Annotated in this window: 53 protein-coding genes and 1 riboswitch; of the genes, 19 read left to right on the forward strand and 34 right to left on the reverse strand. The window is 70.8% G+C overall.

Annotation, left to right across the window (positions count from 1 at the left end):
* Positions 1-481, forward strand: a 481-nt coding sequence (locus tag ABD151_RS21355) for a DUF222 domain-containing protein (protein ID WP_343996893.1), incomplete at its 5' end; no start/stop codon positions are given.
* Between the two features lie 12 nt (positions 482-493).
* On the opposite strand, the gene ABD151_RS21360 is transcribed toward ABD151_RS21355, so the two are convergent.
* Entirely contained in the window at positions 494-856 is a 363-nt protein-coding gene (locus ABD151_RS21360; RefSeq protein WP_343996894.1) for a DsrE family protein, read from the reverse strand.
* A 56-nt stretch (positions 857-912) separates the two neighbouring features.
* Between ABD151_RS21360 and ABD151_RS21365 the strand changes: the two genes are divergently transcribed.
* Together ABD151_RS21365 and ABD151_RS21370 are read left to right on the forward strand one after the other, a co-directional pair.
* The gene (locus tag ABD151_RS21365) at positions 913-1407 is read left to right on the forward strand and encodes a heme-binding beta-barrel domain-containing protein (RefSeq protein WP_343996895.1); all 495 of its coding nucleotides are present in this window, start codon (positions 913-915) and stop codon (positions 1405-1407) included.
* A 4-nt stretch (positions 1408-1411) separates the two neighbouring features.
* Positions 1412-1825 (forward strand): Fur family transcriptional regulator, encoded by a 414-nt coding sequence (locus tag ABD151_RS21370; protein WP_343996896.1) that lies wholly within the window; start codon positions 1412-1414, stop codon positions 1823-1825.
* A 15-nt stretch (positions 1826-1840) separates the two neighbouring features.
* Here the strand turns inward: ABD151_RS21370 and ABD151_RS21375 are convergent, their stop codons facing one another.
* Positions 1841-2398: an arsenate reductase/protein-tyrosine-phosphatase family protein gene (locus tag ABD151_RS21375; protein WP_343996897.1), complete on the reverse strand. Its 558-nt coding sequence runs from the start codon at positions 2396-2398 to the stop codon at positions 1841-1843.
* A 67-nt stretch (positions 2399-2465) separates the two neighbouring features.
* Here ABD151_RS21375 and mftR point away from each other — a divergent pair, with 67 nt between their 5' ends.
* A complete protein-coding gene (gene mftR / locus ABD151_RS21380) occupies positions 2466-3068 on the forward strand; it encodes a mycofactocin system transcriptional regulator (protein ID WP_343996898.1) in 603 nt (200 codons plus the stop codon).
* Here the strand turns inward: mftR and mftF are convergent.
* The 9 genes from mftF to ABD151_RS21425 form a co-directional block, all read right to left on the reverse strand.
* A complete protein-coding gene (gene mftF / locus ABD151_RS21385; RefSeq protein ID WP_343996899.1) occupies positions 3053-4492 on the reverse strand; it encodes a mycofactocin biosynthesis glycosyltransferase MftF in 1440 nt (479 codons plus the stop codon). The genes mftR and mftF overlap by 16 nt on opposite strands.
* The gene (locus ABD151_RS21390) at positions 4489-5286 is read right to left on the reverse strand and encodes a mycofactocin-coupled SDR family oxidoreductase (protein WP_343996900.1); all 798 of its coding nucleotides are present in this window, start codon (positions 5284-5286) and stop codon (positions 4489-4491) included. Before ABD151_RS21390 ends, mftF begins: the two co-directional genes overlap by 4 nt.
* Entirely contained in the window at positions 5283-6059 is a 777-nt protein-coding gene (gene mftE / locus ABD151_RS21395) for a mycofactocin biosynthesis peptidyl-dipeptidase MftE (protein ID WP_343996901.1), read from the reverse strand. The genes ABD151_RS21390 and mftE overlap by 4 nt, the downstream gene beginning before the upstream one ends.
* Positions 6060-6063: 4 nt before the next feature.
* Positions 6064-7296, reverse strand: coding sequence for a pre-mycofactocin synthase MftD (mftD, locus tag ABD151_RS21400; protein ID WP_343996903.1), 1233 nt, complete (start codon positions 7294-7296; stop codon positions 6064-6066).
* Positions 7296-8618, reverse strand: a complete 1323-nt coding sequence (gene mftC / locus ABD151_RS21405) for a mycofactocin radical SAM maturase (RefSeq protein WP_343996905.1) — start codon at positions 8616-8618, stop codon at positions 7296-7298. Before mftC ends, mftD begins: the two co-directional genes overlap by 1 nt.
* Positions 8618-8887 (reverse strand): mycofactocin biosynthesis chaperone MftB, encoded by a 270-nt coding sequence (mftB, locus tag ABD151_RS21410; RefSeq protein WP_343996907.1) that lies wholly within the window; start codon positions 8885-8887, stop codon positions 8618-8620. Before mftB ends, mftC begins: the two co-directional genes overlap by 1 nt.
* A gap of 15 nt (positions 8888-8902) precedes the next feature.
* Positions 8903-9004, reverse strand: coding sequence for a mycofactocin precursor MftA (gene mftA / locus ABD151_RS21415; protein ID WP_343996909.1), 102 nt, complete (start codon positions 9002-9004; stop codon positions 8903-8905).
* A 95-nt stretch (positions 9005-9099) separates the two neighbouring features.
* Entirely contained in the window at positions 9100-10644 is a 1545-nt protein-coding gene (locus ABD151_RS21420; RefSeq protein WP_343996910.1) for a sugar transferase, read from the reverse strand.
* A gap of 148 nt (positions 10645-10792) precedes the next feature.
* A complete protein-coding gene (locus ABD151_RS21425) occupies positions 10793-11635 on the reverse strand; it encodes a beta-keto acid cleavage family enzyme (protein ID WP_343996911.1) in 843 nt (280 codons plus the stop codon).
* Between the two features lie 60 nt (positions 11636-11695).
* Between ABD151_RS21425 and dtd the strand changes: the two genes are divergently transcribed.
* The 3 genes from dtd to ABD151_RS21440 all read left to right on the forward strand — a co-directional run bounded on the left by dtd (position 11696) and on the right by ABD151_RS21440 (position 14902).
* Complete coding sequence (gene dtd, locus ABD151_RS21430; RefSeq protein ID WP_343996912.1) at positions 11696-12133, forward strand: D-aminoacyl-tRNA deacylase; 438 nt, start codon at positions 11696-11698, stop codon at positions 12131-12133.
* An 88-nt stretch (positions 12134-12221) separates the two neighbouring features.
* Positions 12222-13592 carry a tyrosine-protein kinase domain-containing protein gene (locus ABD151_RS21435; protein WP_343996913.1) on the forward strand — a complete coding sequence of 457 codons (1371 nt, stop codon included), beginning with the start codon at positions 12222-12224 and terminating at the stop codon, positions 13590-13592.
* Complete coding sequence (locus ABD151_RS21440; protein WP_343996914.1) at positions 13589-14902, forward strand: O-antigen ligase family protein; 1314 nt, start codon at positions 13589-13591, stop codon at positions 14900-14902. Before ABD151_RS21435 ends, ABD151_RS21440 begins: the two co-directional genes overlap by 4 nt.
* A 9-nt stretch (positions 14903-14911) precedes the next feature.
* Here ABD151_RS21440 and ABD151_RS21445 read toward each other — a convergent pair whose 3' ends face one another.
* From ABD151_RS21445 to ABD151_RS21490, 10 genes are all read right to left on the reverse strand, one after another.
* The gene (locus tag ABD151_RS21445; RefSeq protein WP_343996915.1) at positions 14912-15208 is read right to left on the reverse strand and encodes a DUF1416 domain-containing protein; all 297 of its coding nucleotides are present in this window, start codon (positions 15206-15208) and stop codon (positions 14912-14914) included.
* A gap of 2 nt (positions 15209-15210) precedes the next feature.
* The gene (locus tag ABD151_RS21450) at positions 15211-16059 is read right to left on the reverse strand and encodes a sulfurtransferase (RefSeq protein WP_343996917.1); all 849 of its coding nucleotides are present in this window, start codon (positions 16057-16059) and stop codon (positions 15211-15213) included.
* A 52-nt stretch (positions 16060-16111) separates the two neighbouring features.
* Positions 16112-16564, reverse strand: a complete 453-nt coding sequence (locus tag ABD151_RS21455; protein WP_343996918.1) for a DUF4395 domain-containing protein — start codon at positions 16562-16564, stop codon at positions 16112-16114.
* A gap of 304 nt (positions 16565-16868) precedes the next feature.
* Complete coding sequence (locus ABD151_RS21460) at positions 16869-17609, reverse strand: SDR family NAD(P)-dependent oxidoreductase (protein WP_343996919.1); 741 nt, start codon at positions 17607-17609, stop codon at positions 16869-16871.
* Positions 17606-18973, reverse strand: a complete 1368-nt coding sequence (locus ABD151_RS21465) for a class I adenylate-forming enzyme family protein (RefSeq protein WP_343996920.1) — start codon at positions 18971-18973, stop codon at positions 17606-17608. Before ABD151_RS21465 ends, ABD151_RS21460 begins: the two co-directional genes overlap by 4 nt.
* Positions 18970-19221 (reverse strand): phosphopantetheine-binding protein, encoded by a 252-nt coding sequence (locus ABD151_RS21470; RefSeq protein WP_343996921.1) that lies wholly within the window; start codon positions 19219-19221, stop codon positions 18970-18972. Before ABD151_RS21470 ends, ABD151_RS21465 begins: the two co-directional genes overlap by 4 nt.
* 49 nt (positions 19222-19270) lie before the next feature.
* Positions 19271-20122 carry an SAM-dependent methyltransferase gene (locus ABD151_RS21475; protein ID WP_343996922.1) on the reverse strand — a complete coding sequence of 284 codons (852 nt, stop codon included), beginning with the start codon at positions 20120-20122 and terminating at the stop codon, positions 19271-19273.
* A 46-nt stretch (positions 20123-20168) separates the two neighbouring features.
* Complete coding sequence (locus ABD151_RS21480) at positions 20169-20882, reverse strand: acyltransferase (protein ID WP_343996923.1); 714 nt, start codon at positions 20880-20882, stop codon at positions 20169-20171.
* On the reverse strand, positions 20879-22156 hold the full coding sequence (locus ABD151_RS21485; protein ID WP_343996924.1) for a glycosyltransferase family 4 protein: 1278 nt from the start codon (positions 22154-22156) through the stop codon (positions 20879-20881). Before ABD151_RS21485 ends, ABD151_RS21480 begins: the two co-directional genes overlap by 4 nt.
* A 5-nt stretch (positions 22157-22161) precedes the next feature.
* Positions 22162-23136, reverse strand: a complete 975-nt coding sequence (locus ABD151_RS21490; RefSeq protein ID WP_343996925.1) for an NAD-dependent epimerase/dehydratase family protein — start codon at positions 23134-23136, stop codon at positions 22162-22164.
* Positions 23137-23307: 171 nt separating this feature from the next.
* Here ABD151_RS21490 and gmd point away from each other — a divergent pair, with 171 nt between their 5' ends.
* Both gmd and ABD151_RS21500 read left to right on the forward strand, forming a co-directional pair.
* On the forward strand, positions 23308-24282 hold the full coding sequence (gene gmd, locus ABD151_RS21495) for a GDP-mannose 4,6-dehydratase (RefSeq protein WP_343996926.1): 975 nt from the start codon (positions 23308-23310) through the stop codon (positions 24280-24282).
* Positions 24279-25265: a GDP-mannose 4,6-dehydratase gene (locus ABD151_RS21500; protein WP_343996927.1), complete on the forward strand. Its 987-nt coding sequence runs from the start codon at positions 24279-24281 to the stop codon at positions 25263-25265. Before gmd ends, ABD151_RS21500 begins: the two co-directional genes overlap by 4 nt.
* A gap of 69 nt (positions 25266-25334) precedes the next feature.
* Here ABD151_RS21500 and ABD151_RS21505 read toward each other — a convergent pair whose 3' ends face one another.
* On the reverse strand, positions 25335-26141 hold the full coding sequence (locus ABD151_RS21505) for a class I SAM-dependent methyltransferase (RefSeq protein WP_343996928.1): 807 nt from the start codon (positions 26139-26141) through the stop codon (positions 25335-25337).
* A 104-nt stretch (positions 26142-26245) separates the two neighbouring features.
* On the opposite strand from ABD151_RS21505, the gene ABD151_RS21510 reads away from it, so the two are divergent.
* Complete coding sequence (locus ABD151_RS21510; protein ID WP_343996929.1) at positions 26246-27295, forward strand: glycosyltransferase; 1050 nt, start codon at positions 26246-26248, stop codon at positions 27293-27295.
* 24 nt (positions 27296-27319) lie between these two features.
* On the opposite strand, the gene ABD151_RS21515 is transcribed toward ABD151_RS21510, so the two are convergent.
* Positions 27320-28519, reverse strand: a complete 1200-nt coding sequence (locus ABD151_RS21515) for a glycosyltransferase family protein (RefSeq protein WP_343996930.1) — start codon at positions 28517-28519, stop codon at positions 27320-27322.
* A 106-nt stretch (positions 28520-28625) separates the two neighbouring features.
* Here ABD151_RS21515 and ABD151_RS21520 point away from each other — a divergent pair, with 106 nt between their 5' ends.
* Positions 28626-29483 (forward strand): TylF/MycF family methyltransferase, encoded by an 858-nt coding sequence (locus ABD151_RS21520; RefSeq protein ID WP_343996931.1) that lies wholly within the window; start codon positions 28626-28628, stop codon positions 29481-29483.
* Between the two features lie 95 nt (positions 29484-29578).
* Here the strand turns inward: ABD151_RS21520 and ABD151_RS21525 are convergent, their stop codons facing one another.
* Together ABD151_RS21525 and ABD151_RS21530 are read right to left on the reverse strand one after the other, a co-directional pair.
* Positions 29579-30301 (reverse strand): CatB-related O-acetyltransferase, encoded by a 723-nt coding sequence (locus tag ABD151_RS21525; protein WP_343996932.1) that lies wholly within the window; start codon positions 30299-30301, stop codon positions 29579-29581.
* Between the two features lie 2 nt (positions 30302-30303).
* Positions 30304-31608, reverse strand: coding sequence for an MATE family efflux transporter (locus ABD151_RS21530; RefSeq protein ID WP_343996933.1), 1305 nt, complete (start codon positions 31606-31608; stop codon positions 30304-30306).
* Positions 31609-31744: 136 nt separating this feature from the next.
* Between ABD151_RS21530 and ABD151_RS21535 the strand changes: the two genes are divergently transcribed.
* Positions 31745-32506, forward strand: coding sequence for a class I SAM-dependent methyltransferase (locus ABD151_RS21535; RefSeq protein ID WP_343996934.1), 762 nt, complete (start codon positions 31745-31747; stop codon positions 32504-32506).
* Between the two features lie 4 nt (positions 32507-32510).
* Here ABD151_RS21535 and ABD151_RS21540 read toward each other — a convergent pair whose 3' ends face one another.
* Genes ABD151_RS21540 through ABD151_RS21565 form a run of 6 tightly spaced genes read right to left on the reverse strand, consistent with a single transcriptional unit; the run spans position 32511 to position 37657 of the window.
* Positions 32511-32966, reverse strand: coding sequence for a TlpA family protein disulfide reductase (locus ABD151_RS21540; RefSeq protein WP_343996935.1), 456 nt, complete (start codon positions 32964-32966; stop codon positions 32511-32513).
* Positions 32967-33008: 42 nt separating this feature from the next.
* Complete coding sequence (locus tag ABD151_RS21545) at positions 33009-33782, reverse strand: ABC transporter ATP-binding protein (RefSeq protein ID WP_343996936.1); 774 nt, start codon at positions 33780-33782, stop codon at positions 33009-33011.
* Positions 33782-34801: a FecCD family ABC transporter permease gene (locus tag ABD151_RS21550; protein ID WP_343996937.1), complete on the reverse strand. Its 1020-nt coding sequence runs from the start codon at positions 34799-34801 to the stop codon at positions 33782-33784. Before ABD151_RS21550 ends, ABD151_RS21545 begins: the two co-directional genes overlap by 1 nt.
* Positions 34798-35808: a FecCD family ABC transporter permease gene (locus tag ABD151_RS21555; protein ID WP_343996938.1), complete on the reverse strand. Its 1011-nt coding sequence runs from the start codon at positions 35806-35808 to the stop codon at positions 34798-34800. The genes ABD151_RS21550 and ABD151_RS21555 overlap by 4 nt, the downstream gene beginning before the upstream one ends.
* A complete protein-coding gene (locus ABD151_RS21560; protein ID WP_343996939.1) occupies positions 35808-36641 on the reverse strand; it encodes a siderophore-interacting protein in 834 nt (277 codons plus the stop codon). The genes ABD151_RS21555 and ABD151_RS21560 overlap by 1 nt, the downstream gene beginning before the upstream one ends.
* Complete coding sequence (locus ABD151_RS21565) at positions 36638-37657, reverse strand: ABC transporter substrate-binding protein (RefSeq protein WP_343996940.1); 1020 nt, start codon at positions 37655-37657, stop codon at positions 36638-36640. The genes ABD151_RS21560 and ABD151_RS21565 overlap by 4 nt, the downstream gene beginning before the upstream one ends.
* Positions 37658-37717: 60 nt before the next feature.
* On the opposite strand from ABD151_RS21565, the gene ABD151_RS21570 reads away from it, so the two are divergent.
* Both ABD151_RS21570 and ABD151_RS21575 read left to right on the forward strand, forming a co-directional pair.
* Positions 37718-38533: a helix-turn-helix transcriptional regulator gene (locus ABD151_RS21570; protein WP_343996941.1), complete on the forward strand. Its 816-nt coding sequence runs from the start codon at positions 37718-37720 to the stop codon at positions 38531-38533.
* 48 nt (positions 38534-38581) lie between these two features.
* On the forward strand, positions 38582-39004 hold the full coding sequence (locus ABD151_RS21575; RefSeq protein ID WP_343996942.1) for a hypothetical protein: 423 nt from the start codon (positions 38582-38584) through the stop codon (positions 39002-39004).
* Between the two features lie 7 nt (positions 39005-39011).
* Here ABD151_RS21575 and thrC read toward each other — a convergent pair whose 3' ends face one another.
* The gene (thrC, locus tag ABD151_RS21580; RefSeq protein WP_343996943.1) at positions 39012-40292 is read right to left on the reverse strand and encodes a threonine synthase; all 1281 of its coding nucleotides are present in this window, start codon (positions 40290-40292) and stop codon (positions 39012-39014) included.
* A 9-nt stretch (positions 40293-40301) separates the two neighbouring features.
* A riboswitch (SAM riboswitch) is annotated at positions 40302-40445 on the reverse strand.
* A 115-nt stretch (positions 40446-40560) separates the two neighbouring features.
* On the opposite strand from thrC, the gene otsB reads away from it, so the two are divergent.
* Complete coding sequence (otsB, locus tag ABD151_RS21585) at positions 40561-41409, forward strand: trehalose-phosphatase (RefSeq protein ID WP_343996944.1); 849 nt, start codon at positions 40561-40563, stop codon at positions 41407-41409.
* Here otsB and ABD151_RS21590 read toward each other — a convergent pair.
* Together ABD151_RS21590 and napA are read right to left on the reverse strand one after the other, a co-directional pair.
* Positions 41397-41903: a LytR C-terminal domain-containing protein gene (locus ABD151_RS21590; protein WP_343996945.1), complete on the reverse strand. Its 507-nt coding sequence runs from the start codon at positions 41901-41903 to the stop codon at positions 41397-41399. The genes otsB and ABD151_RS21590 overlap by 13 nt on opposite strands.
* Before the next feature lie 2 nt (positions 41904-41905).
* A complete protein-coding gene (gene napA / locus ABD151_RS21595) occupies positions 41906-42202 on the reverse strand; it encodes a nucleoid-associated protein NapA (RefSeq protein ID WP_343996947.1) in 297 nt (98 codons plus the stop codon).
* 160 nt (positions 42203-42362) lie between these two features.
* Here napA and ABD151_RS21600 point away from each other — a divergent pair, with 160 nt between their 5' ends.
* From ABD151_RS21600 to ABD151_RS21615, 4 genes are all read left to right on the forward strand, one after another.
* Complete coding sequence (locus ABD151_RS21600; RefSeq protein ID WP_343996948.1) at positions 42363-42755, forward strand: Crp/Fnr family transcriptional regulator; 393 nt, start codon at positions 42363-42365, stop codon at positions 42753-42755.
* 175 nt (positions 42756-42930) lie between these two features.
* Positions 42931-43746: an adenylate/guanylate cyclase domain-containing protein gene (locus ABD151_RS21605; protein ID WP_415629994.1), complete on the forward strand. Its 816-nt coding sequence runs from the start codon at positions 42931-42933 to the stop codon at positions 43744-43746.
* A gap of 9 nt (positions 43747-43755) precedes the next feature.
* Positions 43756-45147: an alpha,alpha-trehalose-phosphate synthase (UDP-forming) gene (locus tag ABD151_RS21610; protein WP_343996949.1), complete on the forward strand. Its 1392-nt coding sequence runs from the start codon at positions 43756-43758 to the stop codon at positions 45145-45147.
* A 101-nt stretch (positions 45148-45248) separates the two neighbouring features.
* Positions 45249-45486, forward strand: a 238-nt coding sequence (locus ABD151_RS21615) for a hypothetical protein (RefSeq protein ID WP_343996950.1), incomplete at its 3' end; no start/stop codon positions are given.

Raw genomic sequence — 45486 nt, forward strand, 5'->3', positions numbered from 1 at the left:
CCTCCTGGAGACCCTCGACCCGAAGCGGTTGCCGTTGCACGGCGGAGACGCCACCACCGTCGTCGTCACCATCAGCCTCGACGCGCTGCGCAACGAGATCGGCACCGCCACCCTGACCACCCAACGCGACGGCTTCCACGACAGGATCTCCGCAGGCGAAGCAAGACGCCTCGCCTGCAACGCCGGCATCATCCCCGCCGTCCTAGGCGGAGAGAGCCAGCCGCTCGACCTCGGCAGAACCAAGCGCTTCTACAGCGCCGCCCAACACCGAGCCCTCGCCCTCATCCACCCCTACTGCCTAGCCGAGAACTGCCGAGTTCCGGCGACCTGGTGCGAAGTGGACTTCCCCTGGTTCGGCGGCAACACCGACCTGGCCGACGGCAGCCTCCTGTGCAGCAAGCACCACCACTACATCCACGACCCCACCTACACCGTCGAACACCTCCCCCACGGAGGCATCCGCTTCACCCGGCGCAGGTAAGGGCGGGGCCGCCTAGTAGACGAGCGCCTGGACGCCCTCGCCCAGCGCCTCCTCCACGAAGACCGCTGCTCCGGCGATCCGGACCCCGGGCAGCAGCTGCTCGGCGGTGATCTCACGCCGGTCCGCGCACTGCGTGCAGACGGTGATCCGGCCGGCCGCCAGGATGGTGTCGCGCAGGTCGGCCAGCGGCGTGGCCAACGGCACCTCGAACTCCTCAGCGCGTCCGGGCAGACCGAACCAGGAGGCCTCACCGGTCAGCCACAGGCCCACCTCCACGCCGGACGCTGCCGCAGCCGCAGCGACGGTGAACGCCTGGTTGCAACGCTCCGGCTCGTCGGCGCCGCAGGTGACCTTGACCAGAAGAGAGCGTGTCATGGGCCTGAGCCTAATGCTGCGCGGAAGCAGCGCCGCTCACCACTAGACTGGCCCGCATGCCGTTCGAGCTCCCTGAGAACCTCCACCCCAACTGCGCCCCGCTCGCCTGGATGCTGGGCACCTGGCGCGGCAACGGGCACGGTGACTACCCCACCATCGAGAAGTTCCAGTACGGCCAGGAGCTGATCTTCACCCACGACGGCCGCCCGTTCTTCCACTACATGGCCCGCTCCTGGATCGTCGACGACGAGGGCAACAAGGTCCGCGACGCCGCCATCGAGACCGGGTTCGTGCGCTGCCAGCCCGAGGGCAAGGTGGAGGTGCTGCTGGTGCACAGCTCCGGCGTCGCCGAGATCTGGTACGGCACCGCCGGCGAGGGCAAGCTGGAGATCACCACCGACGCGATCGCCACCACCGAGACCGCCAAGAAGGTGCAGGCCGGCCACCGTCTGTACGGCAACGTCGAGGGCGACCTGCTCTACGCCTACGACATGGCCGCCATGGACCAGGCCCTCCAGCCGCACCTGTGGGCACGACTCAAGCGGCAGTAGCACGATGAACGAGTTCGCCGACCGGCTGCGCAGCAGCGGCAAGCGCCTCACCCCGCAGCGGGAGCTGATCCTCGCTGCGGTGGAGACCCTCGGGCATGCCACGCCCGACGAGGTCTTCACCGAGGTCCGCAAGCGCTCCTCCGCGGTGAACCTCTCCACCATCTACCGCAACCTCGAGGTGCTCGAGGAGCTCGGCCTGGTGCGGCACACGCATCTCTCGGATCGGGCGCCGACCTACCACGCCCTCGGCAGCCACGAGCACTTCCACCTGGTCTGCCGCGCCTGCCAGAAGGTGATCTCGGTGGACCCCGCGATCCTCGACGACGTGATCGCACGCCTGCGCACGCAGGAGGGCTTCATCCCCGACGTCGGGCACCTCACCATGTTCGGCACCTGCGTCGACTGCGCAACGAGCTAGTGGCGACCCGGGCCACTAGGCGACGATCGGCCCCAGCAGTGCAGCCAGGCGGGTGACGGCGTCGTCGATCTGCTCGGCCGCCAGGTCGTAGTTCTTCGGCGCCTTGCCGTACGGGTCGGCGATGTCCGGCTCGGGCACCGGCACCGAGCCCCGCACCATCGCGCAGGAGGCGATCAGCGAGGCCATGTCCTCCGGGGCAGGTCCGCGTGCCACGACCTCCTCGGCGAGGGCCACGAACTCGGTCAGGGTGAAGCTGCGGCGCAGCGCCTGCGGCGTGTCGGCGAGCATCGCCGAGCGGATCCCGCGCGTCGCGGTCAGCACCAGGTCGGCGTGTGCCAGCAGCTCGGTGTCGCAGATCCGCGAGCCGAAGCGCTCGGCGTTCCCACCACGCTCGACCAACGTGCGCTGGGACTCAGGTGCCATCTCCCGGCCGTCGATCGCCCGGACGCCCGCCGAGGCGACCTCCACCGAGCCGCCGAACCCGGCGTCCGCCAGGCGCAGCTCGAAGAGTCGCTCGGCAACCGGTGACCGGCAGATGTTGGCGACGCAGACGAAGAGCACAGTGGGGCGCACCCGGGAAGCCTAGTTCCCGGCTCGGATGCGCCCACCAGGGCCCTCGCCGGTTGGTAGGCTCCGCCTGATGTCCGAGCAGAGCCGGTCCGGGGAGCGGACACGCGGTCGCCCGGGGGCGACGTCGCATGCCGAGATCGAGCAGGCTGCCTTCCGGCTGTTCGCCGAGCACGGCTTCGAGCAGACCACGCTGGACGCGATCGCCCGCGAGGTCGGCGTCGGCAAGCGCACGCTGTTCCGCTACTTCGACTCCAAGAACGACATCCCGTGGGGCCAGTTCGACCAGACCCTCGATCACTTCCGCGCGGTGCTGCGCCGCGACGGTGACGACGTCCCGCTCTGGCAGGCCGTTCACCGCGCCGTGCTGGAGTTCAACACGTTCCCTGCGGACGCCTCCCCGCCGCACCGCGAGCGGATGCTGCTGATCCTGCGGACGCCGGCGCTCCAGGCGCACTCGGTGCTGCGCTACGGCCAGTGGCGCGACGTGATCGCCGAGTACGTCGCCGAGCGGACCGGCTGCGCGCCGACCGAGCTCCTGCCGCGCACCATCGGCCAGGTCAGCCTGGCGTTGGCGCTGGCGTCCTACGACACCTGGCTCGAGGACGACCAGGCGTCGCTGACCGAGGTGTTGGCCCGGTCGATGGACCACCTCCGCGGCTACCTGTCCGACTGAGCGGCCCCGGGCCGGGCACCTCTGCCGCGGACCACGGCAGGCAGCAGAGCCCGCACCGAGCGCCCCCGCCATGCCGAGGTCCACACACCCGCGCCGTAGGCGAGGTCGTCCAGGCGCCGCGCCAGCAGATGTCGGCACGGGTCGAGCGGAACGTCCGCGCGCTGTCGGGCACGCACCCCGTCGACGATCAGGCTGGCAACCAGCATCCGGCGGACCCGCCGCGAGCCCAGGCTCAGCGCGAGACTCAACGGCCAGCCGTGGCGGAGCATCAAGGCCGGCACCTGCTCCGCCGCGCTGAGCGCACCGCGCGCACTCAACGAGAGCGCCTGACGCCGGGCAGTGCCCGCCGGCCCGGGGAGCCGCCGGGCCGAACCGCGCCACCCCACCACCCAGGCCGCCGCCGCAAGCGGCACCGCACCACGCCGTTGCAGGGCCAGTGCCAGCAGGAGCGCCGCGGTCCACGGCGCGAGCACGGCCGGCGCGACCAGGTCGCCGTGTCGCTGCGCCAAGGCGGTCGCGCCCGTTCCGTAGTGGAAGCGCCGCTCCAGCCACGCACCCCAGCCCACCCGGTGCTCGTGGCGGACGACCGCGTCGGCGTCGTAGCGCACCACACCGCCCGCCGTGTGCAGGCGCCAGCAGAGATCGACGTCCTCGGCCACTCTCATCTGCGGATCGAAGCCGTCGCCGAGCAGGTCGGCAGCGGCCAGCCAGCAGGCACTCGGCACCCAGCCGACCGCGCTGCGCGGGGCCACCACGCCGGAGAACTGACCCATGTCGAGGGCCGACGCACCCTGCTCGTAGCGAGCGAGCCAGGACTCCCCGGAGCCGTCCAGGGCCGCGATCCTCGGCGCCACCACGGCCAGCGCCGGATCGGCGAAGTGTCGCAGCAGTCGATCCACCGCGGCGGCGTCGAGGACGACGTCCGAGTCGGCGAAGAGCACCAGCCTGGTCCGAGCCGCGCGCAGCCCGGCGTTGCGGGCGGCCGCCGGCCCCTGGTTGACCGGCAGCCGGAGCACCCGATGTCCGGGCCGGTCACCGACGACGTCGCGGATCGCAGCCGCCTCCGGTGGCGAGGAGCCGTCGTCCACGACGATCACCTCGGCGCAGCCGGAGGGCACCGACTCCAACAGCCTGCGCAAGGACGCGGCCCGGCCCCGGATCGGGATCACGACCGTGACCTCGCTCCGCTGCAGCTGGGCGACGGTCTCCAGGTCGAGCTCGGCGACCCCGGCACGCAGCAGCCGGGTGGCGAGCGCAGCGCTCGCGCCGTCGCGGACGGCGATCGCGTCGTCCACGAACAGCCGGCGAGCGGCGCTGGTGAGCCGGAACAAGCGGGCCGGGCTGCCGCCGATGAGCGTCTGCCCATCGAGCCAGCGCGCGGCCGGCACCAGCCGGACCACCGCACGGTCAGGGAGGGTGCTCATCCCACGAATCCGCCGTCGGCGGAGACCACCGATCCGTTGAGCGCGGCGCCCTCCGGCGAGCAGCAGAGGGCGATCACGGCTGCCTGCTCGGCGGGGTCGATCGCACGACGCAGCAGCTGGTGCGCGCTGAGCTCCTCGGTGTCCGGCAGGCCGTAAAGCTCGGCGGTGGCCCGCAGCATCGCCGTGTCGGTGGCACCGGGGGCGACCGCCACCGCGGTGACGCCGGTTCCGACCAGGTCTGCCGCCAGCCCACGGACGATGCCGATCACCGCATGCTTGCTGGCCGCGTAGGCAGCGAGCCCGAACATGCCCCGTTGGCCGGCGGCCGAGGCGATCGCGACGAAGCGTGCCCGGCTCGGGTCGGGGTTGGCCAGCAGGTGCGGAACCGTTGCGGCGGCCGTGTTCCAGACGCCACGTGCGTTCACCTCCCACTGCGCGGTCAGGTCCTCGGCAGGCGTCTGCCACAGCGGGCGCCCACCGCCGATCACGCCGGCCGCCGCCACCACCGCGTCCAGCGCCCCGAACTCCTCGACGGCGCGCGCCGCGGCCCGCTCCAGCGCCTGTTGGTCACGGACGTCGGCGACCACCGCGAGGACCTGGTCCGGATGGGCGGCGACCACGGCGTCGAGGTCGTCGGAGGTGGCCAGCGCACCGACCACACCCGGTGGCCTCTGCGTGCCCGCACAGGAGTCCAACGCCAGCACCCGATACCCCTGCGCGCAGAGCGCAGCCACGGTGGCGGCTCCGATCCCCCGTGCCGCGCCGGTCACCAACGCACTCCGCGGGGCGTTCACCGCGACTCCGCCGGCTCGCCGATGGCAGCGGGCGCCGTCAGGCAGCCGCGGGCGTCACCCTGCCCGCCGAGGACCCGGCGCGCGACGTCGGCGACCAGCTCCTGCCACAGCTCCCGGCCCGCCTCGGCGTCGGCGGTCCTCGGGTCGCCGAGCACGCCATTGGCCGAGACGCCGCGGACCCCGCTGCGGATCAGCTCCGCGAGGATCTCGCCGATCGGGCGCACGTCCCCTGCCTCGGCCAGCTCCACCGCGACCTTCTCGGGCGCCAGATGCAGGAGCAACGAGGTCTCGGTGTGGCCGGCGTGAGCGTCCGCATGACCGTTCGCGCAGGGAACCCAGGCAACGTCGTGCCCCTCGTCGCGCAGTTGCGTCACCGCCCGCGACAGGGCCATCACATTGCCGCCGTGGCCGTTGACGAAGACCACCGAGCCGGCCCAGAGCCGCAGCGAGCGGGCCAGCTCGATCAGCACCACGACCAGCGCCTCGGTGCCGATCGAGACGGTGCCGGCGAAGCCCTGATGCTCCCCCGATGCGCCGTACGGCAGGGCGGGAGCCAGCAGCACCGGTCCGCGACCTGCGTCGCGCCGGCCGAGGGCGATCAGCTCGGCAGCCGCGTGCGCGGCCCGGGCCGCCACCGAGGTGTCGGTGCTCAGCGGCAGGTGCGGGCCGTGCTGCTCCGTGGAGCCGATCGGCACCAGCACCAGGGCGTCCTCGGGCACCTGGGGCCAGGTCAGGTCGTCCAGGATCAGCACCGAGCGGTCCGTGCCGGGCATCGGTTCAGCCGACCAGGTGCCGGGCCGGGTCGGCGCCCAGAGCGCGGTCGAAGCCGGCCGGCACCAGCAGGTGCTCGGGGGTGAGCTCGGTCAGCGACGAGACGGCGAGTCCCCGCATCGCGGAGTCGATGCCGCCGTTGATCACGTCGATCACGTTCTCCACACCGGCCTGGCCGTTGGCGGCGAGGCCCCAGAGATAGGCGCGACCGATCAGCACCGCCTTGGCGCCGAGTGCCACCGCCTTGACCACGTCCGAGCCACGCCGCACGCCGCCGTCCATGACCACGTCGATCTGGCTGCCGACGGCCTCGGCGATCGGGCGGACCATCCGGATCGCGGCCGGGGTGCCGTCGATGTTGTTGCCGCCGTGGTTGGAGACCGAGATCCCGGCGACGCCGGCGTCGACCGCACGCAGCGCGTCGTCGATGCGGCAGACGCCCTTGAGCACGAACGGTGCACCGCCGCTGATCTGCGACCACGTCTCGCGCATCCACGCCACGTCCTCCCAGGTCGGCGCCGGGGTGGTCATCCACTCGTAGTAGGCACCGAAGAAGGTCGGCGCGGCACCACCGGGCGGGGCCAGGTTGGGCGCGGTGAGGTCGGGGATGTTGCGTGCCTTGAGGAACCGCATGCCCCAGCGCACCTTGGTGGCGACCTGCGGAGCCATCCGCACCATCGTCTTGAGGTCGACCTTCTCCGGGATCTCCGGGCTGCCCCAGTCGCGCCCCATCGAGAACGACCAGTCCAGGGTGGCGATCAGGCCCTTCGAGCCAGCCTCGTGGGCCCGCTGCATCCGCTGGATCATGGTGTCGCGGTCGCCGGTCCAGTACATCTGGAAGAAGGTGGTCGCGCCGGTGGCGACGACCTCCTCGACCGACTTGGAGGCGAAGTTCGACAGGCCCATGATGGTGCCGCGGGCCGCAGCAGCGCGGGCGACGGCGACCTCCCCGTCGGGGTGTACCGCCTGGACCCCGGTGGGGCTGATGATCACCGGCGAGTTGATCTGCTGGCCGAAGACCGTCGTGCTCTGGCTCCGCTCCGCAGTGGCGCCGACGACGTGCGGTGCCATGCCGAGCTCGGTGAAGGCAGCCTGGTTGTCGGCGATCGACTGACCGCGCTCGGAGCCTGCCACCAGCGCGCCGTAGACCGGCTTGGGCAACCGTCGACGGGCGCGCTCCTGAGCGACGGCGACGGACTCGAACCACGGGTTCTGCTTCCAGGGGTTCTCGATCTTCATCAGCAGCATGCCTTTCCGGTGCCGCCGGCACTGCAACCGCAGCCGCCGGGGAGGGTGTCGAGGGAGGCCGGATCGAAGCCGGCCAACGGGTTCTCCGCGCAGGCCGAGACCGGCGGCGCGGCAGGCAGCGAGAGCTCGTCGGGACGCCGGCTCAACGTCAGCATCACCGGCTGGTTGCGGGTGGGGTTGGCCTTTGAGTGGTCCTGGCTGGCGGCCGGGATCTCCCGGGGCCCGGCCAGCGCCTGCTCGCCATATCCCTGCACGCACTCGGGATCGGGCCCGTCGAGCGGTAGACCGGTGAAGAACTTCGCGGCCATGCAGCCGCCCCGGCAGGAGTCGAAGAACTGGCAGGAGGAGCACGCTCCGCCGGTCTGCGGCGAGCGCAGCTCGGTGAACAGTGCCGAGGTCTGCCAGACCCTCTGGAATCCGCCCTCGTCGAGCAGGTTGCCGGCCAGGAAGTTGTCGTGGATCGCGAACGGGCAGGCGTAGACGTCGCCGATCGGGTCGATCAGGCAGACCACCCGGCCCGCGCCGCACAGGTTGAGCCCCGGCAGGGACTCGCCGAACGCCGCCAGGTGGAAGAACGAGTCACCGGTCAGCACGTTCTCGCCGTGTGCCATCAGCCAGTCGTAGAGCTCACGCTGCTGGTGCGGCAATGGGTGCAGCTCGTCCCAGACGTCGGCGCCCCGGCCGCTCGGCCGCAGCCGGGTCAGTCGCAGAGTGGCACCGAAGCGGTCGGCCAGTGCCTTGAACTCGTCGAGCTGCCCGATGTTCTGCCGGGTGCAGACCACCGAGATCTTGGCGTCCTTGAACCCGGCGTCCTGCAGGTTCGCCAGCGCCCGCAGCGCGGTGTCGTAGGAGCCGGGCCCCCGCACGTAGTCGTTGACCTCGGCGGTCGCGCCGTCCAGGGAGATCTGCACGTCCACATAGCCGTTGCAGGCGGGCGAGGCCAGGAACGCAGCACGCTCGGCGTCGAGCCGCACGCCGTTGGTGGAGAACTTGACGCCCACCTGGTGGTTGACGGCGTACTCCAGCAGGTGCCAGAAGTCCGGGCGGATGGTGGGCTCGCCGCCGCCGATGTTCACGTAGAAGACCTGCATCCGCTGCAGCTCGTCGATCACCGCCTCGCACTGCTCCGTGCTGAGCTCGCGCGGGTCGCGGCGACCGCTGCTGGACAGGCAGTGCGCGCACTCCAGGTTGCAGGCGTAGGTGAGCTCCCAGGTCAGGCAGATCGGGGCGTCGAGACCGAGCTCGAACTGCTCGATCAGGGTGCCGCCGAGCGGTCGCGCCGGGGCGGCCTCGCGATTCTGCAGGGTCGTCATCAGGCTGCTCCTTCTCGGGGACGGATCATGTCGGCCTGGGCCAACGAGTCGAGGGCGGCGGCGTAGGCCGCCCACTGGGGCTCCGGCACTCCTGCCTCCAGCAGGGCGGAGCGCACGTCATCGCACTCCGCCAGCGCCGTCACCACCCGCACCAGCTCGGGGCGGCGCAGGAAGGTGAGACGACGATTGCCGAAGTGGTACGCCAACGCGCCGAACGGCTCGGGCCGAAGGGCCACCGCGGGCGAGAGCTGCCATGCCTGGTCGAGCATCGGAGCCCCCGCAGATCAGTAGACGCCGCACATGCCGTCGATCGAGACTTCCTCGATCAGCATGTCTGCGGTGATCTGCTCGTCGGCACCGTCGATCGGGTCGATCTGGGTGTTCATGGGCAACCTCCTGGTGTCGGGGTGGCGTGCGCCACACCCAGGAGGTTAATGGCACTCGTTGCCATAAATCCAGGGGTTCGCGAATAAAACTTACGTCAGTAGGCCCCGCGGCTCAGGACGACCGCTCGGATCGTCTTGAGCATGATCAGGATGTCGCCCACCAGCGACCAGTTGTCCACGTAGTAGAGGTCCATCCGGACCGCCTCGTCGAAGGGCAGGTCGCTGCGCCCGGAGACCTGCCACAGACCGGTCAGGCCAGGACGGACCAGGAGCCGTCGATGCATGTGCGCCGGGTAGACCTCGACCTCGGCCGGCAGCGGCGGGCGCGGCCCGACCACGCTCATCTCACCGCGGATCACGTTGAACAGCTGCGGAAGCTCGTCGATCGAGAACCGGCGCAGCCACTTCCCCACCCGGGTCACCCGGGGGTCGTCCTTCATCTTGAACAGCACGCCGTCGGTGTCGCTGTGCGCCGCCAGCTCGGCCAGCCGCTGGTCGGCGTCGACCGCCATCGAGCGGAACTTCCACATCGCGAACCGGACGCCGTCGCGACCGCTGCGCTCCTGGCGATAGAAGACCGGGCCCCGGTCGTCCGCCTTGATCGCCAGCGCAGCCAGCAGCATCACCGGCGCAGCAGCCAGCAGCATCGCTGAGGCGACCAGCAGGTCGAAGCTCCGCTTGAGCAGGCCCTGGGCCCGGCTCACCTGCGGCTTGTCGACGTAGACCAGCGGCATCCCGCCGACCTGGCGCATGTGGATCCGCGGGCCGGCGATGTCCAGCAGCGCGGGAGCCACGACGAGGTTCACCTGGTGCCCCTCCAGCGCCCAGCCGATGTCCCGCAACGCGGCGGCCGACTCGTGTCCGCCACCGGCCACCAGCACGGTGTCGGCGCCGGTCGCCTCACAGGCGGCCACCAGCCGGTCCGTGCCGCCGAAGACCCGCACGCCGTGCACATCGGCCGGCAGCGCGGCGCCCCCGGACGCCGCGCTGCCCGGCAGGCAGGCACCGACCAGGGTGTACCCGGTCCAGTGCAGTCGATCGAAGTTCGCCTGGATCTCGCCGAGCGCGGCCGGACTGCCGACGGCGACCACCCGCTCCTGCAGGTATCCCCGCGAGCGCAGCAGGTGCAGCACCTTGCGCACCAGGTACCGACCGGTCAGCAGCATCGCGGTGCCGCCGGCGAAGCAGACGATGAAGTAGCCGCGCGACAGGTAGCTCTGGGTGAGGAAAGCGAGCGTGCCACCCGCCCCGGCCGCGATGCCCGAGGCCATCGCCACCACCCGGAACTCCTCCAGCCCGCCGCCCAGGTTGCGCCGGGCATAGGCCCCGAAGCCGACCAGGCAGCAGAACCAGGCCACGAAGAGCCACGGGGTGATGCCGTTGTTGATCGAGAAGACCAGGGTCTCCTGGGACGGCGCGATCATGCCGTCGAGCCAGGCCCGCATCGAGACCGCGATGAAGGAGGTGAAGGCGAGCAGGGCGGCGTCCACCGCCGCGATCACGACGACCAGGCGCCACATCCGCCGTGCGAGCGAACCGGTCGGCAGGACCGGTGCCGACGCCGGGGCCAGCTCACGCCGGGCGGCCGGTACCGCGGGCGCGCCGGAGCCGATCGCAACCTCACGCATCAACTCGCTCATGGCTATCCCCGACTCAACGGATCGCGCGGTACGCCGTCAACAGCGCCCCACGTGCTGACACCGGGTCAACGAGCCAACGAACCTGAGGTCACACCGCCAGCGCGAGTTCTGCGTGAATTCGCTCGGGCCGGTCTGGACCGGAGCGCGCTCAGCGCGGCGCGACCGCCAGCAGCTCGCGCGCCTGGGCCGCGGTGATCGGGCTCCGCTGGGCGAGTGCGGCCATCGCCGCCGCCCGCTCGACCAGCTGGGCGTTGCGCTCCACCGGGACGCCCCGCGCCAGGGTCAGCACGTCCTCCATGCCGACCCGCAGATGCCCGCCCATCGCCAGCGCGCCGAGCGCGACCGGCAGCGTGCTGCGACCGATCCCGGTGGCCGACCAGCTGGTCACCTCTGCCGGCAGCGCCGCGACGGCGGCGACCATGGTGGGCAGGTCCCCCGGCATGCCCCCGGGCACCCCCATCACCAGGTCGACGTGGACCCGGCCTCCGTAGGGCAGCCCGTGCTCGCGCAGCAGCCGGCCCAGGGCATGCACCTGACCGAGGTCGAAGAGCTCGAACTCGGGCACCACCCGGCGCTCCTGACTCAGCTGGTAGAGGTCGACGACGAACGGCCACGGGTTCGCGAAGACGTCGTCGCCGAAGTTGGTGGTGCCCATGGTCAGCGAGCAGGAGTCCGGCCCCGCCTCCAACACCCGCAGCCGCGCGTCGAAGCCGTCATGCACCGAGCCACCGGTGGAGAGCTGCACGACGAGCCCACAGCCCTCACGCAGCGCCGCGACGGTCTCCGTGAGCCGAGCGACCTCCAAGGTGGGCAGGTGCTCGTCGTCGCGCACATGCACGTGGATCATCGCGGCACCGGCAGCCTCGCACTCCTGCGCGGTGGCGACCAGCTCCTTGAGCGTCGTCGGCAGGGCCGGGCAGGCCTGCTTGCTGGTCTCCGCGCCGGTGGGCGCGACCGTGATCATCACCTGCTGTGCACTGACCTTCTCCATACCCGGCATCGTGACAGAATCACGCGTCCTTCCGACAGCCCCGAGCGAAAGATTTTCCCGATGCGTGCCGTAGTTCAGCGAGTAATCGAGGCTTCAGTGACAGTTGACGGGAAGATTGTCGGCAAGATCGGCGAGCCCGGCCTGCTCGTCCTGCTCGGCGTCACCCACCACGACGACGCCCGGGACGTGACCTGGCTGGCGCGCAAGGTCCGCGAGCTGCGGATCATGCGCGAGGAGCGGTCCGCCGGCGACCTGGGCGCCCCGATCCTGGTGGTCAGCCAGTTCACCCTCTACGCCGACGCCCGCAAGGGCCGGCGCCCGACCTGGAAGGCGGCCGCGCCCGGCGCCGTCAGCGAACCGCTCTACGACGCCTTCTGCGCCGAGCTCGAGCGCGCCGGATCCCCTGTGCAGCGTGGGATCTTCGGGGCCGACATGGCCGTGGCCTCGATCAACGACGGACCGATCACCCTGATCCTGGATTCGCCTGCTCGCGATTGATGCCAAAGGGCGGCGGCGCAGTAACCCGAGCCTCTACGCTTCGTTGACTGCGCGTCGCCAGTTTCCCCATTGATCACTAAGGCTTGGTGTGGACCTCAAGGATCTCCTGCACGTTCTCGGGCGCCGTTGGAAGACGATCGTCTCCCTCTTCCTGCTGGCCGTCATCGCCTCCGGCGTCTACTCCTTCCTGGCGACGCCGCAATACGAGTCGAAGGCCCGGATCTTCATCTCGACCGACGTCGACGATCCGACCGAGGCGATCGCCGCCAACTTCATCTCGACCAGCCGGGTGACCTCCTACGCCGACCTGGCGACCAACTACGAGATCATGCAGCTGGTGATCGACGAGCTGAACCTCGACCGCTCCCCCAACGAGCTGGCCGACCAGATCAAGGCCGAGGTCGAGCCGCTGACGGTGATCATCAACATCACCGTGACCGATCCCGACCCCGCGGTCGCGCAGCAGATCGCTCGGGTGCACTCCGAGGCGATGACCGACTACATCGGCAAGATCGACGCCCCCAAGGGCGCGGTCACCCCGATCCGGGCCACCGTGGCGGACGCCGCCTCCTACGACCCGGATCCGGTCGCCCCGCGCACTGTGCTGAACGTGATCATCGCCGGCATCATCGGCCTGATCGTGGGCATCGGCATCGCCCTGCTCCGCGAGGTCATCGACAACACCGTCAAGACCGCCGAGCACGTCGACAAGTACAGCGGCGGCGCCGGCGTGATCGCGCACCTCGCGCACGACCCGGAGATGGCCAAGCACCCGCTGTTCACCGACCTGTCGGGCTACGCGCCGCGGGCCGAGGCGTTCCGGGTGCTGCGCACCAACCTGCAGTTCCTCGACCTCGACAACCAGCCGCGCTCGTTCGTGATCACCAGCGCGATCCCCGGCGAGGGCAAGACCTCCACCTCGACCAACCTGGCGATCGCGCTCGCCCAGGCCGGCCAGCGCGTGCTGCTGGTCGACGGCGACCTGCGCCGCCCCCGGATCGCCGACATCCTCGGCCTGGAGGCCTCGGTGGGCATGACCACGGTCCTGGTCGGCAAGTCCACCCTGGCCGAGAGCATCCAGGTGCACCAGGCCAGCGGCGTCTCCTTCCTGGCCGGCGGTCCGCTGCCGCCCAACCCCACCGAGGTCCTGCAGTCGCAGGCCACCCGCGACCTGATCGAGCGGCTGCGCACCATGTTCGACGTGGTGATCATCGACGCTCCCCCGCTGCTCCCCGTGGCGGACGCTGCGATCCTGGCCCGCGCAGCCGACGGCGCGATCATGGTGGTCCGCTACGGCAAGACCACCCGTGACCAGCTCGAGCAGGCCACCGGCCGCCTCCAGCAGGTCGACGCCCGGATGTTCGGGGTGGTGATCAACCGCGCTCCGCGCCGGGCCACCAGCCACTATTACTACTACTACGGAGACGGCGAGGAAGAGACGCTTCGCCCGGTCCGATGACCTGGGGCAAGTCGCTGGCGACCTACCTCGTCGGCGTCGTCCTGCTGGCCGGCCTGCTGCTGGCCGCGCGGGACTCGCTGATCCTCGGCGCGGTCGCCGCGGCGGTGGCGCTGAGCTTCGCGATCTGCGTCCAACTAGGCCCGGAGCGGGCCGGCACCCTGTTCGTCACCATCGCCCTGTTCTGCGGGCCGATGGGCGGCGCGACGCCGCTGCCCGGCGCCACCTTCGTGACCTTCGCCGACATCTTCTTGGTGGTCGGCTTCGGGCTGCTGGCGCCTGGCTTCTTCGTGCACCGCTTCCAGCTCCCCCCGCTCTACCTGGCCGGCGTCACCCTGGCCGTGGTGATGGGGATCGTGGCGACCCTGAACGCCGAGGACCCGTTCGTCAGCGCCAACCTCTTCGCCCGCTTCCTCGCCTCCGTGGTGATCCTGCCGATCGCCTTCCTGCTCTGGGCGCCCTCGATCCAGGTCACCGTCAACCTGGCCCGGGCCTATGCGCTGGGCACCGTCTTCAGCACCGGCTGGGGTCTGGTCGAGGGCACCGCCGCCGACACCGGTCGCTACATCGGCCTGACCGAGCACCCGAACGCCTTCGGCCTCACCGGCGTGCTCGCCGCGGCGCTGATCCCCTTCATCGTCAGCCACACCAAGCCGTCGTGGCAGTGGCTGTGGTGGGGCGTGGGAGCCATCCACCTCTTCGCGATCTGGATCAGCGGCTCGCGCGCCTCGCTGCTGGTGATCATCGCGCTGATCGCGCTCTATGTGGCCGTCGAGCGCTCGACCAAGGCCGTCGGCTGGCTGATGGCCGCCGCACTGCTGGTCCTGCCCTTCGCCGAGCGCCTGCTGACCCGCAGCGACAACGCCCTGGGCCGGTTGCTCGGCGGCGGCAGCGCGAGCAACTCCGACATCGAGCGCGAGCAGGCGCTGGACAAGGGCATCAAGGCCTTCTTCGAGCATCCCCTGCTGGGCAACGGCTTCGAGGACGCCCTGCACGCGCACAACGTCTACCTGCAGATCGCCGTCTGCATCGGCGTCTTCGGCCTGGTGGGCTGGGTGCTGATCCTGCTCGCCACCTGCCTGCCGCTGGTCTCCCTGCCGCGTCCGCTGCACCGGATCGGCTACCCCGCCATCGGCTACGCGATGACGGCGCTGCTGACCTCGCTGATCTGGGACCGCTACATCTGGCTGGTGCTGGTGCTCGCCCTGGTGGTCTCGGCCAACCCGGAGGCCCGCAGCCGCGCCGCGGAGCCGGATCCGGAGAACGACGAACGCCCCCGGCTCCAAGGAGCCGGAGGCGTTCGCAAGCGTTGACCGCCCGGATCAGATGCTGATCAGGACCTCGGCCACCGAGCCGGTGGCGGCAACGACCTTCTTGTCCACGACGTCGGCCTTGGGGGCCAGCGTGCGCAGGGTCCACTCGCCGTCACCGGCGAAGAAGCGGAAGTGACCGGTCGCCGAGGTGGGCACCTCGGCGGTGAACTCGCCGGTCTTGTCGAGCAGGCGCACGTAGGCGTTGCCGACCGGCTCGCCGTCCCGCACGACCTGACCCTGGACCACGGCTTCCTTGGCCACGTTCACACCGTCGAGCGGCAGACCGCCCTCAGTTGCACCGCACATGCTCAGGCCTCCCCGGGCTCGTCGCCCAGAACGACCGGCACGCCGACCAGCGAGCCGTACTCGGTCCAGGAGCCGTCGTAGTTCTTCACGTTCTTCTTGCCCAGCAGCTCCTGCAGGACGAACCAGGTGATCGAGGAGCGCTCACCGATGCGGCACAGCGCGATGGTGTCCTTGTCCTCGTCGAAGCCGACCTCGGCGTACAGCGCCTCGAGCTCCTCGTTGGACTTGAAGGTGCCGTCGTCGTTGGCGTTCTTGCTCCACGGCACGTTCACCGAGGTGGGGATGTGACCGGCGCGCTGAGCCTGCTCCTGCGGGAGGTGGGCCGGGGCGAGCAGGCGACCGGCGAACTCGTCGGGGCTGCGCACGTCGACCAGGTTCTGGGTGCCGATGGCGGCCACGACGTCGTCGCGGAAGGCGCGGATCGACTGGTCCTGCTCGGTCGCCACGTAGGTGGTGGCCGGGCGGGTCGGGACCTCGGAGACCAGCTCGCGGGCGTCGAGCTCCCACTTCTTGCGGCCACCGTCGAGCAGCTTCACGTTCTTGTGGCCGTAGAGCTTGAAGTACCAGTACGCGTAGGCGGCGAACCAGTTGTTGTTGCCGCCGTAGAGGACGACGAGGTCATCGTTGGCGACGCCACGCTCGGAGAGCAGTGCCTCGAACTGGGCCTTGTTCACGAAGTCGCGGATGACCTGGTCCTGCAGGTCGGTGGTCCAGTCGAGCTTGATCGCACCACGGATGTGGCTGCGGTCGTAGGACGCGGTGTCCTCGTCGACCTCGATCACCACGACGCCGTCAGTCTCCAGGTTGTCCTCGACCCACTGGGCGGTGACGAGTACGTTCTCGCGGCTCATTTCTCTCTCTTTCGCATGGATTGGAAAAGCTTGGTGGTGGTTGTCCGGCGATTCAGCGGGCCGGGGCCGGAGCCCGCGCGGCGAAGCGCTTGCCCAGCAGGTACATCTCGCAGCCCAGGCAGAAGCCGATGACCGCGTTGAGCAGTGCTGCCGCCAGCGCGAAGCCGACAGCGATGGCGCCGAGCGTCTCCAGGCCGGCCAGGTAGCCGACCAGGGCGACGACGGCGAAGGCCAGACCCACGCTCTGCGCGAACCGCGGCGGGGCCGGGTCCTCGAGCTCCACGGGCGGAGCCAGCCGTGGGCGGACCACACGGCGGTAGAGCCAGCCGAGCGGGGTGCGCCCCAGTCCGAGCAGCGCGCCGCTCGCGAAGAGGAGCGCCTGGACCGCCAGCAAGGCGACGCCGGCCGGGTGCGGAGCGGTCAGCAGCACCACGGCGAGGACCACGGAGGTCACGCCTGCCGCGAACCGCGGGCCGCGAGGGTCGATGCCCTGCTGCTCACTCATCTCTGCTCCTTCGATGTCCTGGGTGGTGCTCAGCTCCTCGCGGGGCGAGGCATGCGGACACCCGGGACCGATGGGCGGAGATGGTCAGGCCGACATGAGCCACCGACAGGGCAGCCACGCGGGCACCGACCAAATGAGGGGTGTCCGATCAGGACATTCGACACAGCGCCGAGCGCACGCGGCAGTGGTCCACTGCGCGGCGCTTGGTCAACATGGTCGAGAACATGGCAGAAACTCTAGAGGGCGCCCCCAGCGAACACGAACTCGGATCTCACATGTTGGGCAGCGAGTTCGCATCCTGAGATCAGCAGGTCAAGCCGCCGTCGACGATGAGCACCTGCCCCGTGATGTAGGTGTTGGCGGGGTCGGAAAGAAAGAGCACCGCTCGCGCAACATCCTCCGGCTCCCCCAGGCGGCCGACCGGGGTGCGCCGGGTGATCTGACCCAGCTGGCCGTCGTCGAGCCCGTGACTCATCTCGGTGCGCAGGTAGCCGGGCGCCACGCTGTTCACCATGATCCCCCGCGAGCCCAGCTCGCGCGCGAGCGCGCGCGTGAAGGAGTCGAGAGCGCCCTTGGTCGCGCCGTACACCGAGAGGCCGCGGTAGCCGGAGAGCCCGACCACCGAGGAGATGTTGACGATCGCGCCGGAGCGGCGGGCGAGCATCACCCGGCTGGCCGCGCGAGCCACATAGACGCTGCCCTTGAGGTTGAGGTCGACCACCCGATCGATCGCGTCGTCGCCGAAGAGGCCGATCACGCCCTCGGGCGCGACCCCGGCGTTGTTGACCAGCACGTCGATCCGTCCGCGGCGGGCGGCGGCCTGCTTGACGAAGGCGTCCGCCTCGGCCGAGACCGAGACGTCGGCTGCGGTGAACGCGAACCTGTCGCCGAACTCCCGCTCCCACTCGGCCACCCGCTCGGTGCGCGAGCGCGAGCACGTCTCGACCACGTAGCCCGCCGCCAGGAAGGCATCGACCAGGCCCGCGCCCAGTCCCTTGCTGCCTCCGGTGATCAGAGCCACCCGCGCCTCGGTTCCTGCGCTCACGCCTCCACCCTTCTGATGGTCTTCGATCCGACTGTCTTGATCTGCTCGACGAACTGCAGGCTCCGCGGCTGCCAGGCACGCGGCAGGTCCGCCACCGCATCACGCACCGCGGCACGCAGCTCGTCGGGGACGACGCCCTGCTCGGCGACGATCTCGGCCGCCACGATGGCGCCGGTCAGCTTGTTGGCCCGGCCGTAGACGCGCACCATCGCCACGCCGGCCACGGCGGCGATCCGCTCCTCCACGGGCAGCGGGTGCACCTTCACACCGCCCACGTTGATCACCTCGGAGTCACGCCCCCGGAAGTGCACCCGCTCGCCGACGACCTCGACGAGGTCGCCGGTCGGACGCCAGCCGTCGGCGTCCGCGGAGAAGGGCGCCAGGGTCGCCTGTCCGGCGTACTCCACCATGCCGGCACTGCCACGGACCCACAGCTCGCCGTCCCGGATCTCCAACCGGCCCTCGGGCCGCTGCGGGCTGCGCAGCAGCGCTGCGTCGAAGCCCGGCCGGCCGTCGTTGACGGCCAGCACGGAGCCCACCTCGGTGGAGGCGTAGACGTGGGTGATCCTGGCGGCGGGGAACCAGTCGCGCAGAGCCAGCAGCAGCGCCTCGGAGGCCGCCTCGCCGCCCAGGGTGATCTGGCGCAGCGGAGGCATCGTGGCGCCACGGCCCCGGGCCTCGGCCAACAGGAAGCGCCAGTAGGTCGGCGTCGCGCTGACCGCGTCGACGCCCAGCTCGGTGATCGCCCGCAGGCCATCGCGCGGCTGGCGCGGGAACGGAGCGACCAGTGTGGACCCGGAGGCCAGCACGTGCAGCACCACCTGGAGCCCGGCGAACTGGTGCAGGCCGTAGGCGAGCAGCCAACGCCACTCCGGCGTCGGGGCCACCTCCTCGAGTCGCCCGGCGAGCACCCGCCAGTCGTGGCGGGCAGCCTTGGGCTGACCGGTGCTGCCGGTGGTCAGGATCAGCAGCTGCTGGACGGCGGCGCCGGGGTGGCCGTGGTCCGTCGGCACCCCGCTGGTCAGCGCCTCGGGATCGATCAGCTCGCCGACCAGATCACTGCGCCGGGTGATCACCTGATCATGCCCGTTCGCCTGCGCCTGCACGGCGAACTCGTCAGGGTCGAGATCCGGCAGGTACTGGCACGCCTCGACCCCGGCGCTCGCGGCGCCGGCGAGCAGGGCGATCACCAGGCGGGCATCGGGCTCGACGATCGCCACCCGGCTCAGCCCACGCTCGATCAGTGCCGCGGCGACCGACCTGGCCTCGGCGGCGAGCTCGCCGTACGTCGCCTCGCCCAGGTCGGTGACCACGGCCACCCGGTCCGGGGCGACGGCGGCCGTGCGTGCGAGCAGGTCGATCATGCGGTGCGGGCGCCCTCGTAGAACGCGAGCACGTCCGCCACCGTCTCCGGCATGGTCGCGCCGACCGAGAACGGGTCGGTGCCGTAGGCGTCCTCCAGCATCGCGGAGAGCTCGGCCGCCTCCAGCGAGTCCAGCTCCAGGCCATCGGCCCACAGGCTGGTCTGGGCGGAGAGGTCGTCGCGGGACTTGCTGGCGCGGGTGAGGAACTCACCGATCAGGGCGAGGATGCTCTCGGGCGTCGTGGTCACGTCGTTCCTACTTTCGTGTGCAGGCTTGCGGTGCAGGGGCGGTGCAGGTTCAGCGGGTGGCGGCGATGATGCCGTAGCCCAGGGTCCGGTCGTTCCAGAAGCGTTCGAGGATCTCGGTGGCCTCCACGAACTCCTCCAGGCTGTCGACGCCGATCAGCGCGATCACCTCGTCGCGGTGGATGCGGGCGTTCTCCCGCCAGGCGGCGAAGGTGCCGAGCGTCTCGGCGCTGATGTCGGTGGCGTCGGTGACCGTCATCCCCAGATCGGTGAGGGAGGCGGCATAGTCGGTGAGCGGCTCCATGTGCGCATCGCCGAAGGCTGCCCGCAGCACGCCGAACTCGCGACGCCGCTCGCGTACCTCCAGGAACGGGATCTCGCGACGCCGGATGATGTCGCAGAGCACCAGGCGGCCACCGGGACGCAGCACCCGTGCGCACTCGCTCAGCAAGGCGCGCCGGTCGCGCATCAGGTGCGAGGACTCCAACACCCAGACCACGTCGAAGGAGGCGTCCGGGAAGCCGTTGTCGGTGCCGTCGCGCTGCTCGAAGTCGACGTCGAAGCGGTGCCGGCGCGCGGCCAGCTCCCGGCCCGCGGCGACCCCCGTCTCGCTGGTGGTGATCCCGACCAGCTCGACCTCGAACCGCTCGGCGAGGTCGCAGGCCTGGCGTCCGGTGCCGCAGCCGACGTCGAGCACCCGCTCCCCCGCCTGGAAGCCGGCCCGCCGGATCATCTCCTCGGTCAGCGCAGCGGTGGCGGCGGCGAGCGGCGTCGAGGCGTCGGCAAAGAAGCCGTAGTGGAACTCCGCTCCCATCAACAGCTCCCACGCCTCGTGGATGCGGTCGTAGTGCTGCGCTGGCTCGGTGTTGTTCACCGGCTGGACCCCCTGAACGGAACTGGTCATCGCTCGACCTCTCGGCTCGTCTCGTGCTCGCGTGTGCCCACCATGCTCACCCGGTCCGCTGGCTCTGAGCCGCGCGCCACGACTCGATCTCGGCGGCGACCTGGTGTTGCAGGCCCTCCCGATGGAAGTACTTCAAGGTGGGCGGAAGGTCCCGCACCGCCTCGGCCGGGTTGCCCCGGTAGAAGGTGTGCTCGGCGGTCAGCTTGGTGGTGATCACCGAGCCGGCCGAGATGATCGAGCGGTCCGGCACCTGCATGCCGGAGAGGATGGTGCACCCCGACATCACCGCGCAGTGCTCGCCGAGGCGGACCGGGCCGGTGACGAACCGGTCCTGCACCAGGTTCAGGCTGTGGGTGAGGATCTGCGAGCGGAACCCCGCCAGCACCGCGTAGTCGGCGAACTCGACCAGGTCGGAGCAGTCGATGTCGTGGGCGTTGGTGATCATCGAGAATCGCCCCATCACCAACGCCGGACGCCGGTTCGGCGAGTGGGTGAAGATCCCCGAGGTGCCCGCGATGCCGGTGATCGAGTTGCGGGTCGCGATCGCGGCGCCCTCCGCCAGATGCACCTCGTCGAGGTCCTTGATCACGTTCCACGGACCGATGCTCGCGCTCGGCCCCATGGTCAGCCGGCCGACCCGGATCAGGCTCCTGCCCAGATGTGCGGTGGGATGGATCTCCCAGCCCAGCAGGCGATGGGCGACCAGCCGCTTGAGCGACTGGGGCAGCAGCACCAGCAGGATCTGCAGGGCCGACTTCACACGGTCACCTCGTCGGGCTGTCGCACCACGCCGCCGCGGACGGCGTCGCCGGAGGTGCGCGGCCGCACGACCAGGTCGCCGAGACGCCCGGTGACCCGGGTCAGGATCCGCTCGAACTGGTCGGCACAGCCGGCCAGGGCGAACTCGCGCTCGGCCAGCTGCCGCGACAGCGCACCGATCTTGGCCGCGTGGTCGGCGTCCGCCAGCACGGAGGCGACCCACTCGGCAGCCTCGTCGAGCGCGGACTCCTCCGGCGCGACGACGCAGCCGGAGGCCTGGTCGATCAGGTGTGCGGCGAGGTTCTCGCCCGGCATCATCCCGAGCACCGGGCGCCCGGCGCAGAGATAGGAGAGGGTCTTGGACGGGACCGAGAAGGCACCCGCGTCCTTCTCCAGCAGGACCAGCAGCACGTCACCCGCGCCGAGCACCTCGCTGAGCCGCTCGTAGGGCTGGAACTCCAGCAGGCGAAGCGGAACGCCGAGCCGATCCGCCTCGCTGCGCAGCACCTCGCCGGCCGGTCCCTCGGTCACCACACAGAGCTGGACCGGAGTGCCCGCGGCGATCACCCGGGACGCCAGCGCGACCAGCAGCGCCGGGTTGTGCTTGAGACCGAGCGTGCCGGAGTAGAGCAGGGTCTGCACCCCCGCGGTGCCCTGTTCCTGTGCCCACCGGTTGTCGCGCTCGGTCGGCACCAGCTCGTCGAGCGGTGCCCAGTTCGGGATCACCGTCGCCTTCTCCTCGGTCCCCCAGCGACGGTGCACGTCGAGGAAGGAGTCCGCGATCACCACGGTGTGCCGGGCCCGTCGCGTGCACCAGCGCTCGCCGGCCGCGATCACCGCCGCCACCAGGACGAACGCCCGCGACAGCTGCCGGCCGGCGAAGGAGCGGACCGCCACGGACTGGACGTCCTGCTGCCAGTGCACCCACGGCACCCGCGCCACCATCAGGAAGGTCGCGAAGACGACCAGCATCGGGATCGGCACGTTGCCGACCAGCACGACGTCGGGCCGCAGGCGCCGGGTCTGCCGGGCCAGCTGGACGCCGTAGCGCAGCTCCTGGACCAGCCGGGAGCCGAAGGAGAGCTTGTCGATGACCTCGCCCACGCCGACCGGCGAGAAGCGCAGCGCCTCACCGGGCTTCGCCTGCAGATGACCCTTGCCGGACACGTGCGCCTCGCACCACGAGTGCGTGACGTCGTGCCCACGCTGGGAGAGCTCGCGGCTGAGCTCGACCTGGAAGGGGTGTCCGGAGTAGTCGTGGACCAGGATCTTCATGGTGCTCAGCCGATCGACCGCTTGACCTCGTCGTAGACCCAGGCATAGGTCTTCGCGAGGCCGTCGGCCAACGAGATCGAGGGGGCCCAGCCGTAGGTGTCGAGGATCTGGGTGTTGTCGGAGTTGCGGCCGCGCACGCCCTGCGGCGCATCCAGCAGGTATTCGCGCTCACAGGAGATCCCGGCGATCTCCTCGACGATCGAGTAGAGCTGGTTGATGCTGACCAGCTCGTCGCTGCCCAGGTTGACCGGGGCGTTGGAGTCGCCGCGCAGGATCATCTGGCTGCCTTGGACGCAGTCGTCGATGTACATGAAGCTGCGGGTCTGCTCGCCGTCGCCCCAGATGTCGACCTTGTGGTCGCCGGTCAGCACCGCGGTGGCCACCTTGCGGCAGACCGCTGCCGGCGCCTTCTCCCGGCCGCCGGTCCAGGTCCCGTTGGGGCCGTAGACGTTGTGGTAGCGGGCGATCCGGGTGGTCAGCCCGAAGTCCTCCTCGAAGTGGCGGCACATCCGCTCGGTGAAGAGCTTCTCCCAGCCGTAGCCGTCCTCCGGCATGGCCGGGTAGGCATCCGCCTCACGCAGCGCGGTGATGTCGGTGTCGGTCTGCTTGTCGGCGGCGTAGACGCAGGCGCTCGAAGAGTAGAAGTAGCGCTCGACCTCGGCCTGGCGCGCGGCCTGCAGCATGTGGGTGCTGGTCAGCACCGTCAGCATGCAGAGCGCCTTGTTGTTCTCGATGAAGCCCATCCCGCCCATGTCGGCGGCGAGCATGTAGACCTCGCGAGCACCATCGGTCTGCGCGACCGCGTTCTCCAGCAGGGACAGGTCCGCGACCACGTTCTGCGCCTCGGGGTGCACCTGGTACCACTGCGACGTCGGCTTGACGTCGACCGCGCGCACACTCTTGCCCTGGCGCAGCAGGTCGGCGACCAGATGCCCGCCGATGAAGCCGCCACCACCAGCGACCAGAACGTCGACACCCACGGCATACCTCCAGATCGGGAACGGAGCACCGGTGCAGACGGCGCCTCACGGGAGGACAAACGACCGATCGCGCACAGAGTCACGACCCAGGCGTGCCGGAGATCACGACCGGCTATGCTCACCAGGCTTGAAGGGGCGGCAACCGGCTGCTGGGAGCGAGGAGCAGAGCACGTGAAGCGCGCGTTCATCACCGGGATCACCGGTCAAGACGGCTCGTATTTGACCGAACTCCTGCTGGGCAAGGGCTACGAGGTACATGGTCTAGTCCGGCGGTCCTCGACCCTCAACCGGAGCCGGATCGACCACCTGCACCAGGACCCGAACCTGCACCTGCACTACGGCGACCTCACCGACGGCGTCAGCCTGGTCAACCTGGTCCGTGCGATCGAGCCGCACGAGGTCTACAACCTCGGTGCGCAGAGCCACGTCAAGGTCTCCTTCGAGATGCCCGAGTACACCGCCTCGACCGACGCCGTCGGCACCCTGCGGCTGCTGGAGGCGATCCGCGCGGCCGACCTGGACTGCCGCTTCTACCAGGCCTCGACCTCGGAGATGTTCGGCGCCACGCCTCCGCCGCAGAGCGAGAGCACCGCGTTCTACCCGCGCTCGCCCTACGGCGCCGCCAAGCTCTACTCGCACTGGGTGACGGTGAACTACCGCGAGGCCTACGGCCTGTACGCGGTCTCCGGGATCCTCTTCAACCACGAGTCGCCGCGCCGCGGCGAGAGCTTCGTGACCCGCAAGATCACCCTCGGCGTGGCCGCGATCAAGCACGGCGTCACCGACAAGCTGGTGCTCGGCAACCTCGACGCCGTCCGCGACTGGGGCTATGCGCCCGAGTACGTGGAGGGGATGTGGCGGATGCTCCAGCACGACGAGCCGCAGGACTACGTGCTGGCCACCGGCACCGGCGCCACCGTGCGCGAGTTCTGCGCGGCGGCGTTCGCGCACGCCGGCCTGGACTGGAAGGAGCACGTCACCTACGACCAGCAGTACGAGCGGCCGACCGAGGTGGACGCCCTGATCGGCGACGCCTCGCGGGCCCGCGACGTGCTCGGCTGGGAGGCGAAGGTGCACGCCCCGGAGCTGGCCCGGATCATGGTCGACGCCGACCTCGAGCAACTCGGTCGTCTGCTCGGCCGGTGACCACGCACCTGATCACCGGCGTCACCGGCCAGGACGGCATCCTGCTGGCGCGCCACCTGCTCGCCCGCGGGGAGCGCGTGGTCGGCACGGTCCGCCGCGGCAGCCCCCAGCGGGCCGCGATGGCGCCCTACCTCGACGGCGTCCAGGTACGCGAGCACGAGCTCACCGACCCGGCCGGCTTCGCAGCACTGCTCGATGCGGTGCGTCCCGAGCGGATCTACAACCTCGCCGCGCACACCTCGGTCGGCTCGAGCTGGGCGGACCCCGAGGGCACCCGGGCACTGAACCGCGACGCGGTGCTGGCCCAGCTGGACGCGCTGCTCGACTACCGGGCGCGCAGCGGCATCGAGCCGCGCTACTTCCAGGCCGCCTCCGCCGAGGAGCACGGGCACGCCACCGACAGCCCGTACGCCCAGGCCAAGATCGCCGCCACTGCCGCAGTCGGTGCGGCCCGCGAGGAGCACGGCCTGTTCGCCTGCGTCGGCGTCCTGCATCCGCATGAGAGTCCCCTGCGCCGGGCCGGGTTCGTGGTCCGCAAGATCACCCGGGGCGCGGCCGAGATCGCCACCGGCGCAGCCCACAGCCTCACGCTGGGCAACCTGGAGGTGACCCGCGACTGGGCCGCCGCCGCCGACCACGTGCAGGCGATGGCATTGATGCTCGCCGCCGCCGAGCCGGTGGACCTGGTGCTGGCGAGCGGCGTGCTGCACACCCTGCGCGACGTGCTGGCGTTGGCGTTCGAGGCCGCCGGCCTCGGCGAGCCGGAGGGCTACCTGGCCCACGACGCCTCCCTGGTCCGGCCCAGTGACACCTCGGTCCTGGCCGCCTCGCCCAGCGACCTCGCTCGCGCCGAACAGGTCCTCGGGTGGCGCGCCACAACCCCGTTGTCACAGGTGATCGCCGAGATGGTCAAGGCCGACGTAGCGCGCCTGGAGACAGGGCTCGCAGAGTCCCCCGCCTACCTCCCGAACTTGCGCTTGTAGCGCCCGAACTTGCGCTTGTTCACCCCCGAACCTGCGCTAGTTCACCCCCGAACCTGCGCTAGTTCGGGATCAGCCGCGGTTGCCGACCGCCTCGACGCCGAAGTCAGAACGCAGGCCGGTGCCGGCGAAGAGCCGCTGGAAGAACGCGCCCTGGCTCGACCAGTAGGTGAAGATCTCGACGTCGAAGTGCTCGGCGAGCAGGGTACGGATGGCTTCTTCGTCGCAGCCCTCGCGGACCACGTGGTACTCGACCAGATCCGACTCCGCCGTCTCGTCGTAGACCCCGCGCAGACGACGCACGCGCGTCGCGATCCCTCGGCGATAGTCCCCCTGCACCAGGCGCCAGGCGAAGTAGCTGCCCCGGCTGGCCAGGTGCGAGACCTTGCTCCGACGCGGGTAGAAGAGCGGGTCCTGGACGGAGAAGAAGGCGCCGCCCTCGCTGATCCGCGGCTGCAGGCGACGCAGGAAGTCCAGGTAGTCGGGGATGTGGTGGATCACGCTGATCATCACCACCAGATCCCAGCTCCCGGTGCCCGACAGGACGCCGTCACCGACCTCGTCGTAGAGCACCTCGACCCGCTCGTCGCCGGCGAACGCCTGCCGCAGATGCTCGGCGCTCGCCTGGCTGGCCTCGGTCACCGTGACCCGTGCGCCGGCGTCCACCAGGGTCTGGGTGAAGGTGCCGTGACCAGCGCCGATCTCCAGCACCCGGCAGGCACCGGTGCGCGCGATCGCCGCCCGGACGAGACGCTGCAGGCGCCCTTCGATGTCGCCACGCAACGCCGCATGCCGCAGGTGCGGCGAGCCCTTCACGTAGTCGTGACCAACCCCGTGCGCGTCGTCCTGCGCCTTCAGCACCTGCCGCTCGTCACTCACGCGCGACAGTGTGGCACCACCGCGCCCGACCCTGCTCGATAAACGCCACAACAGTTCCGAATTCTCCGCACCCGGCACCGGCGCGCATCGCTACACTCCCCGCCATGAAGGTGCTCGTCGAAGCCCTGGCCGCGGAGTTCGGCGGCATCCGGACCTATGTCGAGCACCTGCTCGCAGCATGGGAGAGCGCCTTCCCCGACGACGATCTGACCGTCCTGGTGCCTCAGGGCAGCGACCTGCACATAGCGGGCCACCGCCGGCGCGAGCTGGCGATCCCGGGCCCCGACATCGTCGCCCGGCCGCTGGCGCACACCGCGGCGATCCGCCGTCTGGTCGCCGAGTCGGACGCCGACGCGGTGCTGGCCACCTTGCCCAACACCAGCCTGCGCCACCCCGGTGTGCCGTTGACGGTGGTGGTGCACGACCTGCGCCATGAGATCCGCCCCGAGCAGTTCTCCCGCGGCCGTCGTCTGGTCCGCGCCCTCGCCTACCGGCGGGCCTACGCCCTGGCCGACCACATCGTCTCGGTCTCCCAGCGCAGCCTGGACGATCTGCACCGGCTGCATCCGGGCCTACGGGCGACGCCGAGCACCGTGGTCCATCACGGCGCCGACCATGTCGGGGCCGCCGCCGGCGAGCGCACCGGTCCGGCGGTGGCCTTCGCCCACCACACCAACAAGAATCCGCGCCTGGTCCTCCAGGCGTGGTCCCTCGCCCAGCGGCGCGGCATCGCCCTGCCGGAGCTGATCCTCGTCGGCACCGGCAGCGAGCGCCAAGCCCTCACCGAGGAGGCGCAGCGCCTGGGCATCGCGGATCGGGTGACGATGGCGCCCTACCTCGACGACGCCGCCTTCGGCGCGGTGCTGGCCGAGTCGGCGGCAGTGGTCTTCCCGTCGTCGTTCGAGGGGTTCGGACTTCCTGTCCTGGAAGGGATGCTGATCGGATCACCCGTGGTGATCGGCCCGGAGCCCGCCACCCAGGAGGTCGCCGGGGGCTGGGCGTCGGTCGCCGCCGTCTGGACCGCCGAGGCGCTGCTCGACGCCGTCGTCGCGGGCTGCGCCTTCGACGACGATCATCTGGCCGCTGCCCGGGCCCATGCCGCGACCTTCACCTGGCAGCGCACCGCGGAGCAGACCCGGGCCGCCCTGCGCTGAGCAGGACGGGCCGGGCCACGAGGCTCAGTGCCAGATGCCCTGGTTGCGGACCAGCTTCGCCTTGAGCTTCGAGGAGACGCCGGGCAGCCGCTTCTTGAGCCGGCCGTACTCCTCGGGCAGCACCAGGCGGACGCTCTTGACCGCGTCGCCGGCCAGCTCTTTGGCCTCCGTGCGCCACGCGCCCCGGCGCCAGGACGCCCAGGCCTCGGCCTCCTCGGGCAGGAACGGCACCGGCAGCGTCGCGTCCTCGTCCATGCTCAGCCGGTAGGCGCGGCGCAGCTGCCGGCTCAGCGGCTTGCCCGCCGTGTCCGCGGCATAGGCGTAGCGCGGGGCCTTGGCCAGCTCTGCCTCGTAGCGCATCACGATCTCGGCGTACTCACGGCAGAGTCCGTCCAGCGTCCGCGACTGCTCCCGCAGGTGCGAGGTCGAGCCGATCAGCCGGGTCGAGAGCTCCTCGGGGTGCGCGGTGTCGAAGGCGTGGAAGTGGAAGAGCCGGAGCCGGTCCTTGGTGCTGGAGACGTAGAGCCCGTCCTCGTCGAGCGCGATCGGTCGCTCGTGCAGGTTCGCGACGCTCACGTTGTAGCCGGCGTGCTGCCAGGCTCCGGCGTGGAAGAGGACGGCGCCGATGTCGACCCACTTCTGGTCGACGAAGAGACCCGACAGCGGGTCCCAGAGGCACTCGCGCTCCAGGTGGCCCCACCACCAGTCCAGGAATCCGATGGCGCGCCGGTCGACGGCACAGAAGCCGAGGTTGAAGACCCCGACGTTGAGCAGATGGCCCTCCTGCAGCATCGCCTCGGGGTCGGTGACCGGCTCCAGGAAGTGCGGCGTCAGCAGGATGCCGCCCTCGGTGGCGGCCAGGTCGATCGGCAGCTCCACCATCGGCGCGGTCAGATAGGTGTCCGGGTCCAGGTAGGCCGCAGCGGGGCTCTCCTCCAGCAACCCCTTGAGCAGCAACGGCTTGACGGCGGTCGCGAACTCGACGAGGTCGTAGATGGTCGCCAGCTTGAGCAGGTCACGCTCGGGGAGGCCGAGCACGTCGGTGCCGACCACCCGGACGCCGTCCAGTGGCGGGACCTGGGGCAGCTGCGCGGAGGAGTGGGCGTCGGTGACCAGGATGGTCAGCGAGAAGTCGCCTTCGTGCCGCCGCAGGCTCTCGGCGAGTGCCAAGGCCTTCGGCAGATAGTTGGTGGAAAGAATCGTGCAGTAGGCGATGTCCGTCATCTTCGATCCTTACGCAGGGGCAGGTGCGTCATCCGATGCAATGCGTGCGAAGAGTACCCAGCAAAACCCTCCCCACGCTGGTTTCTTCGCTGCTAGCCTCGGCGCCGTGCCAACCAATGAAGCGGCGATGACCGCGGCGCGAGACCTGTACTTGGACCTGATCAAGCGCAGTCTCACGGGCGCCCTGGCTGAAGACAACGACACGGTGCTGGGTGGGGCGCGTAGCCGAGGAACCGGCTCCGTCCTGAAGCGGGCGGGACACACCGCCGGCAGCCTGGCATCCCGGTTCAACCTGGAGATCGCCTACAAACGCCCCTACGACGCTCAGCGCCGTGAGAACGGCCTGGACTGGCCCTCGCGTGCCGAGTCGATGATCGGTCTGCGCCGGATGGACAACATCCAGCATTGCGTGGAGACCGTGATCGCCGACGACGTCCCGGGCGACCTGATCGAGACCGGCGTCTGGCGTGGCGGCGCGTGCATCTTCATGCGCTCGATCCTCAAGGCGCACGGCGTCACCGACCGCAAGGTCTGGGTCGCCGACTCCTTCGAGGGCCTGCCCAAGCCGAACGCCGCCGTCTACGCCGCCGACGCCGGCGACACCCACCACCTGTGGGACGGCCTCGCCGTCGGCGTGCAGCAGGTGCGCCACAACTTCGAGCGCTACGGCCTGCTCGACGACCAGGTCGAGTTCCTGGTCGGCTGGTTCAAGGACACCCTTCCGGTGGCGCCCTTGGACAAGCTCGCCGTGGCCCGCCTCGACGGCGACATGTACGAGTCGACGATCCAGGCGATCGAGGTGCTCTACCCGAAGCTGTCCTCCGGTGGCTTCCTGATCATCGACGACTTCGGCAGCCACGCCTCCCAGGCCGGCCAGGCGATCCACGACTACCGCGCCCAGCACGGCATCACCGACGAGATCATCCCGATCGACGACTTCGGCGCCTACTGGCGAAAGTCCTAACCCAGCGGATAGTCCCTGACGTTTTCGTGGTTTGCGGTCCGTTTTGTCCACGAAAACGTCAGGGACTATCCCGTTGAGGCGAGTTGGTGTCGGAGTCATCCACCGTTTCGGGCGAGGGCTTCGGCGATGTGCTCGGCCTCGGTGCGGCGGGGCTCGGGCGTGGCCGGCGGCAGGACGTCGGGACGCCGGGCGAGCAGGTCGCGCGCGTAGGCGATGAAGGCGTCGATGTCCTGGCTGGCCAGGTACGGGACCGCCTTCTCCACCTCGGCTCGCGGCCAGTCCCACCACCGGATCTCCAGCAGGGCAGCGATCTGCTCCTCGCTGAACCGGTAGCGGATCACCTTCGCCGGGTTGCCGCCCACGACGGCGTAGTCGGGCACGTCACGGGTGATCACCGAGCCGGCGCCGATGATCGCGCCGTGGCCGATCCGCACGCCGCTGATCACGTGCGAGCCCGGGCAGAGCCAGACGTCCGAGCCGATGAAGGTATCGCCTGTCGGCGTGGGGAATCCGTCCTCGCCGGCGCCCTCCATCCCCCACAGGATCCGGTGCGGGTACGTGGTCACCGCGTCGATCTTGTGCTTGCCGCCGAGGTAGACCATCGCCTCGGACGACAGCGAGGAGTAGTCGCCCAGGGTCAGCTTCGTGTCGTCATGGATGAAGCTCTTGATCATCGGCACCTGGTAGGCGCGGGTGTTCGGACCCACGGTGACCCGTCCGGCCTTCTCCATCCGCTTGAACTCGGCGATGTGCGCGCCGATCGCCTCGTCGCGGATCCGCCGCAACAGGTAGTAGACGAACCGCAGGAACGAACGCACCACTAGTGGTCTCCCATCGATGAGGTCATGGCAGGCTCGCCCCGGTCGGGTCGCGCCTCGGTCAGGTCGTCAGGAACCGCCTCCAGGGGCGGGGCAGGGGCGAAGCGGCGCATGTGCGCGAGGTAGACCAGCCACCACACGACGGCCACCACCACCTGCAGGCAGGCCAATGCCCACCAGGCGCCCAGGGCACCGTTCACGCTGACGCCGACGATCACCGCCGCCAGCATCGCCGTCGTGGAGACGACGTCGATCACCATGGTCACCCGGATCGCACGCCGTCCCATCAGGGCCGAGCGGACGCCGGTGATCATGCCCAGCGCCACCAGGTGCAGGGCGGCCGGCCAGAAGAGGGTCCGGGCACCGGCCCAGGTGTCGCCGAGGATCAGCTCGCCGACGCCGTCCGGCAGGGCCAACAACACCGCGCCGTTGGCAGCCGCGATCACGCCCATCAGCACGGTGCCGCGCCGCGCCTGGCGCCGGACCAGCTCACGATCGTCGGGCGCGGCCGCGACCTCGGCGACGCCGGCGGCCATGAACGCGGCCTGCACCATGGTGAAGAGTCCGGTCAGCAGCAGCACCCCGCGCACCGCGCCGAGGTCGGCAGCGCCGGCGATCCCGGCGATCGCGATCGTGGTCGCCAGGGCCGAGCCCTGGGTCGCGGCGAAGGAGAGCATGTAGCGCCAGGAGAAGGTCCAGGTGCTGCGCAGCCAGCGCACCGACGGCACCGCGAGGTGGGTGCGGTGGTGGACCAGCGTGAGCAGCCCGGCCACGGCACCCGATCCGGACCAGACCAGCACCAGCGGGACCAGGCCGGCATCGGCCCACCACACCCAGGCCGCGCCGATGACCAGCAGCAGCACGCGGAGCAGGTCGAGCGCGAGCGCACGCTCGGGCTCGTGCCGCGCGAAACCGAGGAACCGGCCGTAGTCCTGGAGGGTGAGTCCCGGCATCAGCGCGCCGAGGATCAGCAGGGAGAGTCCGACCTCGGCATGCCACGCCCAGGTGGCGGCGCCGGCAAGCGCGAGCACCACGCCGACGAAGGCGGCCAATGCGACCGCCGCACTGAGCATCGGCCCCGGCCCGGCGAGGGCGTCGTCGTGGTGCAGCAGGGTCGGCTCCCCCACCCAGGCCCGGATCACGCCCTGCGCGGCGACGAAGCAGATGAAGATCAGGCCGAAGAGCCCGAACGAGGCGACGTCGAGCAGCTGCGCCGCGATCAGGGTGACCAGCAGGCTGGAGGCGGCCGAGACCGCCTGATCGGTGGCGACCACCGACAGCCGTCGTCCCGCTGCCGACCTACCCACGCGGTGCCACCTCCCGGCCCTGGCGCGACACCCCGACGGCGTCCCTGCTCTGAACCAACGACGTCGGCGGGCCGTCGCTACGGGCTTTGCCGAACTCCTTGCGGAGCGCGCGCAGGCCGCCCTAGGGTCTGGGGCTGTGCCTCCCGCCCCCTTCGAACCCACGCCCACGCTGGCCCGGCTCTACCCCGAGGCCACGGTCGGCGGGTTCAGCCGCTACGACGGCTTCGTGGAGTTCTACACCCGCGTGAACGCCTTGCTGCACGACGATTCCCGGGTCCTGGACTTCGGAGCCGGCCGCGGGCAGTGGGCCCACGAGCCGCTGCCCGAGGCCTCGCGCCGGCTGCGCGCGTTCCACGAGCGGGTCGCGCAGGTGGACGGCGTCGACGTCGACGAGGTGGTCACCACCAACCCGACCCTGGCCGAGGCGAAGGTGTTGGCCCCGGGCGAGCCGTTGCCCTGGGCCGACGCCACCTACGACCTGGTGCTCGCCGACTACGTGCTGGAGCACATCAGCGAGCCGGACGCCCCCGGAGTGGCCGCCGAGATCATGCGGGTGCTGAAGCCCGGCGGCTGGCTCGCCGCGCGGACGCCGAACAAGTGGGGCCTGATCGGCCTCGGTGCCCGTGCGGTGCCCAATCACCTGCACACGAAGGTGTTGTCGCGCCTCCAGCCTGGGCGCAAGGCGATGGACGTCTTCCCCGTGGAGTACCACATGAACACCCGCCGCGAGCTGCGCAGCCTCTTCGCACCGCCGCACCGGGTCGTCGTCTACGGGCACGCCTCGGAGCCCACGTACTTCGGCTCCTCGGTGCCCGCCTGGCGCGCGGCACAGCTGTTGGACCGGCTGACGCCACCGGCCCTGGCGCCCACGCTGATGGTCTTCGTCCAGCGCGGCTGAGGCCTCAGACCACGTCGGCGAGCGCCGCCAGCACGTGGGCCTTGGTGGGTGCGCCCACCGCACGCGTGTGCTCGGAGCCGGCGGCGTCGAGCACGATCGTGGTCGGCGTCCGGACGATGCCGAGCTGCCGGACCAGCTCCAGGTGGTGCTCGGCGTCGACCTCGATGTGCGCCACGCCGGGGACCAGCGTGGTCACCTCGTCAAGGATCCGGCGGGTGCTGCGGCACGGGGCACAGAACGCGGTGGAGAACTGCACGAGGGTGGCCCGGTCGCCGAGCTGCGCCTCGAAGGGCGTGTCCGCCAGCAGGCTCGGTGCCGGCTGGACGGCCGCCTCCACCTCAGCCGGAGCGGTGGTGCGCACCGCGCTGCGGGGGCGGAACCTGCCGTCGGTGAGCACCCGCCACGCCCCGAAGAGGGCGACGACGGCAAGGGTCACCACCAGCACGATGAGTCCAGTCACGCAGACACAACCGTGCTCGCCGGACGGGCATTCCCACCAGGCTCAGCGCCCCGGCACCACCATCGGCGTGCCGGTGACCGGATCGGGCACCACGATCGACTCCATCGCGAAGACCTCCGCGACCAGCTCCGCGGTGACCACCTCGGCCGGCGTCCCCGACGCCACGATCCGCCCGGCACGCAGGGCGACCACGTGGTCGGCGAAGCGGCACGCCTGGTTCAGGTCGTGCAGCACCGCGACCACGGTGCGGCCCTGGTCGACCAGCCGTCGCAGCAGCCGGAGCAGCTCGTACTGGTGGGCGATGTCCAAGAACGTGGTCGGCTCGTCGAGCAGCAGGTAAGGCGTCTGCTGGGCCAGGACCATCGCGATCCAGACCCGCTGGCGCTGCCCGCCCGAGAGGTCGGAGACCGCACGGTCGGCGAGGTCGGCGACCCCGGCGTCGGCCATCGCGGTGGCGACCGCCTCGGCGTCGCCCGACGACCAGGTGCCGAGCAGCGACTGGTGCGGGTAGCGTCCGCGACGCACCAGCGCCTCGACCCTGATCCCCTCCGGCGCGGTGGCCGACTGGGGCAGGAACCCGAGCACCCGCGCCAGATCGCGCGCCTTCCAGCCGGACAGCGCCCGGCCGTCGAGCAGCACCTCGCCGGCGCGCGGCTCCAGCAGTCGGACCAGCGCCCGCAGCAGCGTCGACTTGCCGCACGCGTTGGCGCCGACCACCGCAGTGAACGCACCGTCGGGGATCGTCAGGTCCAGCCCCTCCACGACGGCACGGTCCTGATAGCCGAGGGTGAGTCCGCGGGCCTCGAGCCGCGTCATCAGCGAACCTCCTTGAAGAGCAACCACAACAGATAGAGTCCGCCGACGGCGGTGGTGACCACGCCGACCGGCAACGCCACCGGGGCGAAGATCCCTTGCGCCACCAGGTCGGAGCCACACAGCAGCAGGGCGCCGGTGAGCGCTGCCGGAAGCAGCGGGACCCCGGCCGCGCCGACCAGCCGCCGGCCGATCTGGGGCGCCGCCAGCGCGATGAAGACGATCGGACCGGCCACCGCGGTGACGGTCGCGGTCAGCATCACGCCGATCGCGACCAGGACCAGCTGCACCGGCCGCATCGCGACCCCGGTGCTGCGCGCGAGGTCGTCGCCGAAGGCGAGCTGGTGCATCGGCCGGGCGATGAGGGCGACGGCCGCCAACAGCACCACGATCAACGTCACCGGGGTGTCGATGTCGACCCAGTCCAGCCCGGCCAGCGAGCCCGCGTTCCAGAAGGTCGCCGCGATCGCCACGTCGAGCTCCGCGCGCAGCACCAGCCAGGAGTTCACCGCGGCCAGGACCGCGCCCACCGCGATCCCGATCACGATCAGGCGCAGGCCGGAGAAGCTCCGGCCCCAGGCGAGCAGCTGGATCAGCGCGGCCGCGGCGAGTCCGCCGGCCAGGGCGCCCGCCATCACCGCGCCCTCGCCGGTCGCGCCGATCACGGTCAGCGTCACCAGCACACCGGTGTAGGCACCGGCGTCGAGCCCGATCACGTCGGGCGAGCCGAGCGGGTTGCGGGTCAGGTTCTGGAAGATCGCGCCGGCCACCCCGAGCCCGGCGCCGAAGACCACCGCGGCGAGCACCCGCGGCATCCGCCACTGGGTCACCGAGATCTGGATCGGCCCTCCCCCGAAGAGGGCCGACCAGACGTCTGCGGGGTGGTCCCATCCGTTGCCGAAGCAGAGCGCAGCGAAGGCGCTGCAGAGCACCAGCACCGTCAGCAGCGCGGCGACCACCAGCAACCGGCGCTCGACGAGGAGTCGCCGTCCGGGCGCCACCGGCAGGGCGAGCGTCCTCACAGCTCACTCACCCCGTAGCGGCGCACGACCCAGATCAGCACCGGGCCTCCGATCACGGCCGTGATCACCGCGACCGGCATGTCGCCGGTCGGCAGCACCACCCGCGCCAGGATGTCGGAGACCAGCAGCAGAGTCGGCCCGAGCAGCGCGGAGAGTCCGACCAGCCAGCCGACGGAGGCCGGCACCACCTGCCGCACCAGGTGCGGCACGATCAGGCCCACGAAGACGATCGGCCCGGCCACTGCCGTGGCGACGGCGGCCAACGCCGTCGCGGTGACGGCGGTGGCGATCCGGGTGCGCGCCACCGGCACCCCCAGCCCGCTGGCGACGTCGTCGCCCAGGCTGAGCGCCGAGAGCGGTCGCACCAACAGGGCCGCGGCCACCAGCGCGACCAGCAGCACCACCGACGGCAGCAGCAATGCGGTCTGCTCACGTCCGGCCAGCGAGCCGACCGACCAGTACCGGTGCGCGTCCAGCGCACTGGTGCTGCGGATCCGGATCGCCAGGCTCCAGCCCATCAGGACGGCGCTGAGCGCGGTCCCGGCGAGCACCAGCCGCAGCGGGTCGCCGCGGCCGACAGTCAGCACCACCAGCGCCGCCGCCGTCGCACCGACCAACGCCGCGACCAGCACCAGCGTCTGTCCGGGGCTGAGCACCATGCTGACCAGGACCACCGCGAACGAGGCACCGGCGCTGACGCCGAGCAGTCCCGGCTCGGCCAGGGCGTTGCGGGTCAGCACCTGGATCAGCGCTCCGGAGACGGCGAGCGCCGCGCCGACCAGGATGGCCAGCCAGGTCCGTGGCACCCGTACCGTGCGCACCGCGAGGTGCGCGGAGTCGGTCGGGTCGGGATCGACCAGCGCCGTCCACGCCTGGACCGGCGAGACGTCGCCCTTGCCGACCAACAGGCTGATCGCGGCACAGACCAGCAGCAGCGCCACCCCGGCGCCGAGCACCACGGCGCCCCGCAGGCCGGTGCTCCGCTCCTCCTCCAGCGTCGCAGCCATCACTCGTCGAGGTCGGCGACGCCGCGCTTCCAGTAGCCGGTGACCAGGGCGTCGTAGCCGCGCTCCTTGGCGAAGCGGCGCACCGCCTTGAGGTCGGTGGCCTCGCCGGCGGCGAAGACGAAGACGTCCTCGGCCGCGACGTCGTCGAGCTCGAGCGCCTCGAGGGCGGCACCGAGCCGACTGCCCTCGGCCCGGGAGTGCCACTGCACCGCCACGCCGTCGCGCGCTGCGAGCGGGTAGCCGGCCTCCTCGGCGTGGTCGGTCTCCACGATCACGTCGACGTGCACGCCGCGCTCGACCAGCCAGTCGCCCTCCTCCAGCCACCGCGCGACGGCGGGGAGACCGGTCGGGTCGGCGACCATCACGTAGTGGCGGTAGGTGTCGGGGAAGGCGATCGAGCCGGGCGGCCCGGCGACCACGGCCTCGTCGCCGACCTCGACGTCGTTGGCCCAGGCGGAGGCGAACCCACCCTCGTGGAGGACGAAGTCGAGGTCGATCTCGCCGGCCTCGGTGTCGACGCGGCGCAGCGTGTACTTGCGGGCCGGAGCGTAGGGCTTGATCCAGTCGAGGGAGAGCTCGGCGTTCTGCACCGGATCGTTGCGGGTGCCGTCGGGGAAGGCGAAGAGCACCTTGACGTGGTCGTCGGCCTGGTGGCTGATCATCCGCCGCAGCTCGTCGCCGGCGATGGTGATCCGCAGCATGTGCGGCGTGACCAGCTCGCGACGGGTGACCACGCCCCGGTTGATGCCGACGGGGTAGGGAACCCTCCTCGTCCCGCGGCCGCCGGCCCGGTGGGCGGCGACCTTGGGACCGGGGTTGCTGCGATCGGTCACGCGAGGTCCTCGGCGAACGCCTTCGCGAACGCCTTGTCGATCTCGTCGAGGGTGGTCATCGCGGTGGCGTAGGTGGCCGCCTCGGTGAACTTGAACGGCACCGTGAGGCCGCCCTTGGCGGCCGGCAGGTTCTGGAAGAGCGGCGAGTCGAGCACGTACTGCACGGCGGCCGACGGCTTGCCGGAGTCCTCGACGGAGTAGGAGATCACGTCGGCTTCGCCCAGGCTGGCCGGGAGCTCCTCGATCGCCGGGTACTCGGAGACGTCGCTGCTGCCGCCCTCGGCCTTCTTCACCTCGCCGTAGTAGGTGACGCCGATGTCGGTGGCGATGTTCGTGCCCCAGGAGCCCGCGAACTCACGCTGGAAGTTTCCGGCCGACACGTCGCCGTAGCCACCGACGTGGCCGAAGGAGACGCCGTCGAGGACGTCGGCGTACTTCTCGGTGAGCTCGGCGGCCTTGGCCTCGTAGGCGGCCTTGTTCTCCTCCAGGGTGGCGCTCACGCCGGCGGCATCGGCCTGCTTGGCGTTGAGCTCCTTCCACTTGTCCGGGCGGGAGGGGCCGAGCTGGACGACGGGCGCGATCTGCTCGAGCCGGTCGAGGTTGAGGTCGACCACGGCGGGCTGCGGGACGCCGATGATGATCAGGTCCGGCTTGAGCTCGGCGATCGCGTCGTAGTTCGTGGAGGCGGCGCTCTCGCCGGCGACCTTGTCCAGCTCCTCATAGCTGGCCCGGTCCTCGTCGGTCATCAGGTTGAGGCCGCGCGACCACTCCGAGATCCCGACCAGCGGTGCGTCCACCTCGAGCAGGGCCGGCACCGCGTACCCGGTGGCGATGATCCGCTCGGGGCTGCTCGGGATGGTGACCTCCTCCGTCGTGTCGTCGACGACGACCCGGGTCTCGCCGCTCTGGGCGTCGGCCTTGTCGTCGTCATCGGCCCAGCAGCCGCTCAGCGTGGTGGCCAGGACGAGGGCGGTCGAACCGACGAGGGCACGACGAAGTACAGGTGAGAAGCGCATGGAAGTAAGGTAAGCCTTGCCAACACCAATCAAGTGTCGCGAGGGGGACAGAAGATGTCGGTGACAGGGCACACTGCCAGCGAGGTCGGCGAGATCGCCGTCGAGGACCAGGGCTACGGCCTGGGCGAGCCCGACGGCATGCTGGTGCTGCGCTACCCCACCGGCCGCGCGGTGCCCGACTTCCCCGAGTACCGCGACGACCTGGTCCACCAGGTCTTCCACTCCCCCAACGGCGCGCTCAGCATCCGGCGTGGAGCCAGCACCCACTTCGCGTCCGCCGACCAGTGCATCTGGGTGCGTCGCGGGGTCGTCGCCGAGCTGAGCGGCTTCGACATGCAGACCGTGATCCGGGTCTGCGTGCGGCGCGCACCGGACGAGCTCACCGCCCACGGCGCCGCCGTCCTCGACCTCGACGCGGACCTGGCCGCGCTGCTCGACCGGGTGTCGCGCCCAGGTCTGGGGCAGCAGGAGGGACTGGCCGCCCGCAGCCAGATCCTGCACCGCCTTGCCGGCGTCGCCGAGCGCGACGGCACCACGCTGACCCACGCCACCTCCCCCAGCGGCCCGGCCCGCGAGGTGGCCCGCGCGATCCTGCACGACCCAGCCGACAGCACCGACCTGGCCACCTGGGCGAGCAGGATGCACGTGAGCACCAAGACGCTGCAGCGCAGCTTCCAGGTGAGCTTCGGCGCCTCCTTCAGCGACTGGCGCACGCGGACCCGGCTGCACGCCTCCCTGGCCCTGCTCCCGCACACCTCGGTGACCGAGGTCGCGCATCGGGTCGGCTACGGCAGCCCGTCTGCGTTCATCGCCGCCTTCACCAAGGAGTTCGGCACCAGCCCGAAGCGGCTGATCGCCCAACGACGCCTCGGCTGAGTAGCGCGGCTCATCGCATCTGAGCCGATCACGAAGGACGATGGAGTCATGGACACCACGCCCCCGGTCTCGCCGTTCCCCGCCTCGGACCGCCCGTCCCCGCCACCGCGCAAGGGTCGCTCGACCCGGTGGTGGGTGGCGATCAGCTTGGTGGCGCTCTCGCCGCTGCTGGCGATCGGCGGGTTCGCCGGCTGGCTGATGATCAGCGGGACCCCACTGATCGACGAGTGGCAGTGCTCCGACGGCGAGGCGCCCTATGTCTATCCCGAGGGCGGGAGCGCCTGCGCGAAGGAGGGATCGCAACTGCCCAAGGGAGCCTCCTGGGACCCCTTCGGCAACCGGCCGCTGTCCTGCCACGACCGGTGGGGCTGGGTCGAGGTGGAGCCGGTCCGGCCCGACCCGGACGACCCCCGCACCGACTGCGTGCGCAAGGGCGAGCCCATCCCCGAGGGGTGGCACGCAGTCGGCTGAGCGATGCTCAGGAGGTGAGGCCGGTCTCCACGAACGCGTCGTAGTTGGGCGCGATGGTGGCCGCCGGGCCGACCTTGTCGGCGACCGCGTCGAGCGTCTTCAGGCCCATGCCGGTGTTGATCACCACGGTCTCCAGCGAGGTGTCCAGCTGGCCGGTCTCGACGAGCTTCTTCAGCACGCCGACGGTGGTGCCACCGGCGGTCTCGGTGAAGATGCCCTCGGTACGGGCCAGCAGCAGGATGCCCTCGCGGACCTCGTCGTCGGTGATGTCCTCGACGGCGCCACCGGTCTCCCGGCAGATGTCGAGCACGTAGATGCCGTCGGCCGGGTTGCCGATCGCCAGCGACTTGGCGATGGTGTCCGGCTTGACCGGGCGGATCGCGTCGACGCCGGCCTTGTAGGCGACCGAGACCGGCGAGCAGCCGGTGGCCTGGGCACCGAAGATCTTGACCGGCTTGTCCTCGACCAGGCCGAGCTTGATCAGCTCCTGGAACGCCTTGTGCACCTTGGTCAGCTGCGAGCCCGAGGCGACCGGGATGACCACCTGGTCAGGCAGCCGCCAGCCGAGCTGCTCGGCGATCTCGTAGCCGAGGGTCTTGGAACCCTCGGCGTAGTACGGGCGGACGTTGACGTTCACGAACGCCCAGCCGTCCTCCTCGGCCGCGATCTCCTGGGCGAGCTTGTTGACGTCGTCGTAGTTGCCGTCGACGGCGACCAGCGAGTCGGTGTAGACCGCGGAGTTGACCTGCTTGGGCTTCTCCAGGTTGGAGGGGATGAAGACCACGGTCTTGATCCCGGCGCGCGCACCGGCCGCGGCGACGGCGTTGGCCAGGTTGCCGGTCGACGGGCAGGCGAAGACCTTCGCACCCAGTTCGCGCGCGGCGCTCAGGGCGCAGGCGACGACGCGGTCCTTGAAGGAGTTCGTCGGGTTGGTGGAGTCGTCCTTGACCCAGAGGTTGTCGATGCCGAGGGTGGCGCCGAGGTTGTGGGCCTTGAGCAGCCGGGTGAAGCCGGGCTCGGTGTTGGGGCTCTGCTCGATGTCCGCGGGCACCGGGAGCAGCGCCTTGTAGCGCCAGATGTTGGCCGGGCCGGCCTCGATCTCCTCGCGGGTGACGGTGGGGAACTCGTAGGCGATCTCGAGCGGTCCGAAGCACTCCGGACAGGCGTAGAAGGGCCCGAGGTCGAGACGGTGGCCGCATTCGCGACAGGAGAGGGCGACGGCGTTGCCGAACGCGCCCGCACGAAGACCGGTGTCGGTGGTTGCTGGTTCAGTGGTCACAGCGCTCATGAGTCCTCCTCCTCATCTTCCCTGGAGCGACTCTCGCGACCAGGACGGATTTAGCACCGTTTCCGCGACTGGATCACTGGTGCGATCCAGGGGTGTTCGCGGCGGTTGCCGGGACTTCTTCGGGCCGTATCCCTCAGTCCCTCTCGATGAGCTGCGACCACCATACGGCACCGTCTCAACATGCGTACACCCGGTCCGCGATCCGGACGAGCCGATCGGAACGCACCCGGCGCGCGTGGTCGCACACCGGGTCTGATTGGCTAGGACCATGGAGTTCGTCTCCCCCGAGGGCCCGCAGCGCTACGCCGCACTGGTGCGCGTCGCGGCGCGGAGCGTGGTCGGGCTGGACATGGACGGCACCCTGTCACCGATCGTGGACGACCCGGCCGAGGCCAGGATCCATGCCGAGGCACCCGACGTCCTCGCCGACCTCGCCCGCACCGTCGCCGCGGTGGCGGTGATCACCGGACGCCCGGCCCGCCAGGCGGTCGCGCTCGGCCGCTTCGACGCCGTCGGCGACGCCCTGGCCGCCGATCGCCGCACGCTGACGATCTTCGGCCAGTACGGCGCCGAGCGCTGGTCGTCGACCGATCGCCGGGTCCGCACCCCACGACCGCCCCACGGGCTGGCCGCGTTCCTGGCCCAGATCCCCGCCCTGCTGCGGGAGAGCGATGCGACCGACGCCTTCGTCGAGGAGAAGGGCCTGGGCGTGGCGCTGCACACCCGCCGGATGCCCGACTCGGCGGCGGCGATCGCCCGGCTCGCGGGCCCGGTCACCGCACTCGCCGAGCGGCATCAGCTCACCGTGGAGCCCGGGCGCAACGTGCTGGAGGTGCGGGCACCGGGCGTCGACAAGGGCGACGCGGTGCGGGCCTTCGCTCGCGAGTCGGCGGCCGAGGGATTCCTCTTCGCCGGAGACGACCTGGGCGACCTGGCCGCCTATGCGGCGGTCGCCGAGCTGCGCGAGGCGGGCCTGGCCACGCTGCTGGTCTGCTCGACGTCCACCGAGCAGAGCGCGCTGCGCGAGCTCAGTGACCTCTGTGTGCCCGGGCCCGACGGCGTGATCGCGTTCCTACGCCGGCTGGTCGCCGACGTGCGGGCCGCTCAGCTCGCGTAGTCGGGGGTCAGGATGACGGTGAGCCGGTCGAGCCGCATCGGCGCGACGGCCGGCTTGAGCCGCTTGACGCCGAGGTCCTTGCTCAGCAGCTTCGCGGCACGCTCCAGGCGCTCGGGGTAGTAGATCGTGGAGGCCGGGATGCTGCCGCGCCAGTTGTCGGAGCCGACGACCTTCCAGCCCGCGCCGTCGACCCTGCCGGCGACCCTGCCGGCCAGTCCGGCGATGTTGGAGTTGTTGTAGACCTCGACATAGACCTCGCCGCGCTTGACCGCAGGCTTGGCCTTCTTCTTCGGCGGCTGCGGCGTGGTGGTGGGCTCGGCCGTCGGCGTCGACGTCGGCTCCTGCGCCACGTTGACGGCGGCCGGGTTGTCGTCGTCCTTGGTCACCACGAAGGCGACCGCGGCCATCGCCACGGCGACAACGCTCAGCGCGACCACCGGCGAGGGCAGGGCTACGCCCGCCTCGTTGCGAGGCTTGGCTGCGATCCGGCGCACGCTCAGACCTCGAAGCCGAGGCGGCGGGCCGAGCGCTGACGCTGACGAGCGGCGCGCAGCCGGCGCAGCCGGCGGACCAGCAGCGGGTCGGCGGCGAGCGCCTCCGGCTTGTCGATCAGCGCATTGAGGACCTGGTAGTAGCGGGTCGAGGACATGTCGAAGCGCTCACGGATGGCCTGCTCCTTGGCTCCGGCGTACTTCCACCACTGGCGCTCGAACTCCAGGATGTCGGCGTCCCGCTCCGACACCGTGCCGTCGTTCGCCACCTGATTGGTGCTGACCGACTCTGCAGCGTCCATCCGGCTCGACCCCTTCGTGCTCCTCGACAGCCTCTGGCCACGGTCAGTCTACGCATGCGAACCACATCGATGTGATTCGCTGCTTCGGCGAGTCACGGTTCGGCTCCCCGTGCGAAGATGCCTCCGGGAGGGGAGCCCGACGTAGAAGACGAGGACCCTCATGCCCGACGCCACCGGCCGACTCCAGCAGATCAGCCGCTTCGACGACCTGACCGACGCCGAGATCGCCCTGATCGCCCGCGCCGGCACCGCCGTCAACGTGCCCGCCGACTGGTCGCTGATCTGGGAGAAGACCCCGGCCGACAAGGCCTACCTGATCCTCGACGGCGAGGTCTCGGTGCGCCGCGAGGGCGTCGAGATCGCCCGGCTCGGCCCCGGCGACACCGTCGGTGAGTCCGCGATCGTCGCGCACCGGCTGCGCAGCGCCAGCGTGGTGTCGCTGACCCCGCTGCAGGTGCTGCACTTCACCGCCGAGTCGGTCAACGACCTGTTGAAGGCCTCGCCCCGGTTCCGCGAGGCGCTCGAGCAGACCACCCGCGAACGACTTCCGTGAGGTCACCATCGACGACGATCTCTACTCCGCCCTGGTCCTGACCCTGCTCGGCCAGGAGCCGCACCTGAGCCGCAACCAGGTCAGCGAGCGCAGCGGCGTCAGCGGCGAGCGCTCCCGCGAGCTGTGGCAGTCGCTCGGCTTCCCGCCCGCCGCGGACGACGACACCCCCGTCTACGTGGACGCCGACGTCGAGGCGCTGCGTGCCCTGGAGACCCTGCTCCGTCTCGGCATGATCGACCAACGCGCCGAGATCGCCATCGCGCGGACGGTGGGGCGCACCTTCGCCCGGCTGGCGGAGTGGGAGGTGGCCGAGCTCGCCGACACGGTGTTGAAGGACGCTCCCGAGATCGACCTCGAGCTGCTGCGCGCGGTGGCCGACGACCTGCTGCCGGTGATGGAGCAGCTGCACAGCCACATCTGGCGTCGTCATCTCGCCAGCGCGGCCGGTCGGCTGCTGGTGCGCGGCAGCGCCGACGAGAGCGTCGCGCTTACCGTCGGCTTCGTCGACGTCGTCGGCTACACCCGCCGGATCCGCTCGATGACCACCGACGAGCTGGAGCAGATGGTCGAGGTCTTCGAGGCCTCGACCACGGCAGCCGTGGTCGAGGGGGGCGGCCGGGTGATCAAGACCATCGGCGACGAGGTGCTCTTCGTCTGCGACCAGCCCGACGCCGCGGCGCGGGTCGCGTTGGCGCTGGCCGAGCGGCACGACGCGGACGAGCTCTTCCCGCAGGTCCGGGTCGGCCTCGGGCACGGCGAGGTGCTGGAGCGCTACGGCGACGTCTTCGGCGAGCCGGTGAACATGGCCGCCCGGCTCACCTCGCTGGCACGGCCGGGGCGGGTGCTGATCAACCGCCCGCTGGCCGACGTGGTGGACCGCGAGCAGTTCCGGGTCCGCCGCTGGCGGGTGGTGCCGGTGAAGGGCTACACGCGTCTCGAGGCCTGGTCACTGAGACGGCCACGGATGTCGACCGCGGACGCGGACCGCTAGGGTCGAAGCGTGCCAGGCCACGCGAACCTCGTGATCGTTGCCAACCGCCTGCCTGTGGACCAGGTCCGCGAACCCGACGGTTCGACGTCCTGGCGCCGCTCCCCCGGCGGACTCGTCTCCGCACTGGAGCCGGTGATGCGCATCCACGACGGCGCCTGGATCGGATGGCCGGGCGTCACCAGCGAGCAGGCCGGCGATCTGCAGCCCTTCCAGCTCGACGGGCTCTCGCTGGTCCCGATCGGCCTCAGCGCCGACGAGGTCGAGGGGTTCTACGAAGGCTTCTCCAACGCGACGCTGTGGCCGCTGTACCACGACGTCGTCGCCAAGCCGGAGTTCCACCGCGAGTGGTGGGAGTCCTACGTGGCGGTGAACCGGCGCTTCGCCGAGCGGGCCGCCGAGCTCGCCGCCCCCGGTGCCACGGTCTGGGTGCACGACTACCAGCTCCAGCTGGTCCCGGCGATGGTGCGCGAGCTGCGTCCCGACCTCAAGATCGGCTTCTTCCTGCACATCCCGTTCCCGCCGACCGAGCTGTTCGGCCAGCTACCGTGGCGGCGCCAGATCCTGGAGGGCCTGCTCGGCGCGGACCTGGTCGGCTTCCAGCTCTCCGGCGGCGCTCACAACTTCGTCCGCCTGGTCAAGCAGCGGGTGGGGCACCACACCGAGGGCAACGACGTGCACCTGCCGGACGGCAGAGTGGTGCGGGCGCAGGCGTTCCCGATCTCGATCGACGTGGCCGCCTTCGAGGAGCTGGCCGGCTCCGAGTCGGTGGAGCAGCGAGCCACCGAGATCCGCGCCGCGCTGGGCAACCCCCGCAAGGTTCTGCTCGGCATCGACCGCCTCGACTACACCAAGGGCATCTACCCCCGGTTGCGGGCCTACTCCGAGCTGGTCGCCGATGGCCACTTCGACGTGCACGACTCGGTCTTCATCCAGGTGGCGACCCCGTCGCGGGAGCGGGTCGAGCAGTACCGGCTGCTGCGTGACGACGTCGACCGGCTGGTCGGCCGGATCAACGGCGACCTCGGCGAGATCGGCTATCCCGCCATCTCCTACCTGCACTCCTCCTACCCGCAGCACGAGATGGCGGCGCTCTACCGGGTCGCCGACATCATGGTCGTCACGCCGTACCGCGACGGGATGAACCTGGTCGCCAAGGAGTACGTGGCCTGTCGCCTCGACGACGACGGCGCGCTGGTGCTCTCCGAGTTCACCGGCGCCGCGGCCGAGTTCCGCCAGGCCTGGCAGGTGAATCCCTACGACATCGACGGGATGAAGGCCGCCATCCTGGCGGCCGCCAACGCCACCGAGGACGAGCTGACCCGCCGGATGACGGCGATGCGGCGCAACCTGCGCGGGAACGACGTGAACCACTGGGCGGCCAGCTTCCTCGCTGCGCTGTAGTCCGAGCGAGCCCCGCCGGGCAGAACTTAGGCAATGCTAACTTTCTTCCGATCATTCTCGGGAGCCGCCGTCTCGCGCCGGCGGCAGATTGGAGCATCGCCATGTCGCGCCTACGCCGACTCTCCCCACTCGCCCTCGCCGCCGCCCTGCTCGGCGCAGGACTCGTCGCCCCAGCCGACAGCCAGGCCCCGGCCCCGGCGAACAGCCATCACGTCGCCGACAGCCGGGGCGGCCGCCTGTCACCCCAGCCAACGGCGTCCGGCACTCCCCTGCCCGGTGAGCTGTACCAGATCGGCTACTCGCGGCGGCACCGCGCGCTGTGGGTCACCAGCACCACCC

This window comes from Nocardioides dubius (assembly GCF_039528155.1).
Lineage (GTDB): Bacteria > Actinomycetota > Actinomycetes > Propionibacteriales > Nocardioidaceae > Nocardioides > Nocardioides dubius.

Excerpts from the sequence above, each read along its gene's own strand:
- mftC (WP_343996905.1), bottom strand. The coding sequence starts at position 8,618 with ATGACGACCCTGCAGAATCGCGAGGCCGCCCCGGCGCGACCGCTCGGC.
- ABD151_RS21440 (WP_343996914.1), top strand. The coding sequence starts at position 13,589 with ATGACCTGGGGCAAGTCGCTGGCGACCTACCTCGTCGGCGTCGTCCTG.
- mftD (WP_343996903.1), bottom strand. The coding sequence starts at position 7,296 with ATGAAGATCGAGAACCCCTGGAAGCAGAACCCGTGGTTCGAGTCCGTC.
- mftF (WP_343996899.1), bottom strand. The coding sequence starts at position 4,492 with ATGAGCACCCTCCCTGACCGTGCGGTGGTCCGGCTGGTGCCGGCCGCG.
- ABD151_RS21575 (WP_343996942.1), top strand. The coding sequence starts at position 38,582 with ATGGACACCACGCCCCCGGTCTCGCCGTTCCCCGCCTCGGACCGCCCG.
- ABD151_RS21365 (WP_343996895.1), top strand. The coding sequence starts at position 913 with ATGCCGTTCGAGCTCCCTGAGAACCTCCACCCCAACTGCGCCCCGCTC.
- mftE (WP_343996901.1), bottom strand. The coding sequence starts at position 6,059 with ATGCCCGGCACGGACCGCTCGGTGCTGATCCTGGACGACCTGACCTGG.
- ABD151_RS21515 (WP_343996930.1), bottom strand. The coding sequence starts at position 28,519 with ATGACGGACATCGCCTACTGCACGATTCTTTCCACCAACTATCTGCCG.
- thrC (WP_343996943.1), bottom strand. The coding sequence starts at position 40,292 with ATGAGCGCTGTGACCACTGAACCAGCAACCACCGACACCGGTCTTCGT.
- ABD151_RS21510 (WP_343996929.1), top strand. The coding sequence starts at position 26,246 with ATGAAGGTGCTCGTCGAAGCCCTGGCCGCGGAGTTCGGCGGCATCCGG.
- mftA (WP_343996909.1), bottom strand. The coding sequence starts at position 9,004 with ATGAACACCCAGATCGACCCGATCGACGGTGCCGACGAGCAGATCACC.
- ABD151_RS21565 (WP_343996940.1), bottom strand. The coding sequence starts at position 37,657 with ATGCGCTTCTCACCTGTACTTCGTCGTGCCCTCGTCGGTTCGACCGCC.
- ABD151_RS21455 (WP_343996918.1), bottom strand. The coding sequence starts at position 16,564 with ATGAGTGAGCAGCAGGGCATCGACCCTCGCGGCCCGCGGTTCGCGGCA.
- ABD151_RS21425 (WP_343996911.1), bottom strand. The coding sequence starts at position 11,635 with ATGGAGAAGGTCAGTGCACAGCAGGTGATGATCACGGTCGCGCCCACC.
- dtd (WP_343996912.1), top strand. The coding sequence starts at position 11,696 with ATGCGTGCCGTAGTTCAGCGAGTAATCGAGGCTTCAGTGACAGTTGAC.
- mftB (WP_343996907.1), bottom strand. The coding sequence starts at position 8,887 with ATGCTCGACCAGGCATGGCAGCTCTCGCCCGCGGTGGCCCTTCGGCCC.
- ABD151_RS21545 (WP_343996936.1), bottom strand. The coding sequence starts at position 33,782 with ATGACGCGGCTCGAGGCCCGCGGACTCACCCTCGGCTATCAGGACCGT.
- ABD151_RS21445 (WP_343996915.1), bottom strand. The coding sequence starts at position 15,208 with ATGTGCGGTGCAACTGAGGGCGGTCTGCCGCTCGACGGTGTGAACGTG.
- mftR (WP_343996898.1), top strand. The coding sequence starts at position 2,466 with ATGTCCGAGCAGAGCCGGTCCGGGGAGCGGACACGCGGTCGCCCGGGG.
- napA (WP_343996947.1), bottom strand. The coding sequence starts at position 42,202 with ATGGACGCTGCAGAGTCGGTCAGCACCAATCAGGTGGCGAACGACGGC.
- ABD151_RS21555 (WP_343996938.1), bottom strand. The coding sequence starts at position 35,808 with ATGGCTGCGACGCTGGAGGAGGAGCGGAGCACCGGCCTGCGGGGCGCC.
- ABD151_RS21475 (WP_343996922.1), bottom strand. The coding sequence starts at position 20,122 with ATGACCAGTTCCGTTCAGGGGGTCCAGCCGGTGAACAACACCGAGCCA.
- otsB (WP_343996944.1), top strand. The coding sequence starts at position 40,561 with ATGGAGTTCGTCTCCCCCGAGGGCCCGCAGCGCTACGCCGCACTGGTG.
- ABD151_RS21600 (WP_343996948.1), top strand. The coding sequence starts at position 42,363 with ATGCCCGACGCCACCGGCCGACTCCAGCAGATCAGCCGCTTCGACGAC.
- ABD151_RS21420 (WP_343996910.1), bottom strand. The coding sequence starts at position 10,644 with ATGAGCGAGTTGATGCGTGAGGTTGCGATCGGCTCCGGCGCGCCCGCG.
- ABD151_RS21450 (WP_343996917.1), bottom strand. The coding sequence starts at position 16,059 with ATGAGCCGCGAGAACGTACTCGTCACCGCCCAGTGGGTCGAGGACAAC.
- ABD151_RS21370 (WP_343996896.1), top strand. The coding sequence starts at position 1,412 with ATGAACGAGTTCGCCGACCGGCTGCGCAGCAGCGGCAAGCGCCTCACC.
- ABD151_RS21465 (WP_343996920.1), bottom strand. The coding sequence starts at position 18,973 with ATGATCGACCTGCTCGCACGCACGGCCGCCGTCGCCCCGGACCGGGTG.
- ABD151_RS21485 (WP_343996924.1), bottom strand. The coding sequence starts at position 22,156 with ATGAAGATCCTGGTCCACGACTACTCCGGACACCCCTTCCAGGTCGAG.
- ABD151_RS21360 (WP_343996894.1), bottom strand. The coding sequence starts at position 856 with ATGACACGCTCTCTTCTGGTCAAGGTCACCTGCGGCGCCGACGAGCCG.